Raw genomic sequence first — 57,671 nt, 5'->3', positions numbered from 1 at the left:
TCCTGGATCGGATTGGTGTTGAACGAGCGCGGACTCGACCGGGCCATCGCCGCCGGCCTCGACGAGGTCAATATCGTTGTGGTTGCCTCCGATACGTTCAGTACCCGCAACCAGGGCACCACCACCGCGGAGGGTATCGCGCTCTGGTCGCGTCTGGCCAGACGTGCGAAAGGCGCCGGCCTCAAGACGACGGTCACCATTGCTGCTGCCTTCGGTTGTCCGTTCGAGGGCGAGGTCCCGGCCGCGCGGGTCGGTGACATCATCAAGCAGTGCGCCGATGCCCAGCCGGACGAGCTGGCGCTGGCCGACACGATCGGCGTCGGCGTTCCGGCGCAGGTGATCGAACTCGCGGCTCACGCAGCGAGAGAAGCTGCCGATCTACCGCTCCGGTGGCACTTCCACAACACCCGCAACACCGGATACGCCAATGCTCTGGCCGCCCTGCAGGCCGGGGCGTCGGCGCTCGATGCCAGCCTCGGCGGCATCGGTGGATGCCCCTTCGCGCCCGCCGCGACCGGAAACATCGCCACCGAGGATCTTTGGTATCTGCTCGAACGCAGTGGCGTTCGCACCGGCCTCGACATCGACCTGCTCAACTCCGGTGCCATCCGGCTCGGTGAGATGCTGAACAAGACCGTCCCGGGCCAACTGTCCCGAGCCGGCACGTTCCCGGGCTGACGCATTCAACTCACCGCAGCACACCGAGACGATCTGAGGAGACCCCATGGCCAAAGGTATGTATATCGCGTTCACCCACCCGCGCGACGACGAGTCGGACGAGGAGATGAATCGCTGGTACAGCGATCATCATCTTCCCGAGATCCTGTCGCTGGACGGCGTGCAGAGCGCAACACGGTACCGCTCGCGGGAGGACAACCCGACTCACCGCTACCTGGCGGCTTACACCCTCGAGGGCGATGACTTGGACGAGATCGTCGCGCGCATCCATGCCGAAGCCCCGAACCGCACGCCGACCACTTCGACTCGTACGGATCCCGGCTCCGAGTTCCGGCTCTTCGAATTCGTGGAGCATCAGGACAGCAAGTAGCCGACAAAGATCGAGAACCAGGGAAATCACGTGGCCCTGACAACCGAGCCGCCGAACGGAGAACTTGTTCGGTGGCTCGGTTGTGCCCGGTGGCCGACCGGGCCTGCACTCAGAGGATGTAGAGCATCTCCTGGTAAGTCGGGAGCGGCCAGAGATCGTCGGCGACAACACTTTCGATGGTGTCGGCCGCGAGGCGGACGGCGGCCATGGCGGGCAGCAGGGTGTCCCGCGCGTACTTGGCCTCTTCGAGGCTGCCGTCGACGTGAACGCCCAGCGCCGACTTCAGAGCCGCCAGGGCGACGGTCAGCTCCTGCATCGGCTCGGTGACCATGTTCAGCAACGTGATGTCGGGTTCGACACCGGCGGCCTTGAGGGCGGATACGTTGGTGGCGATCTCGGTCTGGTACCGGAGGGCGGCCGGCAGGACCAGCGTCGAACCGATCTCGAGCGTCAACTTGGCCTCGACCGCGATGGTCAGGATGTACTGCTCGAGGCCGATCTCGTAGCGGCTGTGCATCTCCCGATCGTTGAAAACGCCGTACTTCGAGAACAATTCGATCGACGACTCCGAGATCAACTCGGGTAGCGCGTCGACCGTTGTCTTCAGATTCGGCAGCCCCCGCGACTGGGCCTCGATGGGCCAGTTGTCGGAGTAGCCGTCACCGTTGAACACGACTGCGCCGTGCTCGGTGATGATGTCGGTCAGGAGGGTCTGCACCGCGGAATCGAACTCGACCCCCTCGGCGAGGGCGGTCTCGAGCACGGTGGCGCAGTGGTCGAGCGAATCGGCCATGATCGTGTTGAGGACAACCATGGGCTCGCTGACCGTCTGCATGGAACCCGGGGCGCGGAACTCGAAACGGTTGCCGGTGAACGCAAACGAACTCGTCCGGTTCCGGTCGCCGGGATCAGTCGGCAGTACCGGCAAGGTGTCGACGCCGATGAGCATGGTGCCCTTGCCTTTTGACGAGGTTGCCGCGCCTTTGGCGATCTGATCGAAGACGTCGGCCAGTTGCTCGCCGAGGAAGATCGAGACGATGGCCGGGGGCGCCTCGTTGGCACCGAGGCGGTGATCGTTGGTGGCCGAGGCCACCGACACCCGGAGCAAACCGGCGTGCAGATGGACCGCCCGGATGACCGCAGCACAGAAGACGAGGAACTGGGCGTTCTCATGCGGGGTGTCACCGGGTACCAGCAGGCTGCCGAACTTGTCGTTGCCGAAGGAGAAGTTGACGTGCTTGCCCGAGCCGTTGACACCGTCAAATGGCTTCTCGTGGAACAGACATTCCATGCCGTGCTTTTTGGCGACGGTTTTGAATGTCGTCATCAGCAACTGCTGGTGGTCGGCCGCGATGTTGCCGCGTTCGAACATCGGCGCGATCTCGAATTGGCCGGGTGCGACCTCGTTGTGGCGGGTCTTGGCGGGGATACCCAGCTTGAAGAGCTCGCGCTCGGTGTCCATCATGAACCCGAGTACACGTTCGGGGATCGCGCCGAAGTAGTGGTCGTCGAACTCCTGGCCCTTGGGGGGTTTGGTGCCGAACAGAGTGCGTCCGGCATTCAGCAGATCCGGACGCGCCAGGAAGAAGTGACGATCGATCAGGAAGTATTCCTGCTCCGGTCCACAGAAGGCGACGACATTGCCGGGATTGGCGTGCCCGAACAGTTTCAGGACCCGTTCCGCGTGTTTACCCATCGCCTGCTGCGAGCGCAGTATCGGGGTCTTGTGGTCGAGTGCTTCGCCGGTCATCGACACGAACACGGTCGGGATGCACAGCGTGTTGCCGTTCGGATTCTCGAGCACATACGCCGGGCTGGTGACATCCCAGCCGGTGTACCCGCGGGCCTCGAAGGTGTTGCGCAGTCCGCCATTCGGGAAACTGGAGGCATCCGGCTCACCCTGGATCAGGGTTTTGCCCTGGAACTCGGCGAGCGTCGAGCCGTCGCTTGACGGTTCGAGGAAGCTGTCGTGCTTTTCTGCGGTCAGTCCGGTGAGCGGATAGAAGACGTGGGCGTAGTGGGTGGCGCCCTTCTCGAGCGCCCAGTCCTTCATCGCGGAGGCAACGGCGTCGGCGACGGCAGGGTCGAGTTTGCTGCCCTTTTCGATGGTCGAGATCACCGATTTGTAGACGCTCTTCGGCAACCGCTTCATCATGACCGACTTGTTGAACACGTTTGCGCCGAAGATGTCTCCCGGCGCCTCGGTGATATCGAAACTGACGGGAGGAGGCTGGTGCGCCTCGACTGCTGTGATGGCGGCAAGCCGGATGTTGTTTCCGCTCATTCGTTGTCTACCCTTCTCGCGGGTCTCGATGATGCTCAAGCCCTGACCTGGGAACTCTACGAACGGTCGGTAACGGACGCGTTTCGTCGCGGTGACGATGGAAAACAGAGTTGACCGGGTGTTACGGATTGGTTGCCCCGGGAGGAAAGTTGTCCGTTTTGCGGTCAGCGACCGGACGGTCGATCGATGCGGAAGGCATGGTGCTGCCCATCGTCGATCGGGTTGTCGGGGGTGAGGTAACCGGTGGCGACCTGGGTGAAGCCCGCCGAGAGCAGCGTCCGCCACGATGCCGGGTTGTTGACGGCGACCGGGACGATGATCGTGGTGGACTTCTGCTTGTCCACCCAGCAGGTCTCCACCATCCGCCGGACCATCAGCGTGCCGTAGCCGCGGCCGGTCATCTCGGTTTCGCCGATGAAATAGTCGATCGACATGGCGAACTCCGGCACCCGCAACAACGTTTCCAGTTCGGCCCGATCGTCGGGGTAGTCGGCAAAGAAGTATCGCTGGATCAGTCCGATGGGCAGATCGTCGTAGAGAACGATGAAGTCCTCGCAGGGTTCGGTCCCGTCGATGCTCCCGCCGAAATCGCGCTCGACTGCTTCGTCGGAGGTGTCGTGATTCCAGAAGCGCGCGACATGGGGATTGCCCAGCCACTTCTGGATCAGAACGAGATCGTCGCGCTCGGTTCGCCGAAACCGCATGCATTCACTGTCCGCGCCGATCCCGCGGAGGTCAATCTTCGGTGCGGACCGGGTCCCGGGCGATGAGGGCGGGAAAGATGTGGTCGCGCAGCAGGGGTGCGAGCTGCGGCGATGTGTCGGATCGGTCGTGCCAGCGTAGTTCGGCGATCTCACCGGCCGGTTCCGGTTCGCCGGTGAGGTCGGCGCAGAAGATGTGGCCGCAGACCAGGGTGTCGGCTTCGTTTGCTGCCGCGGCGGTGAAGGTCCCGAGCTCGGTCAGGTCCTGTGGCGCGATCTCGATCCCGATCTCTTCGAGCACTTCGCGTACCGCTGCCTCGACCGGGCTTTCACCGGGCTCGAGTTTGCCGCCGGGCAGCATGAAAGAGGTGGTACCGGACTTTCTCACGGTCAGCACCTGTGCCGCGCCGTTGACGAAGCAGACGGCGGAGACGGTCAGGGTGGGTGCGATGCGTTCGGTATCCGTGCTCATGGACAAATCATGCCGGGTGGACTCGCCCGGCACGCAATCGGAACGCTTCCGCAAATCTAGAACACGTTCTAGTGTGTTCTGCATGACTGATTCTGCGGACGCGACCACCGAATTCGATCACCTGCGCGGCGGCACCCACCTCGGCCACCTGATGGTGGCGGCGCTCAAACGACACCACAAGGACCCGGTGCTGTTCCTGGGTGACACCATGCTGACCGGCGGTGAGATGGCCGCGCAGGTCAGTACCTATGCGCAGGCCTTCGAATCGCTCGGTGCCGGCTCCGGTACCGCCGTCGGGCTACTGGCGCTGAACCGGCCGGAGGTCCTGTTCGTCATCGGCGCCGGTCAGACCCAGGGATGGCGCCGGACCGCACTGCACCCGCTGGGCTCGCTCGATGATCATGCGTACGTTCTCGGCGACGCACAGATCGCGACGTTGGTCATCGACCCGGTTCCGATGTTCGTCGAACGCGCGGTGGCCTTGCTGCAACGGGTCGACAGCCTCAAGCAGGTCCTGACGCTCGGACCGGTGCCCGCCGAACTCGCCGACGTCGCACGAGACGTGACCGCCGAGGCCAAGCGGTTCGACCCACGTCCGCTGGTCGCCGCCGACCTGGCGCCGGACCACATCGTCTCGATCACCTATACCGGCGGTACCACCGGAAAACCGAAGGGCGTCATCGGAACTGCCTCGGCCATGGCGGCGATGACCCAGATCCAGCTGGCCGAATGGGAGTGGCCCGAGCATCCGCGTTTTCTCATGTGCACCCCGCTCTCGCATGCGGGCGCGGCATTCTTCGTGCCGACCCTGATGAAGGGTGGCTCGATGGTGGTGCTGGCCAAGTTCGATCCGGCAGAGGTGCTCCGGACGATCGAGGAACAGAAGATCACGGCGACCATGCTGGTCCCGTCGATGCTGTATGCCCTGCTGGATCATCCGGACTCGCACACCCGCGATCTGTCGTCCTTGCAAACCGTGTACTACGGCGCCTCGGCGATCAATCCGGTGCGGCTGGCCGAGGCCATCGAGCGGTTCGGTCCGATCTTTGCCCAGTACTACGGGCAGTCCGAGGCACCGATGGTGATCAGTTATCTGCCCAAGGACGCTCACGACGAGAAGCGGCTGTCGAGTTGTGGCCGGCCCTCGGCGTTCCTGCGGACCGCTCTGCTCGGCGACGACGGCAAGCCGGTTCCGATGGGGGAGCCGGGCGAGATCTGCGTCGCCGGTCCACTCCTCGCCGGTGGCTACTGGGGACTCCCGGAGGCGACGGCGGAAGCCTTCCGCGACGGATGGCTCCGCACCGGTGATGTGGCCCGTGAGGATGAGGACGGATTTTGGTTCATCGTCGATCGCACCAAGGACATGATCGTCACCGGCGGCTTCAACGTCTTCCCTCGGGAAGTCGAAGACGTTGTGGCCGAACATCCTTCGGTGGCGCAGGTGGGCGTCATCGGGGTGCCCGACGAGAAGTGGGGCGAGGCGGTGACGGCGATCGTCGTGCTACGCAGCGATGCCCTGACCGACAGCGTCTCGATCGAGGCGATGATCTCGGAGATCCAGGATGCGGTGAAGGATCGGAAGGGTGCGGTGCAGTCGCCGAAACGGGTGATCGTCGCCGAATCCCTGCCACTGACCGCTCTGGGCAAACCGGACAAAAAGGCGCTGCGCAAACAGTATTGGAGTGAGAGCGACAGGGCGGTCGGCTGAGCGTTGTCACCGTCGGCGTGCAGTGGCGCAAGCCCTTCTCGACATCGGCAAGTTCTTCACCCGTTGGGACGAGACCGATGCCAAACAACGAAGCCGATCACAGTTACACCCTGGGTCTGACGTTGCTGGTGATCGTCGCCGGACTCGCCGCGGTCTTCACAGTGTTCGGTATCCGTGGCCGGAGCGCCGAAAAACCGCCATAGTGGTGGTCATGGCGAGTGTCTCCACCACCCGGCATCTGTTGCGGGCCAAAGACCTGATCGACTCCGAATACGCGACCGCGCTGACAGTCGAGGAGATGGCAGCCGCGGCACGGTTGTCGCGCGCCCACTTCACCCGGTCGTTCGTCAAGGCGTTCGGGCAGTCGCCGCACACCTATCTGCAGACCCGCCGGCTCGAGCGGGCGGCGGCACTGCTGCGCAACACCGACTATTCGGTTGCCGATATCTGTGTGGCAGTGGGACTTCGGAGTGTCGGCTCATTCACCACGAGCTTCAAGAGGACCTATGGTGAAAGCCCCGCGCGCTATCGTGCCAGTCGTCCACCTGCAGCGCAGCGGATCATGGTCCCGACCTGTGTCATACGCACCTTCGGCCGGCCCCGCCCGGACAGTCGCATCCGATAGAGCACATGGGGAGAAGACCGGGACCGTTGTGCGGGGTTACGTTCGACGCACTGAGTCGAACAATCCGATAACGGGAGGTCACGATGTTGAAAATCGCCAGTGCGCAGGTATGGGTCCACGATCAGGACGAGGCCCTCAAGTTCTACACCGACAAACTCGGGATGGAGGTCCAGTCAGACGTGTCCCTGCCCGAGATGGACGGGTTCCGGTGGTTGACGGTATCGCCGCCGGGACAAGATGACGTCAGCATCGTGTTGATGGATGTCCCCGGTCCGCCGATGCTCACCGAATCGGCCCGGGCCGAAGTCCTGGAACTGGTCTCCAAAGGGCTGGCCACTGCCGTATTCCTGACCACGGAAGACTGCCAGGCCGAATACGAGCGGCTCGCCGCGCGAGGTGTCGAGTTCACCGATCTGCCGGAGCAGCGCCCCTACGGCATCGACGCCGGGTTCCGAGATCCCTCGGGCAACAGTTTCCGGTTGACCCAGATGATCGACATCGCCGCACCCTGAAGCCCGACCACGTTGTGGGGCACCCGTTCATCGGTGCCCCACAACGCATTTTCGATGCCGGCGTCCGGCAGAACGGTCGCCCGGGTCAGCCCTTGACGCAGACCACCTGCTTGAGGTGTGCCACCACCTCGACCAGGTCGCTCTGCGCGGCGATCACCGAATCGATGTCCTTGTAGGCGGCCGGTATCTCATCGACCACGCCGGCATCCTTCCTCGACTCGACTCCTTCGGTCTGTGCCACCAGATCCGCGGCGGTGAACATCTTGCGCGCCTTGGACCGGCTCATCCTCCGCCCCGCGCCATGTGATGCGGAAAAGAACGAGGCCTCCGACCCGAGTCCGCGCACCACGTACGAACCCGTCCCCATCGATCCGGGGATCAGTCCCACGTCGCCGGACCCGGCCCGGATGGCACCCTTTCGGGTCACCAACAGTTCGACCCCGTCGATCATCTCGGTTGCCACGTAATTGTGGTGGCACGAGATCGGCTCCTCGAACTGCACCGGCCGTGTCGGAAGTGAACCTCGCACAGCAGAACACACCAGTTCCAGTATCACGCGACGGTTCCTGGACGCGTATTCCTGGGCCCAGGTCAGGTCGTGACGGTATGCGTCCATCTCCGGTGTCCCGGCGAGGAAGACCGCAAGATCGCGGTCGGGAAGGTCGGCGTTGTGCGGCAGGCCGGCGGCTACCTCCATGTGGTGATCGGCGAGCGATTTCCCGATGTTCCGGGAACCGGAATGAAGCATCACCCACACCGATGAGTCGCCCTCGGCGACACAGATCTCGATGAAGTGGTTGCCACCGCCGAGCGTTCCGAGCTGCTTGTGGGCCCGGGTGTCCAGGTTCTGTACGGCCCGATCGAGGTCCCCGAACCCGGACCAGAAGTCACCCCAGCCGCCACCGACGTCCATCTCCCGCAGGTTCACCGGCCGCTTGTGGGCACCGAAACCCACCGGCACCTTCGCCTCGATCGCCGAACGCAGTGCGGACAGGTCGTCGGGAAGGTCGGAGGCAACCAGATCCGTTCGGACGGCGGCCATTCCGCAACCGATGTCGACGCCGACCGCGGCCGGGCAGACCGCCTCGCGCATCGCGATCACCGAACCGACCGTTGCGCCCTTGCCGACGTGGACGTCGGGCATCACCCGGACACCATGCACCCACGGGAGAGCCGACACCCGGCGTAGTTGCTCGCGGGCCTGCACCTCGACGGACGCTTCGTCGACCCACAGAAGGGTTGATGCGACTGCGCCGGAAAGCGGGACAGGGTAGCGGGTGTTCATGATGTTTCCTTGATTGCGGTGTCGGCCACCGGTTGACGGCCTCGGCAACCGTAGACATGCGTCGTGGGTATCGTCCATCGATTATGTCGGCGTCGGTAGCCTCAGGGGATGACCGGTCGAAGCGTCAGACCGCTGAAGTCGCACATCGCCACCCGGTTGCGGGGCGTGGCGTACAGCTATCCGGAGATCGGTGCCACCCGGCAGGTGTGCCCGGACGGATATCAGCACCTGCACCGGGAAGTCGTCGTCGGATCCGGGCGGCCACGTTTCGACGAGATCGCGGATGCGATCGCCACCTGGCAGGTCCAGCTCGGTGCCGGGCTGCGTGTCTGCGCGTCGGAGAGGACCGTCGAGGCAGGCACGGTCGCCCGGCTGGCGATCGGTGTGGGACCGCTGCGCCTCAACGCACCGGTCAGAGTCGTGTACGTGATCGACGAACCCGATCGTCGCGGATTCGCCTACGGAACACTTGTGGGACACCCCGAGTCCGGGGAAGAAAAGTTCTGTGTCGAGTTGCGGGACAACAACTCTGTCGTGTTTGCGGTCACGGCGTTCTCGCGTCCACAAACCCGGCCCGCTCGGCTCGCGGGTCCGTTCGGCAGGTATGGACAGGGATTGATCACCGCCAGGTATCTCGCGGCGATGCGGACGTGGGGAAGTCGCGGGTGAGGACGTCCTGGCGGTGAAGGGTCAGGAAACCCCGGATCCGCCGTCCCTCAGTTCTCTTTGTCGCCCATCAGTTCTGTCACGTGGTTGGGGACATACGTGCTGATCTCCCGGGAGGGGCGTTGATAGGTCCCGGTGTCGATGGGATGTTCTGGCAGTTCGACTTTCGGTCGGACGACATCGTGGTATTCGATCGTCGACAACAGGTGCGACATCATGTTGATCCGGGCATGCTTCTTGATGTCGGACTCGACGATGTACCAGGGACTGTTGGGGGTGTCCGTATGCACCATCATCTCGTCTTTCGCGCGGGAATAGTCTTCCCAGCGATAGACCGATTCGAGGTCCATCGGGCTCAGCTTCCACTGGCGCACCGGGTCGTCGAGACGTGACCGGAAGCGACGCAGCTGTTCGGCGTCGGACACCGAGAACCAGTACTTCCGCAGGATGATCCCGTCGTCGAGGAGCATCTGCTCGAATATCGGGGTCTGCCGCAGGAACAGCGAATGCTCTTGCGGGGTACAGAATCCCATGACCTTCTCCACGCCCGCCCGGTTGTACCAGGAGCGATCGAAGATAGTGATCTCACCGGGCGCCGGGAGATGCGCGATATAGCGTTGGTAGTACCACTGGCCGCGTTCCCGGTCGGTGGGTGCGGGCAGCGCGGCCACCCGGACAACACGTGGGGAGAGGTATTCGGTGATCCGTTTGATCGTGCCGCCCTTGCCTGCGGCATCGCGTCCCTCGAAGACGACGACCACGCGGGCCCCGGTCTCCTTGGTCCACTCCTGGAGTTTGACGAACTCGGTCTGAAGCCGGAACATCTCGGCCTCATAGATGTTGTTCGGGATCTTCTTCGGCTTGGAGCGCTTGCTCGTCTTCTTACCGCTCTTGCTGTCGGATCCGGTCTTTCCCATTGGAGGAGCCTACGTCGTCACCGCCTTGTGCGTAGGTGATGCGCGCCGATACCCGAGTAGTTTGAGCATCAGAAAGACGCATCTTCCGAGGTTCGGAGGTTATCGCGCGGTGAGCATCTGTGAGGAGAACGGCAGTGGCGATGAGCACGTCGGAAGCGGGTTCCCCCATTGAATTGGGACTCGATACGTTTGGTGACCGCACGGCGGGACCCGACGGGGAACTGGTGCCGTACGACCAGGTGATCCGCGAGGTCGTGGCCGAGGGCGTCCTCGCCGATCAGTTGGGACTCGATTTCTTCGGGGTGGGGGAGCACCATCGCGCCGATTTTGCGGTGTCGGCCCCGGAGGTGGTGCTGGCCGCGATTGCCGCGCAGACATCGCGAATCGCCCTGGGAACCGCGGTCACCGTACTGAGCTCGGACGACCCGATCCGGGTCTACCAGCGTTTCGCCACACTTGACGCGATCTCTCGCGGCCGTGCCGAAGTGATCTTGGGCCGCGGTTCGTTCACCGAATCATTCCCGTTGTTCGGCTTTGATCTGAGCCAGTACGAGGAGCTGTTCTCCGAGAAGCTCGACCTCTTTGCGGCCTTGCGGCAGGAGGGCCCGATCGTATGGTCCGGACAGACACGTGCACCTCTGAACGGTGAGGAGGTCTACCCCAAGACCGCGGCCGGCGGTGTGCGCACCTGGATCGGTGTCGGCGGGTCGCCGGAGTCGGTCGTCCGGGCCGCTCGCTACGGAATCCCGTTGGTACTGGCCATCATCGGCGGCGAACCACTTCGTTTCAGGCCTTTTGTCGATCTCTATCATCGCGCATTGCAGGAGTTCGACAGGCCGGAACTTCCAGTGGCGATGCACTCGCCGGGCCACCTCGCCGACACCGATGAGGCGGCTCGAGAAGAACTCTGGCCGCACTACCGTGATCAGATGACCCGGATCGGACGGGAACGCGGCTGGCCGCCGCCCACCCGCGCCCAGTTCGAGCAGTCGGCCGGGCCGGAAGGATCAGTGTACGTGGGATCGCCCGAGACGGTGGCGGCCAAGATCATTCGCAATGTGAACGCGCTGGGCATCACTCGTTTCGACCTCAAATACAGCAACGGGACACTGTCACATGAGGTCAAGATGCGCAGCATCGAACTCTATGGCACCAAGGTCGCCCCGATCGTCCGGGACGCACTGGCCTGACCAGCGGGGAAGAGGAAGAAGCCAGGACCTTCGGCGGGGCCCGCCGCGTACGGTTACTGCGATGGTGCTTCCGCGTACGGTGGAGCACGGCAGTTTTGTCAGATGGACTAAGGAGTACGGCTCGGTGGGAAAGCTCACGAACAACATGTGGCGGCTGCTGGGGGCGCAATCCTCGCGCAATCAGTCGAAGTCCCTGACACTGATCAAGAAGGCAGACTCCTACGATTCATGGGCTGCCGATCTCGACGACAAGGATTTCGCCGCCGCTGCGGAGAAGCTCGACATCACCGATCCCGAAGGCGAAGACCGGGCCCGTTTCCTGGCGCTGGCCCGTGAGGCAGGCGATCGTACGCTCGATATGCGCCCCTTCGACGTCCAGCTCCAGGGCGCCCTGCGTCTACTCGAGGGCGACGTCATCGAGATGGCCACCGGCGAGGGCAAGACGCTGGCCGGTGCCATCGCGGCGATCGGGTTCGTACTGCAGGGTCATCGGGTGCACGTCATCTCCGTCAACGACTACCTCGCGACCCGCGACGCCGCGTGGATGAAGCCGCTGTTCGATCTCTTCGACATCGTCTCGGCGTCGGTGTCCGAGAACTCCACCCGCGATGAGCGCAAGGCGGCCTACGACTCCGACATCGTCTACGGATCGGTCAATGAGATCGGGTTCGACGTGCTGCGCGACCAACTCGTCACCCGGCCCGGCGATCTCGTCTCACCGAAGCCCGACGTCGCCATCATCGACGAGGCCGATTCGGTGCTTGTCGACGAAGCGCTCGTGCCCCTGATCCTGGCCGGTTCGGCCATCGGTGAAGTGCCGGACAAGCCGATCCACGACGCCGTCACCAAGCTGAAGAAGAACCACTACGAGATCGACGCCGAAGGGCGCAACGTCTACCTGACCGACGAGGGTGCCGCCTTCATCGAGAACGAGCTCGGCGGGATCAACCTGTACGACGAAGAGCACGTCGGTACCACCCTCGTGCACGTCAACGTCGCGATGCACGCCCACCTCCTCGTCGAGCGCGATGTCCACTACATCGTGCGCGACGGCGGCGTCCACCTGATCAACGCCTCCCGCGGACGGGTGGCGCAACTCCAGCGCTGGCCCGACGGCTTGCAGGCTGCGGTTGAGCTGAAAGAGGGCCTCGCGCAGACGGATTCGGGTGAGGTCATCGACACCATCACGGTGCAGGCATTGATCGGCCGCTACCCGAAGGTCTGCGGGATGACCGGCACCGCGGTGGCGGCCGGTGAACAGTTGCGGCAGTTCTATCAGCTCGCTGTCTCGCAGATCCCCCCGAACACCAAGAACATCCGCGTCGACGAGATCGACCGCGTCTACGACAACAAGTCGAACAAGGCCGACGCCGTCGTCGAGTTCGTCAAACAGATCCACGAGACCGGACAGCCCGTTCTGATCGGGACCCACGACGTCGCCGAATCCGAAGAACTGGCCCACCTCCTCGGCCGGGCGGGCGTGCAGTCGGTTGTTCTGAATGCGAAGAACGACGCGGAGGAAGCCAAGATCATCGCCGAGGCGGGCGCCAAGGGTGCTGTGACCGTGTCCACCCAGATGGCCGGACGCGGTACCGACATCAAGCTGGGTGGCTCCGCCGGGCAGAAAGACGCCGGTGAGTCGAGCCCCGAGCGCGACGAGGTCGTCGAACTCGGTGGACTGTGCGTGGTCGGGACGGGTCGGCACGACACCGAGCGGCTCGACAACCAACTCCGTGGGCGCGCGGGACGACAGGGCGACCCGGGTCGGTCGGTGTTCTTCTCGAGCGTCGAAGACCCGCTGGTCACCCGGAACCTGACGCTCAAGCGTGATCCGGTCAGCTCATCCGAGGACGGCTCGCTCGGGTCGAAGGGCGTCGACATCATCGAGCAGGCCCAGCGGATCGCCGAAGGCGTGATGCTCGAACTGCACGCCAACACCTGGCGTTACAACCAGTTGGTGAACCAGCAGCGTGAGATCATCGTCAAACGCCGCACCACACTTCTGACCACCGACGCCGCGCTGCAGGAGTTCAAGGAGACCGAGCCGGAACGCTACGCCGAACTGACCGGCGAGTCCGTCGAGAGCGACAAGGCCGAAACGAGCAAGGCCGAAACGAGCAAGGCCGAGAAGAGCACGGCCGATGAGACGGCGAAGGCCGATGAGACTGCTGCCGAGCCCGTCCCGCACGACGTTCTCGAGCAGGCGGCCCGCGAGATCATGCTGTTCCATCTGGACCGGGCCTGGGCAGATCATCTGGCCTATGTCTCCGATGTGCGCGCCAGCATCCACCTGCGTTCCATCGGTCGCGAATCGCCCCTCGACGAGTTCCACAAACTGATCCTCGCAGAGTTCGGCAAGTTGCCGCGTGAAGCCGTCGAGAATGCGCGCAAGACGTTCCGTGAGGCGGTCATCACCAAGGACGGCATCGATCTGGATCAGGCCGATCTACGACGTTCGACCACCACCTGGACCTACATGGTCCACGACAGTCCGTTCGCGTCCGGCGGTGCAAAGGCACTGCAGGGCATCGTCGGAATCTTTCGGTAGCGCGCGCCACCGGGCCGCGAAGCCGGGTATGACAGGCTGTTCGACATGGAAGAGACCGATCCGGATCCGGTCGTAGAGTCGGATCGGGTGTTCACGGTGCCCAATCTGCTCAGTGGGTTGCGGCTGATACTCATACCGGTTTTCTTATGGGTACTGCTCGTCGAAGAGGCCGACGGCTGGGCGTTCGCGATCCTGTTCTTCGCGGGTCTGTCGGATTGGGCGGATGGCAAGATCGCCCGGCTGATGAACCAGTCGTCGCGCCTGGGCGCATTGCTCGACCCGGCCGCGGATCGTCTGTACATGGTCGCGATACCCATCGGACTCGCGATTCGCGGCCTGATCCCGTGGTGGCTGGTCGCGATCCTGTTCGGCCGTGACCTGTTGTTGCTGGCGACGGCGCCGCTGCTGCGGAGCCGCGGGATCACCGCGCTACCGACGATCTACATCGGCAAGGCGGCGACGTTCGCATTGATGTACGGATTTCCGATGATCCTTGCCGGGCAATTGGATTCGATCATCGGCGACATTGTCTATCCCTGCGGTTGGGCGTTCCTGATCTGGGGTACCGGGATGTATGTGTGGTCGTTTGTCCTGTACTGGGTGCAGGCCGTGCTGGTTGTTCGGGCACTGCCCCCGGTGCGCTAGATTCTCCCAACAGACGTTGTTCGATGTGTAGAGGCGAAAGGCAGCACACACGTGACCCAGAAGCAGGCTCCTGACGATCTGCACTACACCGCAGAGCACGAATGGGTGCAGAAGGTGTCCGACCGTACGGTTCGGATCGGGATCACCGACTATGCACAAGATCAGTTGGGTGACGTCGTATTCGTCCAGTTGCCGGCGATCGATGACGTCGTCGAGGTCGGGGAATCGTTTGCCGAGGTCGAGTCGACCAAGAGTGTCTCCGACATCTTCGGGCCCCTCAATGGTGTGATCTCGGCGGTCAACGACGACCTGGAAGCCAGTCCGGACCTCGTCAACTCCGCGCCTTACGAGCGCGGCTGGTTGGTCGAGATCACCGTCGGTCCCGACGAGGACCTGGATGAACTGGTCGGTGACATGCTCGACGCCGCCGGTTACGTGGCGATCACGTCCGGATAGCCGGCTCGAGGCGAGTTCGTGTGAAGACGAAGCAAAGTGGGGCTCGATGAGGCGCGCACAGTATGCAGCGGGTTTATGCATGTGTGGCCCGTGGCAGGGTACGGTCTAAGTCACGGGTAATGCCCCAATCCACTCGATGAGACCGGATTCGGCGGGTGAGAAGTCGCACCCCCGAACGCCGCCGCAATCAACGTGGAAAAACAAGGTCCGAATCCGGGCCGCGGGGACAATTACGAAGAAGGAGAATTGGTGAGCGACAACGAGAAGGACATCGAAGCTCCGGTAGAGACCACATCGGTCTTCCGGGCCGATTTCATCAAAGAGATGGAATCGACCGGTGGTTCTGCAACCACATCGGCGGACACCGGTGTGGAACGGCTGTCTGCGGGCACCGCGCTGCTCGTGGTCAAACGTGGCCCCAACGCCGGCTCTCGTTTTCTGCTCGACCAGGCGACCACGTCGGCCGGTCGGCACCCCGATAGCGACATCTTCCTCGATGACGTCACCGTGAGCCGTCGACATGCCGAGTTCCGTTTGGGCGACAACGAATTCCAGGTGGTCGACGTCGGCAGCCTGAACGGCACGTACGTCAACCGTGAGCCGGTGGATTCGGCCGTGCTGGCCAACGGTGACGAAGTTCAGATCGGCAAGTTCCGCCTGGTGTTCCTGACCGGTTCCAGCAGTGACGAAGGTTCCGCGGACGCGTGACCTCACCGGCGGCGGGGCAGCATTCCGAAGGATCGATGTCGATTGGCTCGGTCCTGGATCAGCTGCGCGGAGAATTCCCCGACGTGACGATTTCAAAGATCAGATTCCTCGAATCCGAAGGTCTGGTCACACCTGAGCGGTCGCCGTCCGGTTACCGCCGGTTCAGCCGAGCCGACTGTGAACGGCTCCGGTTCGTCCTGACCGCTCAGCGTGATCGTTACCTGCCGCTCAAAGTCATCAAAGAACAGCTCGACGAGATCGACCGCGGTACCCGCCCGGAAGCCCCGGCGGGTACCCGGTTGTTGTCGTCGGCGAAGAACTGGGTGGCTCCGGCCACCGATTTCTCGCAGAACGGCGGCGGTCGGCTGAGCCGTGATTCGCTGCTCGAACGTACCGGCGTCGATTCGGCGTTCGTGACAGAACTCGTCGACAACGGGTTGCTGGTACCCGGGCCGCGAGGGTTTTTCGACGAAGACGCGGTGCGCCTGGTGACAGCTGCATCCGCGCTCGCGAACTTCGGAGTCCAGGCGCGGCATCTGCGCGCTTTCAAGGTTTCGGCCGAGCGCGAGGCCGGGCTGGTCGCGCAGATCGCCAATCCGATTGCCAAGGGCAAAGGGACCGGCGCCCGGGATCGCGCCGAGGAGATGGTGCGCGAAATCGCGGCACTGTCGGTCACGCTGCACACCCAGCTCGTCAAGCAAGCGGTACGAGAAGTTCTCGATTAAAGACCCGATCGAACGACCGGTCCGGAGGTTCTCGGTCGTCGCGCGGGCATCCTTGCCATAGGATTAGGGCGGTGAACCATTCGCCCACACAAGCTTGGGAGGGCCGACCGCATGAGTGAAATGCGCGTAGTAGGTATCCGGGTGGAACCGCCACAGAGTCAACCGGTGCTGCTGCTACAGGAAACCACCGGTGAACGTTACCTGCCGATCTGGATCGGTCAGAGTGAAGCTGCGTCAATTGCCCTGCGGCAAAAGGGTGTTGAGCCTCCCCGTCCCTTGACCCATGACCTGATCGTCAACCTGATCAGTGCTCTGGGCCACGAACTTCTCGAGGTTCGGATCGTGGACATGCAAGAGGGCACGTTCTACGCCGACCTGGTGTTTGCCGGAGATCTCCGGATCTCCGCCCGGCCGTCGGACTCGGTGGCCATCGCGATCCGCGCCGAGGTACCGATTTTCGCCGAAGAATCGGTGCTCGCCGAAGCCGGCCTGTTGATGCCATCGGACGATCCGGAAGAAGCGGACGACGACGAGCCGGCGGCCGAGGTCAAAGAAGACGAGGTCGAGAAGTTCAAGGAGTTCCTCGACTCGGTGTCGCCGGATGACTTCAAAGCCTCCGGTGGGGCCTGACCCCGGATTGCGGCAACGCACGGATCCGTGCGTCAGGGCTGCATTTGGGTCCGGCGAGTCTGGTCACGGAACGGAAACTGCGGGGTCACAAATCGCCTAAAGCTCAACTTTAGGTTCAGGGTTAGGGCGAGTCGCGTTGATCCCGACCCGCAGCGGTCATACGGTCTTCACATACCCGCGAAAGTTGCGGAGAAGTGATTTTGATCAGTCAGTGCGCGTAAACTTGGCCCGTCGGAGCCGGGAAGCACGCACCGGCGGTCACCGACCAGCACGCGAGGAGAACCCAGTGGGCGATCAGCCACACGACGGTGAGAACGGCGACCGCGGGGCGCAGGATGCGTCCCCCGAGGCAAGCACCACGATCAGCGGCACGAACAAGCCCGGTCAGGGTTCGCTGGCAGACATCGCACCGGGGCTGTTCCCGAACGACACCGTTCCCGACGAGCTGGTCGGCTACCGGGTCCCCAGTGCCTGCCAGATCGCCGGCATCACCTACCGGCAACTCGACTACTGGGCCCGCACATCGCTGGTCGTACCCTCGATTCGTAGCGCCGCCGGGTCCGGGAGTCAGCGGCTCTATTCGTTCAAGGACATCCTCGTCCTGAAGATCGTCAAGCGTCTGCTCGACACCGGCATCTCCCTGCAGAACATCAGGGTTGCCGTCGACCACCTCCGTAAGCGGGGCGTCGAGGATCTCGCCCGCATCACGCTGTTCTCGGACGGCACCACGGTCTACGAGTGCACGTCGGCCGAAGAAGTCGTCGATCTGCTCCAGGGCGGTCAGGGCGTGTTCGGTATCGCCGTCAGCGGTGCGATGCGTGAGCTGACCGGAACCATCGCCGACTTCCCGGCAGAACGCGCCGACGGCGGCGTGACCGAGGCTGCGCCCGAGGACGAATTGGCCTCGCGCCGTAAGAGCCGCGCCCGCCGCACCGGCTAGAACATCTGGCCGTACACTGGGTCTGCGTCGCAGCGACACGGGAGAGAGTCATCCTCGAGATGGCCGCCGAAGGAGCAATACCTCTCCGTCAAACTCTCAGGCATCAAGGACCGTGTCGACGTCGGCGTCTCTGGAGAGTGACGGCAACATCCGTCCGCCCATGGTGAAAGGTCACGCAACGCGTGGCTGAATCTCTCAGGCGTTCTGCGGGCACCAGGCCCGCGGGATAGGACAGAGGGGGAGGACCGGCGTCCGACCACCAGTCGGCATTACCAGTGGTCGGCTCTCGTGGCCGGCCACCGCGGAGGGTCCTATCCCCATGACCGGCACACCTTTCACCGATCGCCACATCGGCCCTGATGCAGGCGAACTCGACCGCATCCTGACACTTGTCGGTGCCACCTCACTCGATGATCTCGCCCGCCAGGTGGTGCCTTCCGGGATCCTCGACACCCCCGAGGACAACGGTCTGGACGCGCTGCCGCCTGCGGTCTCCGAACACGAGATCCTGGCCGAACTCGCCGCGCTCGCCGACGAGAACACCGTCGCCACCTCGATGATCGGCCTCGGCTACTACGACACGCTGACCCCGCCGGTACTGATCCGCAACATCATCGAGAACCCGGCCTGGTACACCGCGTACACGCCGTATCAGCCCGAGATCAGCCAAGGCCGTCTCGAGGCGCTGCTGAACTTCCAGACGATGGTCTCCGACCTGACCGGCATGGAGGTCGCCAACGCGTCCATGCTCGACGAATCGACGGCCGCGGCCGAGGCCATGACACTCCTTCGCCGTGCAGGCAAGAGCAAGTCGCCGCGATTCCTGGTCGACGCCGACCTCTTCCCGCAAACCGCGGCAGTGATCGCCACCCGCGCGCAACCACTCGGTATCGAGGTGGTCACCGCGGATCTGAGCCAGGGTCTGCCCGAGGGCGAGTTCTTCGGTGTCCTGGCCCAGACACCAACCGCTTCAGGACGCGTCGTCGACAGTGCAGCGCTCATCGAGGCGGCCCACGAACGTGGTGCCCTCGTCGCCGTCGGTGCTGATCTGTTGGCGATGACCCTGATCACCCCGCCCGGCGAACTCGGTGCCGACGTCTGTTTCGGTACCACCCAACGCTTCGGTGTGCCGATGGGATTCGGCGGTCCACACGCGGGATACCTTGCGGTGCATGCCAAGCACGCCCGCCAACTTCCCGGTCGTCTTGTCGGGGTCTCGAAGGACGCCGACGGCAACCTCGCCTACCGGTTGTCGTTGCAGACCCGCGAGCAGCACATCCGCCGGGAGAAGGCGACCAGCAACATCTGCACGGCACAGGTCCTGCTGGCGATCCTCGCGGCGATGTATGCCAGCTACCACGGCGCCGACGGGCTCCGGGCGATTGCTCGACGGGTCCACCGACACGCGGAGTCGATCGCTTCGGCGCTCGGCGACAAACTCGTCCACGCCAAGTACTTCGACACTGTGCTGGCGCACGTTCCCGGCCAGGCCGAAGCGGTGGTCGCCGCCGCCGGGGCACGCGGGATCAACCTGCGTCTGGTCGACGCCGATCACGTCTCCGTCGCCTGCGACGAGGCAACCACCGACGAGCACGTGGCAGTCGTCCTGGACGCGTTCGGGATTTCTGCGACTGAACCGGTCTGCGCAGGCGTCGTCGATCGGACCTCGGACTTCCTCACGCACCCGGCGTTCAACCGCTACCGCACGGAAACCGCGATGATGCGTTACCTGCGGACTCTCGCGGACAAGGACATCGCACTGGACCGCAGCATGATCCCGCTGGGGTCGTGCACCATGAAGCTCAACGCGGCCGCCGAGATGGAGGCCATCACCTGGCCGACCATTGCCAGGCTCCATCCGTTTGCACCCGCCGATCAGGTGAAGGGGATGCGCAAGATCATCGCCTCGCTCGAAGAGTGGCTGGTCGCGATCACCGGCTACGACCGGGTCAGTCTGCAACCCAACGCCGGCTCACAGGGTGAATACGCCGGACTGCTCGCGATCCGCAAATACCACCGCAGCCGCGGCGACGATGCCCGCACGGTGTGCCTGATCCCGTCGAGCGCGCACGGCACCAACGCCGCGTCGGCGGTCATGGCCGGCATGCGGGTCGTCGTGGTGGCCTGCCGCGAGAACGGCGACGTCGACGTCGATGACCTGCGCGCCAAGATCGAGGCGAACGCCGCCGAGTTGTCGGCGATCATGATCACCTACCCATCGACCCACGGGGTCTTCGAGCACGAGATCGGTGACATCTGCGCTGCGGTCCACGATGCCGGTGGTCAGGTCTACGTCGACGGTGCCAACCTCAATGCCCTTGTCGGAGTGGCGCGCCCGGGCCGGTTCGGCGGCGACGTCAGCCACCTCAACCTGCACAAGACGTTCTGCATCCCGCACGGCGGCGGTGGTCCGGGTGTCGGACCGATCGGTGTGCGCGAGCACCTCGCACCATTCCTTCCCGGACATCCACTGGCCGACGAACTGCCCGGCGAATTGACGATCTCGGCGGCACCCTACGGATCCGCGTCGATTCTGCCGATCACCTACGCCTACATCCGGCTGATGGGGGCCGAAGGGCTGCGGCAGGCCACCCTCACCGCCATCGCGTCGGCGAACTACATCGCCGCCCGACTGCGCGATCACTACCCTGTGCTCTACACCGGTGCCGGTGACCGGGTTGCGCACGAATGCATCATCGACCTGCGCCCCCTGACCAAGAGCAGCGGTGTCACCGTCGACGACGTCGCAAAACGGTTGGCCGACTACGGCTTCCATGCGCCGACGATGAGCTTCCCGGTGGCGGGCACGCTGATGATCGAACCCACCGAGAGCGAGAATCTCGATGAGATCGACGCGTTCTGCGACGCGATGATCTCGATCCGCGCCGAGATCAGCAAGGTCGAGGACGGGCAATGGTCCGCCGACGACAACCCGCTGCGTGGGGCGCCCCACACCGCTGAATGCCTGGTCGGGGAGTGGGAGCACGGATACGACCGCCTGGTCGCCGTCTATCCGAACGGCCTGCCGTCCGCCGGTGGGCGAGCCAAGGTGTGGCCGAGTGTCCGGCGGATCGACGGCGCATTCGGCGACCGGAACCTGGTGTGCAGCTGCCCTCCGATCGAGGCATTCGCCTGATCGACTCGCTCCGGCGGAGGCCCGGGACGTCAGGTACGACGCGTGAGCGTGTCGGTGATGGCGTTCTGGGCCTCCGCCGGGGGCGGGGGCATCGGCGACGGCGTCTCCGGGAAGTCCACGGCTGCGGTCGGCGGCGGTAGCGCACCGCCGCCGCGGAAGCCCGACTCGGTGATCGTGGAGATGTGCTCGGGTGACTGGACATAACTGATGAAGGCGTCGACCGCATCGCGCTGGGCGACATCGACCTGTTCTCCGGTCAACGTGATCACGGGGAAGTCGGCCATCGGGGTCGGCCCGGTCGGCAGCAACGACACGACGCCCGCGTTGGCTCCGTCTTTGGTGAGCGAGTAGAGCTGTTGCTCGGTGATCGGCACCGCATGGATGGCGCCGGTCGGCGGGTTCGCCTCCTGCGCGATCATCGCCACACCGCTCTCGGAGGTCCCGAGGGCGGTCGGTGGTGCCGCCGATTGCATCGTCTGCAAGGTCGAGGTCACCAGCGAGGAGATCGCGTCCTCAACGGACAGGGCACCCCTCGGGGTGCGGGAGATCTCCATCGCGATGGCCTGCGCGGCGAGTGCGGTGGCATCGGATTGTGGGCCCGTCGGCATCGCCATCTTCAGGGATCCCCAGCCCGGTAACCCGAGCCGCTCCATTGCAGCCGCCGACCGCTGAAGTGTGGGGATCTCGAGCCAGCTGAGGTTGCCGAGCATCGCTTCCCTTGCCGCCTCGGGGATCGCCAGCACCACCGGCGACGTCACCAGGGATGCCGGTGTGCCGTCGACGATCTCGGGTTTGGCGACAGTGAGCTGTGAACTCCACACCGACGACTGCGGGATCCACGCCGCCGGATACCGGCCGCGCGATGCCGGGTCCCAGGTGCCGGTCAAACCCTCGAGGGTGGTCTTGGCATCGGCCGGTCGCACCTCGATGGTGATGCACCAATCCCGATTGATCGGTTTGGTGGCGTTGTATCGGTCCGCGACAGACTTGAGCGGTCCGGACAACCCCGGATCACTGATGACGGCGACGGTGAGGTCACCTTCCACACAGCGTTTCGCGGCCTCCTGGCCCTGCTTGGTGATCCGGTCACCGAGCATCGACCAGAGAACCCCGCCGACCACGAGCACCACGACAAAGGCAACCAGGACGAGAAGGCCTCGGCTGATACCTCTGCTGCCTCCGGCTCTGCGATGATCGCCCACAAACACCTCGATCCACGTAAGACATGACAACCCGGACTCGCGCACTTCCGGACCGGTGAGCGTTCACCGGTCCGGAAGGCGGGAGTTGTCGTTGGGGCAGTCTATGCGCTGTGATGGATTTCGGGCGACAGGTCACACTGTGCTCGCGACCGGCCCCACCGGGGTCAGCCGAGGGTCAGGCGCCCGCAGCCTTGTACTCGCGCCGCCGGCGATGCAGGATCGGCTCGGTGTAGCCGTTGGGCTGCTTGCCACCTTCGAGGATGAGTTCCTTGGCGGCTCCGAACGCGATGTTCGAGGCGAAATCCGGAGCCATCGGCCGGTACGTCGGGTCGCCGGCGTTCTGCTGGTCGACCACCGGTGCCATCCGCTCGAGCGCGGCAACGACATCGGATTCCGAGACGATGCCGTGGTGTAGCCAGTTCGCCAGCAACTGGCTGGAGATCCGCAGGGTGGCGCGGTCCTCCATCAGTGCGATGTCGTGGATGTCGGGCACCTTCGAGCAACCGACGCCGGCATCGATCCAGCGGACGACGTAGCCCAGGATCGACTGGCAGTTGTTGTCGAGCTCTTCGAGCTTTTCCTCGTCCGACCAGTTGGTGTTCGGGGCCAGCGGGATCGTCAGGATGTCATCTACGGAGGCCGGTTCACGCTTGGCCAGCTCGTTCTGACGCTTGAACACGTCGACCTGGTGGTAGTGCAACGCGTGCAGGGTGGCCGCGGTGGGTGAGGGCACCCATGCGGTGTTGGCGCCGGCCTTGGGATGGCCGATCTTCTGCTCGAGCATGTCCGCCATCAGGTCCGGCATCGCCCACATGCCCTTGCCGATCTGCGCCTTGTGCTGCAGACCGGCATGCAGTCCGGTGTCGACATTGAAGTCCTCGTAGGCCTTGATCCACTTCTGCGACTTCATTTCTGCCTTGCGCACGACGGCGCCGGCTTCCATCGAGGTGTGGATCTCATCGCCGGTGCGGTCGAGGAAGCCGGTGTTGATGAAGACCACGCGGTCCTGGGCCGCCTTGATGCAGGCCTTCAGGTTCACCGTGGTGCGACGCTCCTCGTCCATGATGCCGACCTTCAACGTGCCGGCGGGCAGGCCGAGGACCTCTTCGACGCGGCCGAAGAGTTCGACGGTGAACGCGACCTCGTCGGGGCCGTGCATCTTCGGCTTGACGATGTAGATCGACCCGGTCCGCGAGTTCTGCAGTCCGTGGGGCTGCATGCCGTGGATGCCGATGAGTGCGGTGAACAGGGCGTCGAGGATGCCCTCGGGAACCTCGGCGCCGTCGGCGGTGATGATGGCATCGTTGGTCATCAGGTGACCGACGTTGCGAACGAACAACAGTGACCGTCCGTGCAGGAGAAGTCCGGCACCATCGGGCGCGGTGTAGGCACGGTCCTGGTTGAGCACGCGGTTGAACGTCTTGCCGCCCTTGGTGACCTCTTCGGACAGGTCGCCCTTGTTCAGGCCGAGCCAGTTGCGATAACCGGTGACCTTGTCCTCGGCGTCGACCGCCGCAACGGAATCCTCGAAGTCCATGATCGTGGTGATGGCCGACTCGACCAGCACGTCCTTGACACCGGCGGCGTCGGTCGAGCCGATCGGGGACTCGGCGTCGATCTGGATCTCGAGGTGCAGGCCGTTGTGGCGCAGCAGGATGCCGGACGGCTTCGCCGGCTCACCGGTGTATCCGACAAACGCTGCCTGGTCGGCGAATCCGGTGGTCGCACCGCCGGCCAGGCTGACCACGACGGTCTCACCCTCGACCACGTACGAGGTGGCATCCGCGTGCTTGCCGTTCTCCAGCGGAACGGCCTCGTCGAGGAAGTTCTTGGCAAACGCGATGACCTTGTCGCCGCGGACCTTGTTGTACGACGTGCCCTTTTCGGCACCGTCGGTCTCGGGGATGGCATCGGTGCCGTACAGCGCGTCGTAGAGCGAACCCCACCGCGCGTTGGACGCGTTCAGCGCGAACCGGGCGTTGAGGATCGGGACCACGAGCTGGGGTCCGGCGGTCGAGGTGATCTCGATGTCGACGCCGGTGGTGGTGATCTCGAAGTCGGCGGGAACCGGTGTGAGATAACCGATGTCGGTCAGGAATGCCTTGTAGGCGGCGAAGTCGAAGTCGGCCGGGGTGGCCGCCTTGTGGTCACGGTGCCACTGGTCGATCTTGCCCTGGAGGTCGTCGCGGACCGCGAGCAGCTCGGCGTTACGCGGGCTCAGGTCGTTGATCACTGCCGCCGCACCGGACCAGAACGCATCCTGGTCCACCCCGGTACCCGGCAGCGCCTCGTTGTTGATGAAGTCGTACAGAACCGACGCAACCTGCAAGCCGCCGTCGACGGTGACGCGCTGAGCCATTACCGGCCTCACTCTCTTTCGATCAAGGGCACTGATGCCGCATATGTTACTCGTTGGTAGCAATTGGATTGTGATGGGTGACAAACCCTCTGCCCCGCAAGTCAGGTGTGGTTGGGCTGCCTGATCAGGCGGCGGCAACGTTCGAGCAGTTCGGTCCGCAGAAGCTGCGCCCGACCCGCGAGCTCGGACTGCACCCGGACGTATTCCGCCCGTCCCGCCGGTTCCTCGATCGGAATCGGTGCCATACCGAACTCCGACAGGTCGTACGGGCTGGCCCGCATGTCGATCTCACGGTGCTGTAGCGACAGGGCGAACGCGTCGGCGACGATGTCCGACGGGAGCAGAGGTGCCAGTTTGTACGACCACTTGTAGAGGTCCATGCCGGCGTGCAAACAGCCTGGTTGTTCGAACTCGGGCTGTGTATGACGATTTAACACTGTCAGGTTCAGTGGCCGTGCAGGTGGGGTGAAGAACCGGTAGGCGTCGAAGTGTGTGCAGCGTGGGGGCTGCGCCCGGACCACGTCGTCGGTCTGGGCCGGGCTCAGTCGCAGCGGTACACCGGCATGCCGGATCTGTTCCGGCGAAGCCTGATAGACCATCGCCCACTCATGCATGCCGAAGCAGTTCAGACGAGGGGAGCGGTCGGCCGTGGCGGCGAGCAGATCGATGATGTAGGTGATGGTCTCGCGGCGTTTCTCGAGATGGTCGCGGCCGACGGTGACCAGCTCGTCGCTGCGAACGTAACCGGCGTAGTCGAGGTAGCGACGCGCGCCGTCGCCGTGGAGCCCGACCCCGAATCCGGGATGCCAGCGGCGGAGTTGAGCCGGCCGAAAGCTGTAGTAGGTGAACATGAAACCCCACACGGGATGCACCACGTCACCGGCGTCCTCGGTGTACCGGGGTGGATGGCTCCGCAGGAGATCATCGATCCGGTTGCGGTGCTCGGCGGCCGTGGCCTGCCATTGCGACTCGGCCGCCCGGGGGACGACTGCACCCGGGGCAGTCATACCCGGTGCGTTTCGTCGCGCACCGTCCCGACGAACTCCTCGACGAGATCTTCGAGCGCGACCACGGCGACCGTGCGGCCGTTGTCGTCGACCACCGCCGCCAGGTGCGAGCTCGTCCGCCGCATCGCATTGGTGGCCTCGTCGAGGGGGGTCTTGTCGGCCAGGACCGGCAGCGGATGGATCTTGTCCACGCCGATGATGCTGTCGGGACCCACCGACTCGTCGAGGACCTCGTCGAGGACATCTTTCAGATGCAGGTAACCGGTGTACGTGCCGTCGGTGCCCCGGACCGGGTAGCGGCTGAACCCGGTGTCGATGACGGCCTGTTCGATCGAGCCGAGGGTCGGCCCGACGCGGCCGGTTTTCGGGTCCGCGGTGACCTGAACGCTCCGCAACTCGGTGAGCGGGATCGCGACCTCGAGGACGGTGCGGCCCGACGTCTGGAGGGCACGGGTGAGCCGGGTGTGTTCCTCTTCGTCGATCAGACCCTCACGTCGGGACTCGCCGAGCATCTGCGCGAGTTCATTGGCCGAGACCGTGGCGTCGAGTTCGTCCTTCGGCTCGACCCGCATCAGCCGCAGTGACAGGTTGGCCACCCAGTTGTAGAAGGCGATCACCGGCCGGGCGATCTTGATGAACATGAGATGGGCGGGGACCAGGAGCATCGCCGATCGCTCGGGGCCGGCCAGCGCGAGATTCTTCGGCACCATCTCGCCGAGGAGGATGTGCAGGACAACGACCAGCGCGAGCGCCAGCGTGAACGCGATCGGGTGCAGGAGTCCGTGCGGGACATGCACGAGGTCCAGCGGCTTCTCGATCAGGTGTGCGATCGCGGGCTCGCCGACCCGGCCGAGCAGGATGGAACAGATCGTGATGCCCAACTGCGCGGCGGCCAGCATCAGCGAGAGCCGTTCACTGGCTTCGATGACCGTGCGGGCGCGGCGCTTTCCCTGTTCTTCGAGCGCTTCGAGACGGTCACGCCGGGCGGAGATCAACGAGAATTCCGCACCGACGAAGAAGGCGTTGCCTGCCAGCAACAGGACGGTGAGCACGACGCCCCACAGATCACCCATCGGTGGCCTCCCGTTCATCGGATTCCGGTCGCGGGGACACGGCCACGGTGTCGATGCGACGACCGTCCATCCGCACCACGCGGGCCCGCCAATGTTGTTCGGGCTCGTGCTCGGAGGAGTCGTCGTCGGCGTCGGTTCCGGTCGAGCGGTCCGGGAGGTCGATGATGTCGCCTTCACGAGCGATCCGCCCGAGCTCGAACATCAACAGGCCGCCGAGGGTGTCGTATTGGCCTTCGGGAGCGCGGTACCCGATCGCGTCGTGGAGTTCGTCGAGGCGCAGCAGACCGTTGAGGAGGTACCCGTCGCCGTGCTGCTGGACATCTGCCTCTTCGTCGTCGTGTTCGTCGGTGACATCTCCGACGATCTCCTCGATGAGGTCCTCGGTGGTGACGATGCCTGCCGTGCCGCCGTACTCGTCGACGACAACGACGACCTGCAGGCCGTCGGCGCGGATCTGTTCCATCAGCGCGTCGCCGTCGAGGCTCGCCGGGACAACCGAGACCGCCCGGGCAAGTGTGTGTAATTGGGTGGTGCTGCGCTGCGACATGGGCACGGTGAATGCCTGTTTGACGTGGACGACGCCGCTGATGTTGTCGAGATCGCCGCCATCGAGAACCGGGAACCGGGAGTAACCCGTCCGAGACGACGCCAGGATCAGGTCCCGGACCGTGTCATGGATGTCGAGGGTCTCGACGGTGACACGTGGTGTCATCAGGTCCTCGGCGGTGAGCGTGCCGAACTGCAGCGAGCGGTCCACCAGGGCCGCGGTGCCCGGGTCGATCGCACCGTGGCGGGCCGAATTGCGCACCAGAGATCCGAGTTCCTGCGGTGATCGCGCGGAGCGCAACTCCTCCGCGGGCTCGACACCCAATCGTCGGACCAGCCAGTTGGCCGTGCCGTTGAGGGTGTTGATCAGCCATCGGAACGTCGCCGAGAACAGGCTCATCGGTCCGGCGGTCGCTCGGGCGGTGGGCAGCGGCTTCGAGATCGCCAGGTTCTTGGGGATGAGCTCGCCGAGCACCATCGACAGCGACGTCGCGATGACCAGCGCCAGGATCAGCGAGACCGCCACCGCCGCGGCGTCCGGGATCCCGACCAGCTCGAACAGTGGCTCGAAGAGTTGCGCGAGCACCGGCTCGGCGATGTATCCGGTGATCAGGGTGGTGATGGTGATACCGAGCTGAGCGCCCGAGAGCTGGAACGAGAGCGTCTTGTGCGCCCGGCTGACCTGGCGGGAGCGAAGGTCGCCCCTGGTCCGCACGTCGTTCTCGACCGTGGACCGTTCGAGCGCGGTCAGTGAGAACTCGGCTGCGACGAACAGCGCGGTACCCAGGGTGAGAGCGATGAAACCGACCAGGCTGCCGATCAGGATCAGTGCCTGCATCATCGATCACCGCGGTGGGTCACGCATCGAGGTGCCGTGGGCACCAATCCGGCCTCCAAATTCGGGGGATCAGGCGAGTGGAGGTCGCCTGGGATGTCGGGTCGATCTTATCGGGTCACCAGCCCGTGGGCAGCGGGCGACCTTCTGCGAACCCGGCCGGGGATTGGACACCGAGGACCGCTTTCTCGTGTAGTTCCTCGAGTGACCGGGCGCCGATGTAGGTCGCGGTGGACCGGATTCCCGAGCAGATGTGGTCGATCAGGTCCTCGACGCCGGGGCGTTCGGGGTCGAGCGCGATGCGTGAGGTGGAGATCCCTTCGTCGAACAACGCCTTGCGGGCGCGGTCGAAGGAACTGTCGTCCGCGGTGCGCGCGGCCACCGCGCGCTTCGATGCCATCCCGAAGCTCTCCTTGTACGGCCGGCCGGCCGGATCCCACCGCAATTCGCCGGGACTCTCGTGGGTTCCGGCGAACCACGATCCGACCATCACGTTCGATGCCCCGGCGGCCACGGCCAGCGCCACATCACGCGGATGTCGAACGCCGCCGTCTGCCCAGACATGGGAGCCCGATTCACGGGCGGCAGTCGCGCATTCGGCCACCGCCGAGAACTGCGGCCGGCCGACACCGGTCATCATCCGGGTGGTGCACATCGCGCCGGGTCCGACCCCGACCTTGACGATGTCCGCCCCGGCCGAGATCAGGTCCCGCGTTCCCTGCGCCGTCACCACATTGCCTGCGCAGATCGGCACGCCGAGGTTGGCGTCCGCGACCTGTTCGAGGACCGCGAGCATCTTTTCCTGATGTCCGTGTGCGGTGTCGACGACGATGAGGTCGGCGCCTGCCTGCACCAGCGCGATCGCCTTGCCGCGGGCGTCACCGTTGACGCCGACCGCAGCGGCGACCCGCAGGCGGCCGTTGGCGTCGAGGTTGGGCTGGTAGATGCCGGCCCGGACGGCCCCGACGCGGGTCAGGACACCCGCCAGGGACCCGTCGGCCTCGGTGAGGATCACCAGGTCGGAATGGGTGGCATCGAGTAGCTCGAACAGCTTTCGGGGAGGCGTTCCCACCGGCGCCGACACGAAGTCGGGGTCGAGGACGTCGGTCAGGCGGGCGAACCGGTCGACGTCGCCGCACGATGCCTCGGTGACCACGCCGATCGGAGTCGCGGCATCGGAGCCGAGGACGACCACGGCTCCGTGTGCCCGTTTGGGCAGCAGTGCCACCGCATCGGAGACAGCGGCGTCGGCGCCGAGGACGACCGGTGTGTCCGCGACGAGGTGGCGTCCTTTGACAAACGAGATCATGTCGGCGGCCGCGGGGATGGGCAGATCCTGCGGCAACACCACCAGCCCGCCGCGCCGGGCCACGGTTTCGGCCATCCGGCGTCCGGCGACAGCCGTCATGTTGGCGACCACCAGCGGAATGGTGGTGCCGGAACCGTCGACGGAGGAGAGATCGACGTCGAATCGGGACGCGACGTCGGAACGACCGGGCACCACGAAAACATCGTCGTACGTCAGGTCGTGGCCCGGGAGATGATCATCGAGGAATCGCACGATTGCCGATGCTACGCAAGATGAACGGCCACCACCGCAAACGAGCCACCTATACGAAGACGAGCCACAAATTTGTGGCTCGTCTTCGTGTTTCTGGCTCGTTTGCGGTGCGAGCTAGGTCGGGTCAGGCCTGGATCTCGGTGCGGCCTTCGCTCCAGAGGGTGTGGAATGCACCTTCTTTGTCGACCCGCTGGTAGGTGTGTGCGCCGAAGAAGTCGCGCAGTCCCTGGGTCAGGGCGGCCGGCAGACGCTCGGCACGCAGTGCGTCGTAGTACGACAGCGACGAGGAGAAGGCCGGAACCGGGATGCCCATGGTCGTCGCGGTGGCAACCACCTCGCGCCAGCTGTCGACGGCGTTCTCGACCGCTTCACGGAAGTACGGTGCCAGCAGCAGGCTCGGGAGTTCGGGGTTCTCGGCGTAGGCCTCGCGGATGCGGTTGAGGAACTTCGCCCGGATGATGCAGCCGCCGCGCCAGATGGTGGCGAGGTCGCCGGGGTGGACGTCCCAGCCGTATTCATTGCTGCCTGCGGCGATCTGATCGAAGCCCTGCGCGTAGGCGACAACCTTCGACGCGTAGAGCGCCTTGTTGATCGCGTCGACGAACTTCTTCTTGTCGGTGGGGGCGGCCGAGAGGGTGCCCGACGCCAGGCCCTGGGCCTGCTTGCGCTGGGCGGTGGCGCTCGACAGCGCGCGGGCGAAGACGGCCTCGGCGATGCCGGTGGTCGGGATGCCGAGGTCGAGTGCGGATTTCACGGTCCAGCGGCCGGTGCCCTTCTGTCCGGCGGCGTCGACGATGACATCGACAAGCGGTTTGCCGGTCTCGGCGTCGACCTGGCTGAGCACCTCTGCGGTGATCTCGACGAGGTAGCTGTCGAGGTCGCCGGAGTTCCATTCACGGAACACATCGGCGATTTCACTGACCGGCATGTCGAGTGCCTTGCGCATGAGGTCGTAAGCCTCACCGATGAGCTGCATGTCGGCGTATTCGATGCCGTTGTGGACCATCTTGACGAAGTGGCCGGACCCGTCCGGGCCGATGTGGGTACAGCAGGGCTCGCCGTCGACGTGCGCGGAGATGGACTCGAGGAGCGGTCCGAGCGACTTGTACGACTCGACGGGCCCGCCGGGCATGATCGACGGGCCGTTGAGCGCGCCTTCCTCACCACCCGAGATGCCGGCACCGACGAAGTTCAGGCCGCGTGCGGACATGGCGGCCTCGCGGCGGATCGTGTCGGTGTAGAGCGAGTTGCCACCATCGATGATGATGTCGCCCTCTTCCATCAGACCCGCGAGTTCTTCGATCACGGCGTCGGTGGGGTCGCCGGCCTTGACCATGATCAGCACGCGTCGCGGCTTCTGGAGCGCGCCGACGAACTCCGCCATCGTCTCGGTGCGGACGAAATCACCCTCGTTGCCGTATTTCTCGACGAGCGCATCGGTTTTGGCGATGCTGCGGTTGTGTAGAGCCACGGTGTGACCGTGACGGGCGAAGTTGCGAGCGATGTTGGAACCCATCACCGCAAGGCCGGTGACCCCGATCTGGGCGCGAGCAGCTGAATCAGTCATTGCTACACCATATGACGTAGGAAACGATGGCGAAGGTCTGAGGTACCGGCAGCGCGATCGACGAGACCCGCCTCAACCCCGTTCCCGCCGCGCACGGGACGGTTTGTGGGCGTCAGGAGTCGATGAGCCGGCGTAACTCGTTCAGCCAGGGGATCGCGACGGCCAGGGTCGGCAGGACGAGGATCGCGGCCGCCACGACGTACGCGACGGCCGAGATCAGCATTGTCGGGCGGGTGTCCGACAGACGTTTGACCCGGGCGAGTGTGGTCGGACCGCCGATCGCCATGGCGCCGCGGGGTGCGACCGAATCCGCGCAGGCGACCAGGGCCCGCCCGAGTTGTTTGCGCCCGGCGGTGCGGATGGCGGTGTCGTCGGCGAGCAGTTCGACCAGCAGTTGTACGGCACCGAGCGCCGACCGGCTGCGGACGAAACGCGGGAATGCGTCGTGGACGGCGATGAACGCCTCGAGGATCAGGTCGTGGCGGGCGCGTAGATGCGCGCGTTCGTGACTGATCACGGCCTCGAGTTCGTCGCGGGTCAGACGGGCGACAGTGCCTTCACTGAGGACCACCCGCTGCCGGATACCGGGCAGGCAGTAGGCCATCGGCTGATCGACCTCGAGCATGCGGACGTCGCGAGCGCTCAGCGGGCTGTCGGGCGCCGAGCGATCCATCCGGTCGAGCAGATCGATCAGCTGGCGGTGAGCGGACCGACGGGCGCGGGTGCGCAGGGCGACGCGAATGATGCTGTAGATCAGGCGGGCACCGACCAGGAGCGTGAGGAGGAAAACCGCGACATAGAGGGTCCAGGGAACGATGCCCAGACTGGCCATTTCGTCGAGCGGGTTGGCGATCGGACGACCCTGCTCATCGAGGGTCAACATGTTGGACGCGATGGCCAGGCCACAACTGAATGCCGACAGGACTGCTGCGAGCGCTATGGATTGCCACAGTGCCATGGCGGCGCGCGGTGCGCGAAGAGGCCACCGGGCGGCGGCGAGCCAGCTCGGGGCCGGCCACACCAGGATCACAGCGACGATCCCGAACACAAGCGCGTTCACAACAGGGCGTCCTACTGGTCGGTCATGCGGTGGGGCTCGCGGTCGGATTCACGTGCCGATTCCAATTCGTCGAGTGCGCGTCGTAATGCATCTGCCTCGTCTGCGCCGACTCGTCCCACAAACGATACAAGCGCGGCCTGACGTGAACCTGCTTCGTCGGCTTCACTGAGCGCGTCGACCATCAGGCTGGCGACCAGGTGCTCCCGCGGATGCGTCGCCGAGTAGCGGTGCGCACGATCGTCTCGGAGTTGAGTGACCAGATGCTTCTTTGCCAGACGTTGCAGCACAGTCATCACGGTGGTGTAGGCCAGTTCACGGTCGGCGGAGAGCGCCGCATGCACCTGACGCACCGTTTGTGGTTCGTCCGACGACCACAAGTTGTCCATGATGACTCTCTCGAGTTCACCCAAACCGTTCATTCTTCTCACTTTACTTTTCTTCTCATCAATCAGCTCAACGCCCATCTGCATAATTTTTCTCCCGAGACGCTTGACACGTTGGTAAGGCTAGCCTACATTCTTATTTACGAGGACCGCGCGAGCGTCCTGAGGGCTGCAGAGACCCCCGGTCCACGCCACAGCAGGCCCCACCGACAAGGTGGGGCCTGCTGTGTTTTCGGGACACGACCGAAGGTCGCCGAAGAGCGCCGCGCAACCCTGGCGAGACGTCGATCACCGAACTTTGACAAACTTGGGACGCATCGCTGCGTCCTCGAAGCGCGGCCCGTCGTAGAGGAGATCTGTTCCGTGACAGATACAACCGATCCCAGCACGTTCGATCCGACCGACTGGACGGCCCGGGGGTTCGACGCCGAACTGGGACTGAAGTACCTCGAGGCGACCGCAGAAGGTGTGTCGGCGCAATTCACGATCACCGACAAGTTGCTGCAGCCGTTCGGGATCGTCCACGGCGGTGTCTACTGCTCGGTGATCGAATCGGTCGCGAGCATGTCGGGGCAGGTGTGGCTGAACGCGAACGTCTCGAAGCAGGGCCACGTGGTGGGCGTGAACAACAGCACGGACTTCTTGCGGGCGGTGACAACCGGCGCGATGACCGCGAGGTCGAAGCCCATCCACCGGGGTCGACGTCAGCAGCTGTGGGAGGTCGACATCGCCGATGAGAACGGAAAGCTGATCGCACAGGGGCGGGTCCGGCTCCAGAACATCGTCGAAGGCTGAGGAAACCCATGACCGAGGCGAGTCGGCCGACCCACATCGGGATGTCGCAACCGGCACGGGAACGGATCGATGCGGTGCTCACCGCCGTCGATGCCGAACTGGATCGTGATTTTGCCGGTGACCGCCTCCTGAAGCAGCAGCCCGCACACACCGTCTACATCGGTGCCGGCGACGTGGACATCGACACCCCGGCGGCCTGGGGCAACGAGGCCCTGCGGATCGCCGATGGTGCACCGCGGGCCCTCGCCGCCCTGGATGAACACGGCGTCATGCCACTCGTGCGTGAGCGCCTGGCGACCCGGCCGATCGAGGATCTGCGAATCGACCTCGAGGACGGGTACGGGTGGCGGCCCGACGAGGTCGAGGACCGCCACGCCCGCGCGGCAGGCCACACCCTCGCCCGCTGGGCTGCGGCTGCCGGCGACGACGTCGCGCCGCGCGTCTTCGGTGTCCGGTGCAAAGGTCTGGGGTCTGCCGAGCGGCCCCGTGGACTCCGGTCACTGGAGCTGGTCCTGGACGGCGCCGGGGGAGTTCCGTCCGGTTTCGTCTTCACCGTGCCGAAGTTGCGCCACGCGGTGCAGGTCGACGCGGTGGTCATGATCTGTGAGGAACTCGAACGGGCGCACGGGCTGCCGACCGGGGTGCTGCGTTTCGAACTGCAGATCGAGAGCCCGCAGGCGGTCCTGGGGGCCGACGGTCGGGCGACCGTGGCGGACGCAGTGCATCGCGGTGGTGAGCGGCTGACCGGATTGCATTACGGCACTTACGACTACAGCGCGGCGTGCGGAATCGTCTCGGCACAGCAATCGCTGGAACATCCCGTCGCTGACCATGCCAAGGCGGTCATGCTGGTGGCCGCCGCGCAGACCGGCGTGTGGGTCTCGGACGGCTCGACCCAGATCGCGCCGGTGGGGACACCGGAGGTGGTCGACGCCGCGCTGCGCAGGCATCACCGGCTCGTGACCCGGGGGCTGGAGCGCGGCATCTATCAGGGCTGGGACATGCACCCCGGCCACCTGGTGACGCGTTGGCTCGCGGTGTTCGCGTTCTTCCGCCAGGCCATGCCACCCGCAGCGACAAGGTTGCAGGCGTACTTCGACCGGCAGAGTTCGGAGTTCATCGACGAACCGGCAACCGCGCAGTCGCTGGCGCTGGTGATCCTGCGCGGACTCGCAGCGGGTGCCTTCACCGAGGCCGACGTCCTCGGGGTTGCCCCGCGTTGTTCCGCCGAGGCGCTGGCGGAACTGCGTCGCAGCGGTGGCGTGCTGCGCTGACCGAAGGACCACGGCCGGTTGCACTCGTCGCCAGCGGGTGACCGACCCCCCCGATATGCGTGGGCGGAAAAGCTCGACGCGCCGCCCAAAGGTCTGCGTGGCAGTATGTGTCGGACATACTTGTCCGTCGGCTGTGCCATCGAGGAGGAAACCGTGCGTCTGTCGCCGCATGAACAAGAGCGACTGATGATCTCGTACGCGGCCGAACTGGCCCGCCGCCGACAGGGCCGCGGTCTGCTGCTCAATCACCCCGAGTCGGTTGCGGTCATCACCGATCACATCCTCGAGGGTGCACGCGACGGTCGATCGGTTGCGGAGTTGATGTCGTCGGGGCGTGAGGTCCTGACCCGGGCCCAGGTCATGGACGGCGTCCCCGAGATGTTGCATGACGTCCAGGTGGAGGCCACATTCCCGGACGGCACCAAACTCGTCACCGTGCACAATCCGATTTCGTGACAGGACCGATGATGGCTGAGCAGAACCTGATCCCAGGTGAAATACTCTGTGCCCCAGGCGAGATAATCCTCAATGAGGGCGCGGACGTCCTCGAGGTCATGGTGGTCAACAGTGGTGACCGGCCGGTGCAGGTCGGTAGTCACGTGCATTTTGTGCAATCCAATGCCGCGCTGGACTTCGATCGCGACCTCGCGTTCGGCCGTCGGCTGAACATTCCGGCCGGCACCGCGGTGCGGTTCGAGCCGGGCCTGTCGGCGACGGTGGAGCTGGTCCCGATCGCCGGAACGCGTGAAGTCCATGGAATCTCGTCGAACCCGCCAGGAAGGCTGGACGCCTGATGGCATCGCTGAGTCGTGAACGCTACGCCGAGCTGTACGGCCCCACGGTCGGGGACCGGATCAGGCTGGCCGACACCAACTTGCTGATCGAGGTCACCGAGGACCGCTGCGGTGGTCCCGGACGCGCGGGTGAAGAAGCGGTCTTCGGTGGCGGCAAGGTCATCCGGGAGTCGATGGGGCAGGGACGCGCGACGCGTGCCGATGGTGCCCCCGACACGGTGATCACCGGTGTGGTCGTTCTCGATCACTGGGGAATCATCAAGGCGGACCTGGGGATTCGTGACGGGCGGATCGTTGCCCTCGGCAAGGCCGGTAACCCGGACACGATGGACGGCGTACACCCCGATCTCGTGATCGGCCCGTCGACCGAGATCATTGCGGGCAACGGCAAGATCATCACCGCCGGCGGTATCGACTGCCACGTGCACTTCATCTGCCCGCAGATCATGGACGAGGCGCTCGGCAACGGCATCACCACGTTGATCGGTGGTGGCACCGGGCCGGCGGAGGGCAGCAAGGCGACGACGGTCACGCCGGGTGCCTGGCACCTGGCCTCAATGCTGTCGGCGACCGACCACTGGCCGCTGAACATCGTGCTGCTCGGCAAGGGCAACACGGTCAGTCTCGAGTCGATGCGCGAGCAATTGCGGGCCGGCGCTTCGGGTTTCAAACTTCATGAGGACTGGGGTAGTACTCCGGCGGCGATCGATGCCTGCCTGCGGATCGCCGATGAATCCGGTGTCCAGGTGGCGCTGCACTCCGACACCCTCAACGAGGCCGGATTCGTCGAGGAAACCCTGGCGGCGATCGCCGGGCGCGGGATCCACGCCTATCACACCGAAGGTGCCGGTGGCGGGCATGCGCCGGACATCATCACGGTGGCGTCCTACGCGAATGTCCTGCCCAGCTCCACCAACCCGACCCGGCCGCACACGATCAACACGCTCGATGAGCACCTCGACATGCTGATGGTCTGTCACCACCTCAATCCCAGTGTCCCCGAAGATCTTGCGTTCGCGGAGAGCCGAATCCGGCCCTCGACCATCGCCGCCGAAGATCTGCTGCACGACATGGGTGCGATCTCGATGATCGGCTCCGACGCGCAGGCGATGGGCCGTATCGGTGAGGTGGTCCTGCGGACCTGGCAGAGCGCGCATGTCATGAAGGCGCGGCGCGGCTCGTTGGCCGGAGACGGGGCGGCCGATAACCAGCGGGTCCAGAGGTACGTCGCGAAATACACGATCTGCCCGGCCATCGCACACGGTCTGGACGACGAGATCGGTTCGGTCGAGGTCGGGAAGCTCGCCGATCTGGTCTTGTGGGAACCGGCGTTCTTCGGCGTCCGGCCGCATGCGGTGATCAAGGGCGGCGCGATCGCGTGGGCGGCCATGGGTGATGCCAACGCGTCGATCCCGACCCCGCAGCCGGTGTTGCCCAGGGCCATGTTCGGCGCGGCTGCAAAGGTGGCGGCGGCCACATCGCTGAGTTTTGTTGCGCCGCAGGCGATCGAGGACGGACTTCCCGAGAGGTTGGGCCTCGATCGGCGGCTGGTACCGGTGAAGAACGTGCGGCACATCGGGAAAGCCGATATGCCCGGAAACAGTGCCCAGCCGGAGATCCGTGTCGACCCCGACACGTTCACCGTCACCATTGACGGTGATGTCTGGGATCAGCAGCCCGCCGGCGTACTGCCGATGGCGCAGCGATATTTCATGTTCTGATGAGCTCACCTGAAAGTCATTCGGCCACCAGGCATCTGGGTATGCTGTTGAACCTTGCCGACTCGCGACTGCCGGTGGGTGGGCACGTGCACTCCGGTGGCCTCGAGGAGGCGATCAGTTCGGGTGCGGTCCGCGACCTCGACACCCTGCGCGATTTCCTGGTGCGCCGGGTCGGTACCGCGGGTCTGGTTGCGGCATCGATCACCGCAGCGGTGGTCGCGGGCACGATCGACGTGGCCCGTGCGGAGGTGGAGACCGACGCGCGGACGCCGTCGGCCGCGGCCCGGCGGGCCTCACGAGCGCAGGGACGTGGCATGCTGCGCCTTGGTAAAAAGATCTGGCCCCAACATGATTGGGGGGTCCACCCCGCGCGTCCGCATCTGCCGGTGGTGACCGGTCAGGTGGCGCGAGCGGCCGGCTTGAACCCGCACGAGAGTGCGATGGTGCTCATCTACACGACCATGACCGGATCCGCGACAGCTGGTCAGCGGTTGCTGGCGCTCGATCCCGGCGACGTCGCCCTGTTGAGTGTGCAGTTGACCGATTTGTGTGAGCAGACGGCGGCCGAGGCGGCTCAGGGGCTGGCGGACCTGTCCGATCCCCTCCTTGATGTACTTGCGCAGCGGCACGAACTGCGACCGATGCCGCTGTTCGCCTCATGACCACCCATCCGTGCCGCAGCGGGCCACCCAGCAGACCATCCAGCGGACCATCCACCACTCGACAAACACAGGGAGACAGCTCTTGCCACCGCATCTGATCGACGGAGCCCAGCATACGCACGACCATGCCCGGCCGAAACGGGATCGGGTGCCGGGGGAGGCGCTGCGCATCGGCATCGGCGGCCCCGTCGGCTCCGGTAAGACCGCGCTGGTCGCCGCGCTGTGCCGGCAACTGCGCGATGAGTTGTCGCTGGCCGTGTTGACCAACGACATCTACACCACCGAGGACGCCGACTTCCTGCGGCGCAACGCCGTGCTGCCGGACGAGCGGATCACCGCGGTGCAGACCGGCGGCTGCCCGCACACCGCCATCCGCGACGACATCACCGCGAACCTCGACGCCATCGACGATTTGGTCGAGGCCAACCCACCCCTCGATCTCATCCTCGTCGAATCCGGTGGCGACAACCTCACGGCGACATTCTCGACGGGCCTGATCGACGCCCAGATCTTTGTCGTGGACGTGGCCGGCGGTGACAAGGTGCCGCGCAAGGGCGGCCCGGGCGTGACGTTCTCCGATCTGCTGGTCGTCAACAAGACCGATCTCGCCCCGATGGTCGGCGCAAACCTCCAGGTGATGCGCGATGACGCCGAACGGGTTCGGGAAGGCCGGCCGACCGTGCTGATCTCGCTGACCGACGATCCGGCCGCGACCGATGTCCTGCGCTGGGTCCGGGAGCAGTTGGCTGCGGCCGTCTGACCGTCGTCGATGCATACCGAGGTATTTCTCGAGACGTCGAAAGGGCGATCTCCGCGTATCCGTGCCTGCGGTGGCCTGGCCGCACGCCAGACCGGGGTCGACGTGTTGCACCTGATCTCGACAGCAGCCACACCGCTCGGCGGTGACACCATCGACATCCATGTGGATGTCGGGCCCGGCTCTCACCTGACGTTGTTCAGCGTCGCCGCGACGCTGGCGTTGCCGAGCCGCGGTGAGCCCCGATCGCAACTGAACTGGCATGTCACCGTTGCCGACGGCGCCCGGCTGGTGATCGATCCGCTGCCGACGATCGTCGCCGCGCATGCCGTCCACCACAGCGATACCGCGGTCTCGGTCGCCGGGTCGGGGACTGTGCGCATCTGCGAGCGCGTGCAGATCGGCAGGTCCGGTGAGGACGACGGCGCGTGGTCCGGCCGGTTGCGTGCCGATATCGACGGCACCGCGGCCGTTCGGCACCGGCTTCGCCTCGGCAAGGCCGACCATGACCGGCTGGGGTCGCCGACCGTACTGATCAGCGAATTCTGCTACCCGGATGAGCGAGCCGACATGGTCCATCCCGCCGCCGCGGCCGCCCGTCTGGGACTGGCGGCCGGCGGCAGTCTGACCACCGTGCTCGCCGACACGATGCCCGTCGCGGAGCGTCTGGCCGGCGAGCTGGCGGCGGGCTGACGCTAGCTGGCCGCGGGCTTCGCCTCGCCGTCGGAGGCGCCCGAGGTCTTGGTGTCATTCACCAGTTTGTCGGTGGCGGGCACCGGGTCGGACAGGATCGGCTTGCTGTTGGGCGGCCCCGCGACATCGTCGGTCGCGTTCTGGGCTTTTTCGAGCTGGGCCAGCCGGTCGAGCGCGTTGCGGGCGAGTGTCTGCTGCTCGGTGATGGTGAGCTGCGACCGGCCCCGCGTCATGAAGGCGAACGACCAGTCGACGATTGTGTTCAGGCGGCTACGGAATCCGACGATGTACACCAGGTGCAGCAGCAGCCAGCCGAGCCAGGCGAAGAAACCCTCGGTCTCGATGTTCTTCTTGAGTCCTGGTACCGGGACGGATGCGACGGCACTGAACTTCGAGATCGTGGCCATCGATCCCTTGTCCCAGTACTTGAACGGTTCGCGTTCTTCGGGCGTCTTGCCTGCGAGCCCGGCCTTGATGGCGTCGGCGGCGTACTTGCCGCCCTGGATGGCGCCCTGCGCCATGCCCGGAACGTCTTCGACCGACATCATGTCGCCGACGACGAAGACGTTCGGGTTGCCCGGAATCGAGAGGTCGGGCAGCACCTTGACGCGGCCCGCGCGGTCGAGTTCGACACCACTCTGCTCGGCAAGCTGCTTGCCGAGCGGGCTGGCCGAGACACCGGCCGACCACACCTTGCACTGCGATTCGATGCGTCGGGTGGTGCCGTCTTTCTCTTTGACCAGCAAACCGTCGTAGTCGAGGTCGACGACCATCGCGTTGAGCTGGATTTCCACACCCATGCTCTCCAGGCGTTTGGCGGCCTTGTTGCCCAGATTGGCGCCCATCGGCGGGAGGACGGCCGGCGCCGCGTCGAGCAGGATCACCCGGGATTCGGTGGGGTCGATGTTGCGGAAGGCGCCCTTGAGGGTCTTGTTGCTCATCTCGGAGATCTGCCCGGCCAGTTCGACTCCGGTCGGCCCGGCACCGATGACGACGAAGGTCAGCAGGCGGGAGCGTTCTTCGTGATCTTCGGACAATTCGGCCTGCTCGAACGCGCCCAGGATGCGACCGCGCAGTTCGAGGGCGTCGTCGATGGTCTTCATGCCCGGCGCGAACTGCGAGAAGTGATCGTTGCCGAAGTAGGACTGATCGGCGCCGGCCGCGATGATCAGGCTGTCGAACGGGGTCTCCGTGATGCGTTCGAGAAGGCGTGAGGTCACGATCTTCTTCTCGAGGTCGATCGTCTCCACGTTGCCCATCAGCACCTTCGCGTTCGCCTGTTTGCGCAGGATGACGCGGGTCGCGGGGGCGATCTCACCTTCGGAGATGATGCCGGTCGCGACCTGATAGAGCATCGGCTGGAAAAGGTGGTGGGTGGTGCGCGCGATCAAGGTGACGTCGACATCGGCCTTCTTGAGGTGCTGGGTCGAGAACAGCCCACCGAAGCCGGATCCGATGACCACCACCTTGTGCCGGCTCGAAATTGCAGTCTCCTTGCTCATGACCATCTCCTGTCAGTTGGCGAATTGCGGCCGGGATCTCTGGGGAGTGGTGGGATCCGCACCCTGCCTACGGTAGTTGGTGGCAAGTGTTTGGTCGCGTCAAGGTGCACCCGATTGCTACCTCGGGCGAAGACAGTGGGTCAGGCGATCAGATGGGTGATGGTGCGCGGTGCCCGTGCCCATGGGAAATTGTTGGATTCCCAATCGGTACGGAGAATCTCGTATTCGACCTCGCCGCGTTCGGATCCGGCGATCGAGGTGTCGGCGCAGTCGTGCAGACGGGTCAGGCGCAGGCCACAGTTCTCCATCACGCGTCGAGACGCGGTGTTGACCGCCATCGTGCCCGCGAAGAGTCGACGAACCTTGACGTCGTCAAAGGCCTGGTGGACGAGTGCGCGGGCGCCTTCGGTGGCCAGCCCCTTGCCCCACCTGCTCCGGCGGAGGCGGTAGCTGAGCTCGAACTCGGACTCGGATGAGTGGCGCGGTGCGCGGATGGAGAACCATCCGATGAAACTGTCGACGGGTTCGGGGTGACCCACCGAGCGCGCGGCCACCAGGTCGAGTCGGTCGAGGGCGACCCACAGTCCGGCACCGTTGCGATGTGTCGCCTCAGCCACCGCGCGGGGGATCGTCCATTCCTCGATCACCTCGCGCGGGGTCGGCGTACCGCCGGTCACGTACCGCATCACCGCGGGATCGCGGTCGAGTTCCACGAGCTGGTCGGTGTCGCGGTGCGACACCGGCCGCAAGAGCAGGCGGTCGGTCTCGATGATCAACAATCTCCCCGTTTCGAAAGCGCGCTTGCGTGGCACCATACATTCTCCGAGGCCGTTGGTGGGAGGCAATGGGTGGACGGTGTCGGACCGATGTCTGATTGCGTCCCGGGGGGTCGGCAATGTCCCCTCACCTGGGCTGACTGTGCTCCCGTCCCGCAGATTTCGCCGTCGTTTCGGTGGGCGGGGTTCGGAACCGGATGTGTCCGGACTCACCGCCCACCTGTGCCGCGGCGACCGTGGTGTCAGGCGCCGCGGCAGATGCCGTCCCGGTCGACGGTGGCCTGCATCGGTGCTCTCGATGGTGTTGATGGCCAAGGGTTTCCATCGCGGTCGCGTCGATGAACCGAGGCGGCGTCGGGAACTGCCGATGACCGACGATTAGTTTGCGCTGTGGTTCTGGTCGGTATGTCACAGAGGCGTCCGACGTCAGGAGACACCATGGGAACTCATCCGACCGTCCGATTCGACGATCGTTTCAGTCGTCCGGGGGCGGTTGCGGCCGAGTGGGAACAGATATCGGGGATCCTGACGCGAGCCGAGTTGTATTGGGTCACAACGGTGCGCCGCGACGGTCGTCCGCACGGCACTCCGCTGGTCGGGGTGTGGTCCGACGAGCGGTTCTACTTCTGCAGCGGGCCCGAGGAGCAGAAGGTCCACAACCTCGCGGTCAACGACCAGGTCAGTGTGACCACCGGGGTCAACACCTGGCAGCGGGGTTGCGACGTGGTGATCGAGGGCGCCGCGCAGCGGGTCACCGGGCAGCCGGAGCTGGTCTCGGTCGCCCGGGCCTATTACGACAAATATGGCGACGCCTGGGCCTTTGAACCATCGGAAAGTGGTTTCGGAACCGGCGACGATTTTGCGCTCGTGTACCGCGTCACACCCCAGAAAGTGTTCGCGTTCGAGAAGGATCCGCACGGGCAGACCCGCTTCGACTTCTGAGGATTGTCCCCACTACTGTGACGTCGGTGAGTGACACGACAGGCGCCACCGAGGTCTCATTGCAGCTGCGGTGGGGCGATATGGACGTCAACAACCATGTGAACAACGTGCAGTTCGCCCGGCTCTTCGAAGAGGCCCGCGTGCGCGCGGTGTCGGGCTGGATCCGCGACGGTTACGGTGCGGTCGCGATCCACGTCGCCCGTCAGGAAATCGAATTCGTCAGGCCGCTGCTCTACACCCCTGAGCCCGTCACCGCGCAGGTCTGGGTGAGTCGGCTCGGTGGCTCGTCTTTCGACTTCGGCAGTTCACTGACCGACGCAGCGGGAAACGTTGTCGCCCTCTGTGAGACAACCGTCGTGGCAGTGCATTCCGACACCGGCAAGGTTCTGCAGATCTCCGACGAGATGCGGGTCTTCCTGAAATCGAAGTCCGGTGACCCGGTTCCACTGCGCAGTCGGTCCTGATCACCGTCTTGCGGCGCCTCGGCTGTCGGTCTTTCGTGATACACCGGGGATGACAACCGGAAGGGGCCCTGCGTGCTGAGATTGCACCGCGCCGAGCGCACCAGCACATTGGTGACAGCGCTCGCCGACATCTTGACGACCGCACCGTCGGACCCGTTCGCCCGAGAACTCGTCGCCGTGCCCGCGCAGGGTGTGGAACGGTGGCTGACGCAACAATTGTCGGTCCGCCTCGGTGCAACCGACACCGGTGGCTCCGACGGAATCGCGGCGAACATCCTCTTCCCTCATCCGGCGGCCCTCGTCGACGACGTCATGGCACAGGCCAGTGGCGTCGAGTCCGGGCAGTTCGACGACGACCCGTGGTCGACCGGGCGGATGCTGTGGACGTTGTTGTCGGTCATCGACGATGCCGTGGACGATCCGGCCTGTGCGATCCTGGCCCGGCACCTGGGCCATTCGGCCGATTCGGGTACCAGGGCGCCCGGATTCCGGATCGGGCGTCGATACGGAACCGCCGAACACCTCACGGGTTTGTTCCGGGGATACGGAACGCACCGCCCGCAGATGGTCAACGACTGGCACAACGGTGTGGACACCGATGGCGCCGGTGAGCCACTCGATCCCGATCAGCGGTGGCAGGCACATCTGTGGCGACTGCTGCGCGAGCGCATCGATTCACCCAGTCCGCCCGAACGGCTCGAACAGGTCTGCGCGACGCTTCTCGAACGATCCGATGCGGTCGATCTGCCCGAGCGATTGGCGCTGTTCGGCGTCACCCGTCTGAGCACCGAGCAGTTGCAGGTCCTGGCCGCACTCGGCGTACACCGTGACATCAATCTCTTTCTGCCGCATGCCAGTCCGGCCATGTGGAAGAAGCTGCAATCGAACGCCGCGCCGATCCGGCGCAGTGGGATGGTCGTCCGCGACATCGAACACCCGTTGCTGGCCTCGCTGTCCCGTGAGGTTCGTGAACTCCAGATCAACCTGTCGGCCGTCGCCGCGGACGATGTCCACCACCTCGACGAGCATGCTCGCGGCGGTACGCATCTCGAGCGACTGCAGGATGCGCTGCGCGCCGATCAGGTCGCGGAACCGGGCGGGCAGGCGGACGGCAGCGTCCAGGTCCATTCCTGCCACGGTGCCGCGCGCCAGGTCGAGGTGCTGCGTGAACTCGTGCTGCGGCTGTTCCAAGACGATCCGACACTTGATCCGCGCGACGTGATCGTGATGTGCCCCGACGTCGAAACCCATGCGCCACTCATCCGGGCCGCATTCGGCCAGGTCGGTCACGCACATCCGGGTCACGAACTCCGGGTACGCCTGGCCGATCGGGCACTGCGGCAGACCAATCCGCTCCTGGATGTGATGACGGACCTGCTGCTGTTGGCCGGAGGCCGGGTCAAGGCCAGCGAGGTGCTCGACCTGCTGGATACCCCGCCGGTCCGCAGCCGCTTCGGCTTCGGTGACGACGACCTCGAACGTCTGCGGCAGTGGACCGCCGAATCGGGCGCCCGGTGGGGGATCAACGACAACCAGCGAAAACCGTTCGGGCTGGGGGGTTTCCGTCAGAATACGTTCGACGCCGGGCTGGACCGGATCCTGCTGGGCGTGGCCGCGGACGAGACCGAACTCGGTTGGCTCGACACCGCTCTGCCACTCGATGACGTGGACAGCGCCGACGTCGAGTTGGCCGGCAGATTTGCCGAGTTCATCAGCAGGCTCGACACCGTCCTGACGAGTTTGCGTGGGCCGCGCCCGGCCACCGAGTGGGCCGAGAACCTGGCCACCGCACTGGATCTGCTCACCGCCGTGCGGCCCGCCGACGCGTGGCAACGCAGCCAGGCACTGCGCGAGCTGTCCTCGGCCACCGAACACGGCGGGCAGACAACGGTTCGGCTCGCCGATGTCCGGGCGATGCTGGCGCATCGGCTGGCCGGGCGTCCGACCCGGGCCAACTTCCGCACCGGTGAGCTGACGGTGTGCACGATGGTCCCGATGCGGGCGGTGCCACACCGGGTTGTCATCCTGCTCGGCCTCGACGACGAGAGTTACCCGCGGGTGGGTGGGATCAACGGTGACGACATCCTGGCGCGCAACCCCTGTGTGGGGGAACGGGATATCCGCAGCGAGGATCGCCAGTTGCTCCTCGACGCCACGATGTCGGCGATCGACAAACTCATCATCTTGTACACGGGCACCGATCCGGTGACCGGTCTGCGTCGGCCGCCGGCCGTGCCGGTGGGTGAACTGCTCGACACGGCAGATGCGATGTTGGCCGAAGGTTCGACGGTGTTGACGTCGCATCCATTGCACGGTTTCGACCCGGCGAACTTCGCTGCCGAGAACCCCCTGAGCTTCGACCGGACGGCGCTGGCCGGCGCCGTGGCCACCCAGTCTGTCCAGGTTTGCGAACCGGGATTCCTGCCGACACCGCTGCCACCGACGTCGGGGGACGTGGAGTTGTCGGAACTGATCGCCTTTGTCGAGCACCCGATGCGGGCATTCTGCCGTCAACGGCTGGGCATGTATCTGCCCGGTGACGATGAAGAACTCAATGACGTGCTCAGCGCCGACATCGACGGTCTGGGCAAGTGGGCGATCGGTGATCGGATGCTGCAGGCCCGGCTCGCCGGAGCGCCGGCCGACGCCTTGCGCGGCGCAGAACTGCGCCGCGGAACCCTGCCCCCGTTCCTCCTGGGCGCGAAGGTGTTCGGCGAGATCTCCGGGCTGGTGGAGTCCCTGGTGGCGAAGGCGGCACCACTCTATGAGGCACATCCCGACGTCATCGACGTGACCATCGATCTCGGCGACAACCGACGTCTGACCGGGACGGTCCCATCGGTACACCGTGGGCAGCTGGTCCGGACGATCTACTCCAGGCTCGCGGCCAAACACCGGTTGGCGTCCTGGGTCGCCCTGTTGGCGCTGGCCGGCTCGGGGGCCGACGTGACCGGTTCCGTCGTGGTGGGCCGAGGTTCGTATGGCCGCGTACGCAATTCGACACTGACCGCGCCGCCGAACCCGATCGCGGTGCTGCGTCAGCTCGTCGACCTGCGCGATCGGGGACTGCAGTCGCCGCTTCCGTTGCCCACGGCGGCCGGCGCCGAATACGCCGACCGTCGGCACCGCGGCGACGACACCGCGCTGGCCATGGACGCGGCCGAGCGGAACTTCGCGAACAAGTTCGGTGGCGACGCGCAGGACCTCTACGTGCAGTATCTGTACGAGGGCGACTTCTCATCGGTCGTCGCCGCGCCGGCCGTCGCCGAAGAAAAAGACTGGGATGAGCACGGATCCCGTTTCGCGGCCGCGGCGATGCGATTGTGGACCCCCTTGCTGGATTCGGAACAGGTGCGCTGAGACATGATCCAAAGCCCCATCGCGCCGGTCACATTCGACATCACCGGACCGTTGCCGTCCGGCACCACCGTGCTCGAGGCCAGTGCCGGTACCGGAAAGACCTACGCCATCGTCGGTCTGGCGGCCCGCTACATCGCCGACGGTGTTCCGCTGTCCGACCTTCTGCTGGTCACGTTCAGTCGGTTCGCCACCGCTGAACTCCGTGAACGCACCCGCCTTCGTCTGACCGGACTCGCTGCCGCGCTCACCGACCCGGTGGCCGCCAGGGATTCGGCAGACCCGCTGGCCGTGATGCTCGCGGCAGGATCAGTGGAGGAGGTCGACCTACGTCGACGGCGCCTGGCCGATGCGGTCTCCGACTTCGATGCCGCAACCATCGCCACCACCCACACCTTCTGTAGCCGCATGCTCGACGGACTCGGCGTGGCAGGCGACTTCGAGAACGACATCACGCTGGTCGAGGACGTCAGCGACCTGATCACCGAGGTCACCGACGACCTGTATCTGCATCGCTTCAGCGGAAACGGTGCAGCACCCTTCGGTCTGGCCGAGGCGCACTCCTTCTGCCGGCAAGCGGTGTTCCAGCGACAGGCCGAGCTGTCGCCCATCACCGACCCCGACACCGACGAGTATCGGCGGATCGACTTCGCGAAAACCGTCATCGCCGAGGTCGAACGACGCAAACGCCAGACGAACATTCGTGACTACGACGACCTGCAGATCCTGTTGCGTGATGCCCTCGAAGACCCCGAGCACGGGGAGCAGGCCTGTCGCCGGGTGCGAAGCCGATTCCAGGTCGTCCTGGTCGATGAGTTCCAGGACACAGACCCGGTGCAGTGGGACATCTTCCGGCTGGCATTCCACGGCCACACCACACTGGTGCTGGTGGGCGACCCCAAGCAGTCGATCTATGCCTTCCGCGGGGCCGAGGTGTTCAGCTACCTCGAAGCGGTCCGGGCCGCCGACAACCATCAGGCCCTTCCGACCAACTGGCGCAGCGATGCAGACCTGGTCGAGGCACTCGACCGCGTCTACGGCGGCGCCGCACTGGGCAGTCCTGAGATCGTGGTCCACGAGGTCGGGGCGACACATACCGAGTCGAGATTACCCGGCCAGGTCCCACTTCGACTGCGATACCTGAACCGCCGCGGTCACGGCCCGATGGGCAAGAGCGGTTTCCCCGCACTTGATCGGCTGCGACGATCGGTGGCAGACGACGTCGCCGCCGACCTGACCCGGCTCCTGAACTCCCGGACGCCGCTGCACGGCGCCGGTGGGCAGCGCCCGGTGGCACCCGGCGACATCGCCGTGCTGGTCCGAAATCACAAACACCTGACCATGATTCAGGCGGCGCTGGACAGTCGCGGGGTGCCGTCGGTGCTGGCCGGCGGTACCAGCGTCTACAGCACACAGGGCGCGCTCGACTGGCTGTGGCTGTTGCAGGCCATGGAACAACCCAGCCGAACCGCCCGCATCCGGCTGGCTGCGCTGACGCCGCTGCTCGGATGGACTGCTGCAGAACTCGATTTCGGCGATGACGCGCTGACCGCGGACATCAGCGCGCTGATCCGTGAACTGGTCGCCGTCTACCATGAGGCCGGTTTTGCCGCGGTGTACGAACACCTCTCCGGTGTCCGCGATGTGCCCGGCCGGGTGCTGTCCGTGGTCGGCGGGGAGCGTCGGCTCACCGATCTGACCCACGTGGCCCAGCTCTGCAATCGCGCTGTGGTGGAGGACGGTTTGGGTCTGACCGCACTGGTCCGCAAGCTCGGGCAGTTGATCAACGACCCGACGTCCGGTAATCAGGGTGAACAGAGCCGTCGCCTCGACAGTGACGCGGCGGCAGTACAGCTGCTCACGGTGCACCGGAGCAAGGGACTCGAGTTCCCGATCGTCTATGTGCCCTATGGCTGGGACGGAGCACAACATCCGTCGCCGGATACGTTCTTGCTCCATGACGAGGCGGGTAAACGACTGCTCGACATCGGTGGCCAGGAGGCGCCCGGATACCGCGAGCGCCGGGAGGCCTCCGCGACAGAGGACAACGGCGAAGAGTTGCGACTGCTCTATGTCGCGTTGACCCGGGCGGCGTCGGCGGTCGTCCTGTGGTGGGCGCCGGGCACATCGGCGCGATCGTCACCGCTGCACCGGCTGCTCTTCAGTCGCGACCGGAGCAATCCCGATCCGCGGCCGGTGGTGCCGGACGACGCCAAGGTCGGGCAGCATCTGACCGCCTGGGGCGAGTCGTCGGGCAGCCGGGTGCGGGTGGAACCGGCAGACTACGGAACCGACGGCGAACCACCATGGGTGCCGCAGCGACCCCCGCCCGGCGAGCTCGCAGTCGCCCACTTCACCCGGCGGATCGACCACACCTGGCGGCGCACGTCGTATTCGGCGTTGGTGGCCGGTACGCATCACGAGCCGACGGTGGCGAGCGAACCGGAATCCGAGGTCAAGACAGACGAACAGGTAGCCGAACCGCTGGACATCCCGGTGGCCGACGGCTCCGCCGGCCTGCCACATCCGTCGTTGATGAACACCCTGCCTTTCGGTGCGGCATTCGGAACGCTGGTCCACGAGGTGCTCGAGGTCATCGATACCGATGTCGATGACCTGGCGGCCGAGGTGGCAACGCGCAGCCGTGACGCGGTGGCGACCTGGATGGCGCAGGCCGACCCCGAGGTGTTGGCGACCGCGCTGCTGGCGGTCCTGCGGACACCGCTCGGGCTCCACCCGGAAACGTCCCTTGGGCAGATCGCCACCAGGGATCGACTGGCCGAGCTCGACTTCGAGTTCCCCCTCGGCGGCGACGAAGCGGCAACACTGCACGAGATCAGCGATCTGATGGACATCCACCTGGCGGCCGACGACCTGCTCGCCGACTATCCGCAACACCTTCGCGGAGTGCAGGCGCCGCCGTTGCGCGGATTCCTCGTCGGCAGCATCGATGCGGTGCTACGCCTACCCGGCGACCGCTTCGTCATCGTCGACTACAAGACCAACCGGACCGCTCGCGGCGATCTCAGCGCGCTCGACTACACACCCGAGCGCATGGCCCGAGAGATGATGAACTCGCATTACCCGTTGCAGGCCCTGCTCTATTCGGTTGCCCTGCACCGATATCTGCGATGGCGGCTACCCGGGTACGACCCGGAGGTCAACCTCGCCGGTGCCCAGTACCACTTCGTCCGGGGCATGATCGGGCCCCACACCCCGGCCGGTTGCGGTGTCTTCCCATGGCATCCACCGGCATCCCTGATCGTCGCGGTCTCAGATCTGATCGCCGGAAGGACGGTGTCGCCGTGACGGTCCAATACGACGCGCGGATCGCGGTCAATGCCCATCGGGCGCTGGTGCCCTTCAACACCGCCGGGGTACTCAGTGCTGCCGATGTGCATGTGGCACAACGGCTGGCGGGCTTGAGCAAGGCGGACATCGACCCGAATGTGCTGCTCGCGACCGCACTTGCGGTCCGGGCCGTGCGTCTCGGTTCGGTGTGTGTCGAGATCAACAGGCTCTCCGAGGTCGCCATCGACGAGGACGAGTTCGGTGTCGATCCCGATTCACTGCCGTGGCCGGACGCGGCGGCGGTCGTCGCGGCGCTCGAGGTCAGCCCGCTGGTGACCGGATCGCCGTCCGGACCGCTCTGTCCGCTGCACCTGGCAAAAACACCTGAGGGACCACTGCTGTATCTGCGTCGATACTTCCTGCAGGAACAACGGATTCGTGAACTCCTCGATGAACGATCACGCAGCCACCCGGATATGAACGCCGACCGGTTGGTCGCCGGGTTGCGGAGACACTTTCCCGAGGAGGGGCCGGATCGGCAGCGGATCGCCGCCGCATTGGCCAGTGCCGGTTGGACCACCGTGATCGCCGGCGGGCCGGGTACCGGCAAGACCCACACCGTGGCACGGGTTTTGGCGTTGATGTTCGACGAGTACGGCCCTTCGTTGCGGGTTGCTCTGGCTGCGCCGACCGGCCGGGCGGCCGCCCAGCTGGAAGAATCGGTACGGTCGCAGGCCGAGGAACTGGGCTTGCCCACCGACCTCACCGCGACCACGTTGCATCGTCTGCTGGGTTGGAAGCCGGGCAGCCGCAGCCGATTCGCCCACGACTCGGGCAATCGGCTGCCGCACGAACTGGTGGTCGTGGACGAGACGTCGATGGTGTCACTGACGATGATGGCCAGGCTGCTCGATGCGCTGCGGCCTCACGCCCGCCTGGTCCTGGTCGGTGACCCCGACCAGTTGGCCTCGGTGGATGCCGGTGCCGTGCTGGCCGACCTGGTCTACCGGCCGGTCACCGAACAGATCAACCCGATCCTCGAGACATTGATCGAACCGGATCTGGTCGACGACCACGGCGATCCCGATGCCCTCGACAGCGAAGAGCGGTCGAGGCTGGCCGGTGGGGTCATCAGGCTGACCAAGGTGCACCGGTTCGGTGAGCAGATCAAACGCCTGGCTGCGGCCGTTCGTGACGGTGACGCCGATTCGGTCATCGATCTGCTGGCGGCCGGGCACAGCCAGTTCGAGTTGGTCGATCCGGCGGACCTTTCGTCGGTGCGTGATGACATCGTCACGACGGCCGAGCAGATGCGGCGGGCGGGTGCTCGCGGTGATGCGCAGAGCGCCCTCGCCGGACTGCACACGCACCGGCTCCTGTGTGCACACCGGGAGGGCACCTCCGGCGTCGAGCACTGGTCCCGCCAGGCCATGGAATGGATCGGCACGACCGCGGGCGTCGACGACTGGTATCCCGGACAACCACTGTTGGTCACGGCCAACGACTACGACACCGGCATCTTCAACGGTGATACCGGTGTGGTGGTGAGCAGTGGTGGACGTCTGATGGTCGCGTTCCGGCGCGGATCCTCGGTGAAGATGCTGCATCCGTCGCAACTCGTGGCGGCGGTCCCGGTGTACGCCATGACAATTCACCGCAGTCAGGGCTCGCAGTACGAGTCGGTGTCGGTGGTGATCCCGCCGGATCGTTCTGCCCTGCTGACGCGGGAGCTGCTGTACACGGCGATCACCCGCGCCAGTGGCCACGTCCGGCTGATCGGTACGGAAGAGTCCATCCGGGCCGGTGTCGAACGAAAAGTGTTGCGGGCCAGCGGACTACGGACGTCTGTCGACTGAATCGGCCGGTCCGGAGAAATCCAGGGCGTCCTGCGGATCTGTGGCCAGCGGTATCCGCAGGAACCATTCGTTGCGGATCACCTGACGCCTGATGTCTTCGGGCAGGTTTGCCAGCATCGTCATCGCACCGCCGCGGTCCATCTCCGAACGGTGGGCCTGCAGTGCCTTCCATTTGGTGTCGAGCCAATCCGAGACATCGATGGTGGTGTCCACGGTGTCGTCGGGGATCCCCGGCATCGGTCCGGCCGCTCCGTCAGTTTTGCGAACCTGTGGCCACAGCACTTTCGCGGCCGAGTGCGGCATCGTCGCGAGATAGAGCAGGCGGGTCCGCCAGGGGGCTCCCGCCTCCGGATACAACTGACCGAACGCGGCCGCGCCGATGGCGGTAATGGTCACCTGATGCGCCCGGACGTGGTCGGGGTGCCCGTAGACGCCGAGGGGGTCGTACGTCGCAATGGTGTCGGGCCGGAATCGCCGGATGTGGGTGACTATCTTCCCGACCACCTCGTCGAAGGGTGCATCGCAGAATGCTGGTTGGTCGGGTGCTGATTCGGGGAACGGACGGTCTGCGTATCCGAGCAGCAGGGGAGGGTCGGCCTTCAAGAACGTCAGTGAGTCCGCGAGTTCGCGGCCCCGTGATGTCCCTTCTGCCCAGGTACAGGTGACCACCGCGGTGCGCCCACCACGCTGGGCGCAATGGGCCAGTACTCCACCGGTCCACATCGCCTCGTCGTCGGGGTGCGCGTGGACACAGAGCAAACTGGGATGGGGCACTCAGCCACCCTAACGCGGCGCCCGGCGAAAGAATCAGCGATGACGTAAGCAGCGAAATCGGCACAACTTCGTCTATCCGGAGCGCGCCGAATTGCAGCCTCGACGGACTATTGTCACGTTATGTCCAAAAGTGCAGGCACGTCGTCTTCCAATATATTTGCCAAGGTCTCCCCGGCCGGCTGGGCTGCCCTGATTCTTGCGATAATCGCGGTCATATTTGTGCTCCAGAATCGTGATTCGACATCGATCACGCTTTTCTGGATCGATGTCACCTCACCGCTGTGGTTCACCCTGCTGATGATCTTTGTGGTCGGTTGGGTGGTCGGCATCCTGATGATGCGCGGCCGCAGCAAGAAGAAAGAGGCAGTGGTCAAGTAACTGGTTCCGAATTGCTCCCAGGTCTGATCAGCCGGCGCAGGAGTGAGTCGCTGATGGGCTGCGGTGGCCGGCGCCGAAGCGCACACTGGCAGCCATGGCCATCATCAACAAGGGATTCGGGGCCCGTCGCCGGCACAAGGACGAACGGCTTCCGCCTGGGCAATATCTGACGAGTGACTTCCCGGTACTGTCGGCAGGCCCGACGCCGCTGATCGACACGGCGGACTGGAGTTTCGCGGTGAATCTCCTCGGCGGTGCATCCCGGAGCTGGTCGTGGGACGAGTTCATGTCGCTTCCGCAGCAGGAGATCACAGTCGACATCCACTGTGTGACGGCGTGGTCGAAGTTGGAGACCACGTGGCGTGGTGTGTCGCTCGACGTCCTTCTCGGCGACGAGATCGAGCCCGACGGATACCTGATGGCCCACTGTCACGGCGGATACACGACGAACGTCCCGCTCCAGGATGTGCTCGACGGGCAGGCGTGGATCGCGCACACCTACGAGGGAGAGCCACTCGAGCCCGAACACGGGGGTCCCGCGCGACTGCTGATCCCACACCTGTACTTCTGGAAGTCGGCGAAGTGGGTCAGTGGGCTCACCGAGATGGCCGAGGATGTTCCGGGCTTCTGGGAGAGCAACGGCTACCACAACCACGGCGATCCCTGGAAAGAGGAACGGTATTGGTGAACGGTTGGCGGACGGCAACACTCGTCGCGGCGTCGATGGAGACGCCGACCGCCAGGACCCTACGCCTACGGGTATCCGATCGTGGTCGGGTGTTGCCGGGCCAGCACATCGACATCCGCCTGACCGCCGAAGACGGCTACCAAGCCGTGCGGTCGTACTCGGTGGCCGCAGCGGCCGGTGACGATCTTCTGGAGACCACGGTGCAGGAGCTCACCGACGGCGAGGTGTCGCCGTATCTCATCTCCGGCCTCGAGGTCGGAGATGAGTTGGAGATTCGTGGACCGATCGGCCGCTGGTTCATCTGGCGCCCCACGGATCCCGCACCGGTCCAACTGATCGCCGGTGGTTCGGGAGTGGTGCCGCTGATGTCGATGATCCGGGAGCGTGAAACCGCCGGCGCGCCGGTTCCGTTCCGTCTCCTGTATTCGGTACGCAGCCCGGACAACGACTACTACCGCGCCGAACTCGCCGGGTTGCGCGCGGCAGGCAGTCTGCAGGTCGATTACGTGTACACCCGCCGTTCACCGGTCGATGCCGCGCGGCGACCGGGACGGCTGACGTCGGATGAACTGGCATCGCTGGTGATCCCGGTGGATCAGCACCCGGAGTTCAGGGTGTGCGGGCCGACAGCGTTTGTCGAACAATGTGCCCGGTGGTTGCTGGATCTCGGGTATCCGGCGGCCGCGATCAGAACAGAAAGGTTTGGCGGATGACATCGATGTCGGAACCGGCCGATCAGCTGCACGATCCGCAGTGGCGGGCGTTCGCGTCGGACAACTACGCCGGAATGCTGCCCGAGGTGCTGGCCGCACTCGCCGCGGCGAACGGCGGACACCAGCCCTCATACGGTGACGATGCCTATACCTCGCTGTTGCGAGGTGTGGTCCGCGACGAGTTCGGGGCGCAGGCCGAGGTGTTCCCGGTGTTCAACGGAACTGCCGCCAACGTGGTGAGCCTGACGGCGATGCTGCCACGATGGGGCGCGGCGATCGTGGCGCAGTCCGCACATGTCAACAACGACGAAGGCGGTGCGCCGGAACGGGTCAGTGGGATCAAGCTCCTCACGGTGCCCACCTCCGACGGGAAGTTGACGCCGGAAACCATCGCGACGCAGGCCTACGGATTCGGCGATGTACACCGGGCCCAGCCGCTGGCCGTCAGTCTGACCCAGTCGACCGAGCTCGGGACACTGTATTCGCGCGACGAGATCGCGGCCATCTGCGACTACGCCCACCAGCAGCGGATGGTGGTTCACCTCGACGGCGCCCGGCTGTGGAATGCTGCTGCTGCACTGGATCTTTCGCCGGGCGAGTTCACCGCCGCCGCCGGTGTCGACGTGGTGAGTCTGGGTGGAACCAAAGTGGGCGCGTTGGGCGCGGAGGCTGTGGTTGTCATCAATCCCGCCTCGGTCGACGGCACCGACTACATCCGCAAGCTCAGCATGCAGTTGGCGAGCAAGATGCGTTTCGTCTCGGCGCAGCTCCTCGCGTTGTTCGAGGACGGCACAGCGTTGCGGGCCGGCGCGCATGCCAACGCCATGGCCATCCGGCTTCGTGGGTTGTTGGACGGCACGCCCGGTCTGACCATCACCCAACCCACCGAGGCGAACGCGGTGTTCGCAGCGCTCGATCCGGTGGCGGCTGATCGCGTGCGATCGGTGTGGAAGTTCTACACCTGGAACGAGGCCACCGCCGAGGTCCGGTGGATGTGTTCGTTCGACACCACACCCGAGGATGTCGACGGCCTCGCCGCGGCGATCAAGTCTGAGCTCGCGATCCGGTGACGGGCCTGCCGGGGTCGCCACCGAGTTGGTGACGTAGCACCTCGTCGATCGCGGTCATCCGGAATCGGTGCCCCACCGTCGTGAGGCGGGCGGGGCTCACCCGCTGATTGGCCAGTGCCAGCTCTTTTGCGCCTTCTGATCCGAGGATGACCTGTGGGCCCAGACTCGGCACCGGGATGATCGCCGGCCGGTGTACCGCCCCGGCGAGCGCACCGGTGTACTCCTTGTTGCGTACCGGATTCGGTGCCACCGCGTTGACCGGACCAAAAAGTCGCTCGTCGACGATCGCGCGGTAATAGATGTCGACCAGATCGTCGATGCCGATCCAGGACAACCACTGGTCACCGTCACCGAGACGCCCGCCGAGCCCGAGGGTGAACAGCGGTCGCAGCAGTTTCAGCGTTCCGCCGTCCGCGGCCTGGACGATGCCGGTCCGGACGTTCACCACCCGTGCGCCGGCCGCAGCCGCCGGTGCCGTGGCATCCTCCCACTCGGACACCACATCGGCGAGGAAACCATCTCCGCGCGAGGAGTTTTCGTCGAGCACCGCATCACCGCGATCGAAGCCGTAGAAGCCGATCGCCGAGGCGCAGACAAAAGTCGGGAGCGGTGTGGTGGCGCCGGCGATACGGGCCAGTGCCGTGGTCGGGTCGATCCGGCTGTCCCGGACCGCGGATTTGTGTGCGTCGTTGAATCGTCCGGCGATCGATGCCCCGGCCAGATGTACGACGGCGTCGACCCCGGACAGGAGGTCCTCGGCGGGATCGGCGGGGTTCCAGCGCCGTTCGTCGGGACCTTTGGGGGCGCGTCTGACCAGTGCGATGACGCGGTGGCCGCCGGTCGTCAGCAACGCGCGCAAGGCGGTTCCGACAAGTCCCGACGTGCCGGTCATGGCGACCGTCAACGGTTTACCGGCCAGCGGCATGGCCCACGCGTGTACGGCGAGATCATCGGCCAATTGTCGGTGCCGGTAGCGGAACATCGGACGTAACAGTGCGCCGGGGACAGTGGTGTCCACGGTGTCGGTGACCTTGGTGGTCTGCGGATCGATCTCGGAGAAACCATGGTGGTGCGTCCATGTCATCACCAACCGAAGCGGCCACGAATCGAGTTGGTCGACAAACTGATTCGGCGGATGGAAGCGGGTCGCCTGATGCCGGGCCACCCATTTCAAACCGTATCCGAACGACAGCACCGCGGCGCCGTCCTCCAGCGAGTCGGCTTCCCGCACCAACCATGGTGGTGCCCAAGGCGGCGAGAGCCGGGTGAAAGCTCCCGGCCTGCCATGCCAGGCGAACACGTCGTCGATAGGGGCGACGACCTTGCTGGTGTAGGTGATACCCATGTGACCAGGCTACGCACGAAAACGACCCGGTTACGGCGCTTTCCAGTAGGGATCTCGCCCCAGCAAGCCCAGGAACCTGTCGTGCAGCGGTGCGGTGTCCGGTACGTCCACGATCGGCCCGAAGACGACGATCCCAGGTCCGAAAGCACCCGGGACACGCATGATGTCGGGCATCTCCTGGACGCCCGGCCACGCCGCTTCGACCTCAGCGGGATCGATCCGGTGTTCGAGTCCGAGCGCACGCGCCAGATCCCAGCCATGGACCACCAGGTCTGCGCTGGCGACCTGATCGACGTGGTCGGCGAATGTGGAAGGGCCCACGGGCGTCTGCACCGTGGCCTCGGCGACCGTCGGATCGGCAAGTGCCCGTTGGATATCTGCGCGCGCGTGGTCGAAGGCGCCGCGGGGATCGGTATCCACGGTTGGTGCCGGTGACAGGGTCTGATCCAGGGGAGAGAACATCGCGGACTGCATGTCCAGCACATGCTGCAAGACGTCGGCCGCGGTCCACTCCGCGCAGGGCGACGGCGATGACCAGCGATCCGGCGGCGCAGCAGCGATCACGTCGGCAAAAGTGGTGGCGCGGCGGTGGTATCTGTCGGCAATCGTTTCGGGACCGCTCATCGTTCGACCTCCCTGGGCAGTAAGACGTACCCGGTATAACCGTAGTGGGAACCGTGGTCCCGGCGGACGTCAATCTCCTGACCGACCAGCTCGAGATCTGCCGCCGAGTCGGGTTGCTCCTGTCGCAGCTCGTCGATCCGCAAACCCAGGGGGATGTAGTACTCATCCCAGTCGGTCTCGGGCAGAAGATAGGTGGCCGCGACCGTCCATCCGAGTTCGATTGCGGCGGAGACATTCTCACCGGTCGTTCGCATCTCCGGATATGCGGAATTCCAGAACTCGGTGGCGCCGGCCGAGGGCGACGCGGTGAGCCAGTCCGCCTCGGTGAGCACCAGGGCGCCGCCCGGTGCCAGCAGTCGGCGCCACGACGTCAGTGCGTTGTCGAATCCGATGATGTACGCGGCAC

Annotated in this window: 53 protein-coding genes and 1 riboswitch (2 of these 54 only partly in view); of the genes, 33 read left to right on the top strand and 20 right to left on the bottom strand. The window is 65.3% G+C overall.

The window, feature by feature from the left end; all coding sequences use genetic code 11:
- A protein-coding gene (locus AC51GT_RS08115) for a hydroxymethylglutaryl-CoA lyase (protein WP_496328405.1) crosses the window boundary here: on the top strand, positions 1-678 show its 3' portion. The gene continues 246 nt to the left of window position 1, outside the view; only the last 678 of its 924 coding nucleotides appear in the window; its start codon lies beyond the left edge, outside the window; its stop codon occupies positions 676-678.
- Positions 679-724: 46 nt separating this feature from the next.
- A complete protein-coding gene (locus AC51GT_RS08110; protein WP_496325759.1) occupies positions 725-1,048 on the top strand; it encodes a DUF4286 family protein in 324 nt (107 codons plus the stop codon).
- A 109-nt stretch (positions 1,049-1,157) separates the two neighbouring features.
- Here the strand turns inward: AC51GT_RS08110 and AC51GT_RS08105 are convergent, their stop codons facing one another.
- The 3 genes from AC51GT_RS08105 to AC51GT_RS08095 form a co-directional block, all read right to left on the bottom strand.
- Positions 1,158-3,332, bottom strand: coding sequence for a glutamine synthetase III family protein (locus AC51GT_RS08105; RefSeq protein WP_496325758.1), 2,175 nt, complete (start codon positions 3,330-3,332; stop codon positions 1,158-1,160).
- A gap of 164 nt (positions 3,333-3,496) precedes the next feature.
- Positions 3,497-4,036 carry a GNAT family N-acetyltransferase gene (locus AC51GT_RS08100; RefSeq protein ID WP_496328404.1) on the bottom strand — a complete coding sequence of 180 codons (540 nt, stop codon included), beginning with the start codon at positions 4,034-4,036 and terminating at the stop codon, positions 3,497-3,499.
- Between the two features lie 31 nt (positions 4,037-4,067).
- A complete protein-coding gene (locus AC51GT_RS08095; protein WP_496325756.1) occupies positions 4,068-4,505 on the bottom strand; it encodes an NUDIX hydrolase in 438 nt (145 codons plus the stop codon).
- 82 nt (positions 4,506-4,587) lie between these two features.
- On the opposite strand from AC51GT_RS08095, the gene fadD8 reads away from it, so the two are divergent.
- The 4 genes from fadD8 to AC51GT_RS08075 all read left to right on the top strand — a co-directional run bounded on the left by fadD8 (position 4,588) and on the right by AC51GT_RS08075 (position 7,350).
- Positions 4,588-6,213, top strand: a complete 1,626-nt coding sequence (fadD8, locus tag AC51GT_RS08090) for a fatty-acid--CoA ligase FadD8 (RefSeq protein ID WP_496328403.1) — start codon at positions 4,588-4,590, stop codon at positions 6,211-6,213.
- 77 nt (positions 6,214-6,290) lie between these two features.
- Complete coding sequence (locus tag AC51GT_RS08085) at positions 6,291-6,416, top strand: hypothetical protein (protein ID WP_496325754.1); 126 nt, start codon at positions 6,291-6,293, stop codon at positions 6,414-6,416.
- 8 nt (positions 6,417-6,424) lie between these two features.
- On the top strand, positions 6,425-6,838 hold the full coding sequence (locus AC51GT_RS08080) for a helix-turn-helix domain-containing protein (protein ID WP_496325753.1): 414 nt from the start codon (positions 6,425-6,427) through the stop codon (positions 6,836-6,838).
- 83 nt (positions 6,839-6,921) lie between these two features.
- Entirely contained in the window at positions 6,922-7,350 is a 429-nt protein-coding gene (locus AC51GT_RS08075; RefSeq protein WP_496325752.1) for a VOC family protein, read from the top strand.
- 85 nt (positions 7,351-7,435) lie between these two features.
- On the opposite strand, the gene AC51GT_RS08070 is transcribed toward AC51GT_RS08075, so the two are convergent.
- Positions 7,436-8,635, bottom strand: coding sequence for an RtcB family protein (locus AC51GT_RS08070; RefSeq protein ID WP_496328402.1), 1,200 nt, complete (start codon positions 8,633-8,635; stop codon positions 7,436-7,438).
- Positions 8,636-8,743: 108 nt separating this feature from the next.
- On the opposite strand from AC51GT_RS08070, the gene AC51GT_RS08065 reads away from it, so the two are divergent.
- Complete coding sequence (locus tag AC51GT_RS08065) at positions 8,744-9,304, top strand: DUF1990 domain-containing protein (RefSeq protein WP_496328401.1); 561 nt, start codon at positions 8,744-8,746, stop codon at positions 9,302-9,304.
- A gap of 47 nt (positions 9,305-9,351) precedes the next feature.
- Here AC51GT_RS08065 and ppk2 read toward each other — a convergent pair whose 3' ends face one another.
- Positions 9,352-10,218 (bottom strand): polyphosphate kinase 2, encoded by an 867-nt coding sequence (gene ppk2 / locus AC51GT_RS08060; RefSeq protein ID WP_496328400.1) that lies wholly within the window; start codon positions 10,216-10,218, stop codon positions 9,352-9,354.
- Positions 10,219-10,358: 140 nt separating this feature from the next.
- On the opposite strand from ppk2, the gene AC51GT_RS08055 reads away from it, so the two are divergent.
- From AC51GT_RS08055 to gcvP, 9 genes are all read left to right on the top strand, one after another.
- Entirely contained in the window at positions 10,359-11,408 is a 1,050-nt protein-coding gene (locus AC51GT_RS08055; protein WP_496328399.1) for an LLM class flavin-dependent oxidoreductase, read from the top strand.
- 124 nt (positions 11,409-11,532) lie between these two features.
- A complete protein-coding gene (secA2, locus tag AC51GT_RS08050) occupies positions 11,533-13,956 on the top strand; it encodes an accessory Sec system translocase SecA2 (protein ID WP_496325894.1) in 2,424 nt (807 codons plus the stop codon).
- Between the two features lie 45 nt (positions 13,957-14,001).
- On the top strand, positions 14,002-14,601 hold the full coding sequence (locus AC51GT_RS08045; protein WP_496328398.1) for a CDP-alcohol phosphatidyltransferase family protein: 600 nt from the start codon (positions 14,002-14,004) through the stop codon (positions 14,599-14,601).
- 51 nt (positions 14,602-14,652) lie between these two features.
- The gene (gcvH, locus tag AC51GT_RS08040; RefSeq protein ID WP_496325746.1) at positions 14,653-15,057 is read left to right on the top strand and encodes a glycine cleavage system protein GcvH; all 405 of its coding nucleotides are present in this window, start codon (positions 14,653-14,655) and stop codon (positions 15,055-15,057) included.
- 249 nt (positions 15,058-15,306) lie between these two features.
- The gene (gene garA, locus AC51GT_RS08035; RefSeq protein WP_496325745.1) at positions 15,307-15,765 is read left to right on the top strand and encodes a glycogen accumulation regulator GarA; all 459 of its coding nucleotides are present in this window, start codon (positions 15,307-15,309) and stop codon (positions 15,763-15,765) included.
- A 35-nt stretch (positions 15,766-15,800) separates the two neighbouring features.
- A complete protein-coding gene (ftsR, locus tag AC51GT_RS08030; RefSeq protein ID WP_496325744.1) occupies positions 15,801-16,490 on the top strand; it encodes a transcriptional regulator FtsR in 690 nt (229 codons plus the stop codon).
- 111 nt (positions 16,491-16,601) lie between these two features.
- Positions 16,602-17,120 carry a bifunctional nuclease family protein gene (locus tag AC51GT_RS08025; RefSeq protein ID WP_496328397.1) on the top strand — a complete coding sequence of 173 codons (519 nt, stop codon included), beginning with the start codon at positions 16,602-16,604 and terminating at the stop codon, positions 17,118-17,120.
- A gap of 361 nt (positions 17,121-17,481) precedes the next feature.
- Entirely contained in the window at positions 17,482-18,060 is a 579-nt protein-coding gene (locus AC51GT_RS08020) for a MerR family transcriptional regulator (RefSeq protein ID WP_496325893.1), read from the top strand.
- 28 nt (positions 18,061-18,088) lie between these two features.
- Positions 18,089-18,183, top strand: a riboswitch (glycine riboswitch).
- 196 nt (positions 18,184-18,379) lie between these two features.
- Positions 18,380-21,196, top strand: coding sequence for an aminomethyl-transferring glycine dehydrogenase (gene gcvP / locus AC51GT_RS08015; protein WP_496328396.1), 2,817 nt, complete (start codon positions 18,380-18,382; stop codon positions 21,194-21,196).
- A 29-nt stretch (positions 21,197-21,225) separates the two neighbouring features.
- Here gcvP and AC51GT_RS08010 read toward each other — a convergent pair whose 3' ends face one another.
- The 9 genes from AC51GT_RS08010 to AC51GT_RS07970 form a co-directional block, all read right to left on the bottom strand.
- Entirely contained in the window at positions 21,226-22,398 is a 1,173-nt protein-coding gene (locus AC51GT_RS08010) for a substrate-binding domain-containing protein (protein WP_496325741.1), read from the bottom strand.
- 175 nt (positions 22,399-22,573) lie between these two features.
- The gene (locus AC51GT_RS08005) at positions 22,574-24,757 is read right to left on the bottom strand and encodes a malate synthase G (protein ID WP_496328395.1); all 2,184 of its coding nucleotides are present in this window, start codon (positions 24,755-24,757) and stop codon (positions 22,574-22,576) included.
- Between the two features lie 101 nt (positions 24,758-24,858).
- On the bottom strand, positions 24,859-25,764 hold the full coding sequence (locus AC51GT_RS08000; RefSeq protein WP_496328394.1) for a 3-methyladenine DNA glycosylase: 906 nt from the start codon (positions 25,762-25,764) through the stop codon (positions 24,859-24,861).
- The gene (locus AC51GT_RS07995) at positions 25,761-26,837 is read right to left on the bottom strand and encodes a hemolysin family protein (RefSeq protein ID WP_496325738.1); all 1,077 of its coding nucleotides are present in this window, start codon (positions 26,835-26,837) and stop codon (positions 25,761-25,763) included. The genes AC51GT_RS08000 and AC51GT_RS07995 overlap by 4 nt, the downstream gene beginning before the upstream one ends.
- Positions 26,830-28,221 (bottom strand): hemolysin family protein, encoded by a 1,392-nt coding sequence (locus AC51GT_RS07990; protein ID WP_496325892.1) that lies wholly within the window; start codon positions 28,219-28,221, stop codon positions 26,830-26,832. Before AC51GT_RS07990 ends, AC51GT_RS07995 begins: the two co-directional genes overlap by 8 nt.
- A 115-nt stretch (positions 28,222-28,336) precedes the next feature.
- A complete protein-coding gene (gene guaB1, locus AC51GT_RS07985; RefSeq protein WP_496328393.1) occupies positions 28,337-29,779 on the bottom strand; it encodes a GMP reductase in 1,443 nt (480 codons plus the stop codon).
- A gap of 124 nt (positions 29,780-29,903) precedes the next feature.
- Complete coding sequence (gene gnd / locus AC51GT_RS07980; protein WP_496325736.1) at positions 29,904-31,346, bottom strand: NADP-dependent phosphogluconate dehydrogenase; 1,443 nt, start codon at positions 31,344-31,346, stop codon at positions 29,904-29,906.
- 112 nt (positions 31,347-31,458) lie between these two features.
- On the bottom strand, positions 31,459-32,406 hold the full coding sequence (locus tag AC51GT_RS07975) for a M56 family metallopeptidase (protein WP_496325735.1): 948 nt from the start codon (positions 32,404-32,406) through the stop codon (positions 31,459-31,461).
- A gap of 11 nt (positions 32,407-32,417) precedes the next feature.
- On the bottom strand, positions 32,418-32,834 hold the full coding sequence (locus tag AC51GT_RS07970; protein WP_496325891.1) for a BlaI/MecI/CopY family transcriptional regulator: 417 nt from the start codon (positions 32,832-32,834) through the stop codon (positions 32,418-32,420).
- Positions 32,835-33,152: 318 nt separating this feature from the next.
- Here AC51GT_RS07970 and AC51GT_RS07965 point away from each other — a divergent pair, with 318 nt between their 5' ends.
- The 8 genes from AC51GT_RS07965 to AC51GT_RS07930 all read left to right on the top strand — a co-directional run bounded on the left by AC51GT_RS07965 (position 33,153) and on the right by AC51GT_RS07930 (position 39,485).
- Positions 33,153-33,584, top strand: coding sequence for a PaaI family thioesterase (locus tag AC51GT_RS07965; RefSeq protein WP_496325734.1), 432 nt, complete (start codon positions 33,153-33,155; stop codon positions 33,582-33,584).
- Between the two features lie 8 nt (positions 33,585-33,592).
- Positions 33,593-34,858: a DUF6986 family protein gene (locus AC51GT_RS07960; RefSeq protein WP_496328392.1), complete on the top strand. Its 1,266-nt coding sequence runs from the start codon at positions 33,593-33,595 to the stop codon at positions 34,856-34,858.
- A gap of 153 nt (positions 34,859-35,011) precedes the next feature.
- Positions 35,012-35,314, top strand: a complete 303-nt coding sequence (locus AC51GT_RS07955) for an urease subunit gamma (RefSeq protein WP_496328391.1) — start codon at positions 35,012-35,014, stop codon at positions 35,312-35,314.
- Between the two features lie 8 nt (positions 35,315-35,322).
- Complete coding sequence (locus AC51GT_RS07950) at positions 35,323-35,652, top strand: urease subunit beta (RefSeq protein ID WP_496325890.1); 330 nt, start codon at positions 35,323-35,325, stop codon at positions 35,650-35,652.
- The gene (locus AC51GT_RS07945) at positions 35,652-37,373 is read left to right on the top strand and encodes an urease subunit alpha (protein WP_496328390.1); all 1,722 of its coding nucleotides are present in this window, start codon (positions 35,652-35,654) and stop codon (positions 37,371-37,373) included. The genes AC51GT_RS07950 and AC51GT_RS07945 overlap by 1 nt, the downstream gene beginning before the upstream one ends.
- Complete coding sequence (locus tag AC51GT_RS07940; protein WP_496325730.1) at positions 37,373-38,035, top strand: urease accessory protein UreF; 663 nt, start codon at positions 37,373-37,375, stop codon at positions 38,033-38,035. Before AC51GT_RS07945 ends, AC51GT_RS07940 begins: the two co-directional genes overlap by 1 nt.
- Before the next feature lie 82 nt (positions 38,036-38,117).
- Positions 38,118-38,795, top strand: coding sequence for an urease accessory protein UreG (gene ureG, locus AC51GT_RS07935; protein ID WP_496328389.1), 678 nt, complete (start codon positions 38,118-38,120; stop codon positions 38,793-38,795).
- 9 nt (positions 38,796-38,804) lie between these two features.
- A complete protein-coding gene (locus tag AC51GT_RS07930; RefSeq protein WP_496328388.1) occupies positions 38,805-39,485 on the top strand; it encodes an urease accessory protein UreD in 681 nt (226 codons plus the stop codon).
- 2 nt (positions 39,486-39,487) lie between these two features.
- Here AC51GT_RS07930 and AC51GT_RS07925 read toward each other — a convergent pair whose 3' ends face one another.
- Together AC51GT_RS07925 and AC51GT_RS07920 are read right to left on the bottom strand one after the other, a co-directional pair.
- Entirely contained in the window at positions 39,488-40,987 is a 1,500-nt protein-coding gene (locus AC51GT_RS07925) for an NAD(P)/FAD-dependent oxidoreductase (RefSeq protein WP_496325727.1), read from the bottom strand.
- Positions 40,988-41,127: 140 nt separating this feature from the next.
- Positions 41,128-41,802: a GNAT family N-acetyltransferase gene (locus AC51GT_RS07920; protein ID WP_496325726.1), complete on the bottom strand. Its 675-nt coding sequence runs from the start codon at positions 41,800-41,802 to the stop codon at positions 41,128-41,130.
- A gap of 399 nt (positions 41,803-42,201) precedes the next feature.
- Here AC51GT_RS07920 and AC51GT_RS07915 point away from each other — a divergent pair, with 399 nt between their 5' ends.
- The 5 genes from AC51GT_RS07915 (at position 42,202) to recD (ending at position 51,673) form a co-directional block, all read left to right on the top strand.
- Complete coding sequence (locus AC51GT_RS07915) at positions 42,202-42,705, top strand: pyridoxamine 5'-phosphate oxidase family protein (protein ID WP_496325725.1); 504 nt, start codon at positions 42,202-42,204, stop codon at positions 42,703-42,705.
- Positions 42,706-42,731: 26 nt separating this feature from the next.
- A complete protein-coding gene (locus AC51GT_RS07910) occupies positions 42,732-43,169 on the top strand; it encodes an acyl-CoA thioesterase (RefSeq protein WP_496325724.1) in 438 nt (145 codons plus the stop codon).
- A 72-nt stretch (positions 43,170-43,241) separates the two neighbouring features.
- Positions 43,242-46,529, top strand: a complete 3,288-nt coding sequence (gene recC / locus AC51GT_RS07905) for an exodeoxyribonuclease V subunit gamma (RefSeq protein WP_496328387.1) — start codon at positions 43,242-43,244, stop codon at positions 46,527-46,529.
- A gap of 3 nt (positions 46,530-46,532) precedes the next feature.
- Positions 46,533-49,835, top strand: coding sequence for a UvrD-helicase domain-containing protein (locus AC51GT_RS07900; RefSeq protein ID WP_496328386.1), 3,303 nt, complete (start codon positions 46,533-46,535; stop codon positions 49,833-49,835).
- Entirely contained in the window at positions 49,832-51,673 is a 1,842-nt protein-coding gene (gene recD / locus AC51GT_RS07895) for an exodeoxyribonuclease V subunit alpha (protein WP_496328385.1), read from the top strand. The genes AC51GT_RS07900 and recD overlap by 4 nt, the downstream gene beginning before the upstream one ends.
- Here recD and AC51GT_RS07890 read toward each other — a convergent pair.
- Entirely contained in the window at positions 51,653-52,447 is a 795-nt protein-coding gene (locus AC51GT_RS07890) for a PIG-L family deacetylase (RefSeq protein WP_496328384.1), read from the bottom strand. The two genes, recD and AC51GT_RS07890, sit on opposite strands and share 21 nt — an antisense overlap.
- 120 nt (positions 52,448-52,567) lie before the next feature.
- Here AC51GT_RS07890 and AC51GT_RS07885 point away from each other — a divergent pair, with 120 nt between their 5' ends.
- The 4 genes from AC51GT_RS07885 (at position 52,568) to AC51GT_RS07870 (ending at position 55,296) form a co-directional block, all read left to right on the top strand.
- On the top strand, positions 52,568-52,825 hold the full coding sequence (locus AC51GT_RS07885; RefSeq protein WP_496325719.1) for a LapA family protein: 258 nt from the start codon (positions 52,568-52,570) through the stop codon (positions 52,823-52,825).
- A gap of 94 nt (positions 52,826-52,919) precedes the next feature.
- Positions 52,920-53,513: a sulfite oxidase-like oxidoreductase gene (locus AC51GT_RS07880; protein WP_496325718.1), complete on the top strand. Its 594-nt coding sequence runs from the start codon at positions 52,920-52,922 to the stop codon at positions 53,511-53,513.
- Positions 53,510-54,226 carry a ferredoxin reductase gene (locus AC51GT_RS07875; protein ID WP_496328383.1) on the top strand — a complete coding sequence of 239 codons (717 nt, stop codon included), beginning with the start codon at positions 53,510-53,512 and terminating at the stop codon, positions 54,224-54,226. The genes AC51GT_RS07880 and AC51GT_RS07875 overlap by 4 nt, the downstream gene beginning before the upstream one ends.
- Positions 54,223-55,296 carry a threonine aldolase family protein gene (locus AC51GT_RS07870; RefSeq protein WP_496328382.1) on the top strand — a complete coding sequence of 358 codons (1,074 nt, stop codon included), beginning with the start codon at positions 54,223-54,225 and terminating at the stop codon, positions 55,294-55,296. Before AC51GT_RS07875 ends, AC51GT_RS07870 begins: the two co-directional genes overlap by 4 nt.
- Here the strand turns inward: AC51GT_RS07870 and AC51GT_RS07865 are convergent.
- The 3 genes in view from AC51GT_RS07865 to AC51GT_RS07855 are tightly spaced (at most 30 nt apart) and all read right to left on the bottom strand, a layout consistent with a single transcriptional unit that may run on beyond the window.
- The gene (locus AC51GT_RS07865) at positions 55,271-56,641 is read right to left on the bottom strand and encodes a TIGR01777 family oxidoreductase (RefSeq protein ID WP_496328381.1); all 1,371 of its coding nucleotides are present in this window, start codon (positions 56,639-56,641) and stop codon (positions 55,271-55,273) included. The genes AC51GT_RS07870 and AC51GT_RS07865 overlap by 26 nt on opposite strands.
- Positions 56,642-56,671: 30 nt before the next feature.
- Complete coding sequence (locus tag AC51GT_RS07860; protein ID WP_496325715.1) at positions 56,672-57,265, bottom strand: TIGR03086 family metal-binding protein; 594 nt, start codon at positions 57,263-57,265, stop codon at positions 56,672-56,674.
- Positions 57,262-57,671 carry the 3' portion of a class I SAM-dependent methyltransferase gene (locus AC51GT_RS07855; RefSeq protein WP_496328380.1) on the bottom strand. It continues 346 nt past the right edge of the window, so the window shows 410 of its 756 coding nt (coding positions 347-756); its start codon lies beyond the right edge, outside the window; it ends in the stop codon at positions 57,262-57,264. Before AC51GT_RS07855 ends, AC51GT_RS07860 begins: the two co-directional genes overlap by 4 nt.

This window comes from Williamsia sp. z34 (assembly GCF_059553395.1).
This window is presented reverse-complemented; position numbering and strand designations above follow the sequence as displayed.

What these genes read in the sequence shown, in the direction of transcription:
- AC51GT_RS07940 (WP_496325730.1), top strand. Translation starts at nt 37,373, where the DNA reads ATGAGCTCACCTGAAAGTCATTCGGCCACCAGGCATCTGGGTATGCTG.
- AC51GT_RS08070 (WP_496328402.1), bottom strand. Translation starts at nt 8,635, where the DNA reads ATGAACACCCGCTACCCTGTCCCGCTTTCCGGCGCAGTCGCATCAACC.
- AC51GT_RS07870 (WP_496328382.1), top strand. Translation starts at nt 54,223, where the DNA reads ATGACATCGATGTCGGAACCGGCCGATCAGCTGCACGATCCGCAGTGG.
- AC51GT_RS08080 (WP_496325753.1), top strand. Translation starts at nt 6,425, where the DNA reads ATGGCGAGTGTCTCCACCACCCGGCATCTGTTGCGGGCCAAAGACCTG.
- AC51GT_RS07900 (WP_496328386.1), top strand. Translation starts at nt 46,533, where the DNA reads ATGATCCAAAGCCCCATCGCGCCGGTCACATTCGACATCACCGGACCG.
- ftsR (WP_496325744.1), top strand. Translation starts at nt 15,801, where the DNA reads ATGTCGATTGGCTCGGTCCTGGATCAGCTGCGCGGAGAATTCCCCGAC.
- fadD8 (WP_496328403.1), top strand. Translation starts at nt 4,588, where the DNA reads ATGACTGATTCTGCGGACGCGACCACCGAATTCGATCACCTGCGCGGC.
- AC51GT_RS07865 (WP_496328381.1), bottom strand. Translation starts at nt 56,641, where the DNA reads ATGGGTATCACCTACACCAGCAAGGTCGTCGCCCCTATCGACGACGTG.
- gnd (WP_496325736.1), bottom strand. Translation starts at nt 31,346, where the DNA reads ATGACTGATTCAGCTGCTCGCGCCCAGATCGGGGTCACCGGCCTTGCG.
- AC51GT_RS07990 (WP_496325892.1), bottom strand. Translation starts at nt 28,221, where the DNA reads ATGCAGGCACTGATCCTGATCGGCAGCCTGGTCGGTTTCATCGCTCTC.
- AC51GT_RS08055 (WP_496328399.1), top strand. Translation starts at nt 10,359, where the DNA reads ATGAGCACGTCGGAAGCGGGTTCCCCCATTGAATTGGGACTCGATACG.
- AC51GT_RS08100 (WP_496328404.1), bottom strand. Translation starts at nt 4,036, where the DNA reads ATGCGGTTTCGGCGAACCGAGCGCGACGATCTCGTTCTGATCCAGAAG.
- AC51GT_RS07995 (WP_496325738.1), bottom strand. Translation starts at nt 26,837, where the DNA reads ATGGGTGATCTGTGGGGCGTCGTGCTCACCGTCCTGTTGCTGGCAGGC.
- AC51GT_RS07945 (WP_496328390.1), top strand. Translation starts at nt 35,652, where the DNA reads ATGGCATCGCTGAGTCGTGAACGCTACGCCGAGCTGTACGGCCCCACG.
- AC51GT_RS08005 (WP_496328395.1), bottom strand. Translation starts at nt 24,757, where the DNA reads ATGGCTCAGCGCGTCACCGTCGACGGCGGCTTGCAGGTTGCGTCGGTT.
- AC51GT_RS07930 (WP_496328388.1), top strand. Translation starts at nt 38,805, where the DNA reads ATGCATACCGAGGTATTTCTCGAGACGTCGAAAGGGCGATCTCCGCGT.
- AC51GT_RS08045 (WP_496328398.1), top strand. Translation starts at nt 14,002, where the DNA reads ATGGAAGAGACCGATCCGGATCCGGTCGTAGAGTCGGATCGGGTGTTC.
- AC51GT_RS08000 (WP_496328394.1), bottom strand. Translation starts at nt 25,764, where the DNA reads ATGACTGCCCCGGGTGCAGTCGTCCCCCGGGCGGCCGAGTCGCAATGG.
- gcvP (WP_496328396.1), top strand. Translation starts at nt 18,380, where the DNA reads ATGACCGGCACACCTTTCACCGATCGCCACATCGGCCCTGATGCAGGC.
- AC51GT_RS08085 (WP_496325754.1), top strand. Translation starts at nt 6,291, where the DNA reads ATGCCAAACAACGAAGCCGATCACAGTTACACCCTGGGTCTGACGTTG.
- AC51GT_RS07960 (WP_496328392.1), top strand. Translation starts at nt 33,593, where the DNA reads ATGACCGAGGCGAGTCGGCCGACCCACATCGGGATGTCGCAACCGGCA.
- AC51GT_RS07885 (WP_496325719.1), top strand. Translation starts at nt 52,568, where the DNA reads ATGTCCAAAAGTGCAGGCACGTCGTCTTCCAATATATTTGCCAAGGTC.
- AC51GT_RS08065 (WP_496328401.1), top strand. Translation starts at nt 8,744, where the DNA reads ATGACCGGTCGAAGCGTCAGACCGCTGAAGTCGCACATCGCCACCCGG.
- AC51GT_RS07950 (WP_496325890.1), top strand. Translation starts at nt 35,323, where the DNA reads ATGATGGCTGAGCAGAACCTGATCCCAGGTGAAATACTCTGTGCCCCA.
- AC51GT_RS08110 (WP_496325759.1), top strand. Translation starts at nt 725, where the DNA reads ATGGCCAAAGGTATGTATATCGCGTTCACCCACCCGCGCGACGACGAG.
- ppk2 (WP_496328400.1), bottom strand. Translation starts at nt 10,218, where the DNA reads ATGGGAAAGACCGGATCCGACAGCAAGAGCGGTAAGAAGACGAGCAAG.
- AC51GT_RS08105 (WP_496325758.1), bottom strand. Translation starts at nt 3,332, where the DNA reads ATGAGCGGAAACAACATCCGGCTTGCCGCCATCACAGCAGTCGAGGCG.
- AC51GT_RS08075 (WP_496325752.1), top strand. Translation starts at nt 6,922, where the DNA reads ATGTTGAAAATCGCCAGTGCGCAGGTATGGGTCCACGATCAGGACGAG.
- AC51GT_RS07915 (WP_496325725.1), top strand. Translation starts at nt 42,202, where the DNA reads ATGGGAACTCATCCGACCGTCCGATTCGACGATCGTTTCAGTCGTCCG.
- AC51GT_RS07880 (WP_496325718.1), top strand. Translation starts at nt 52,920, where the DNA reads ATGGCCATCATCAACAAGGGATTCGGGGCCCGTCGCCGGCACAAGGAC.
- AC51GT_RS07860 (WP_496325715.1), bottom strand. Translation starts at nt 57,265, where the DNA reads ATGAGCGGTCCCGAAACGATTGCCGACAGATACCACCGCCGCGCCACC.
- AC51GT_RS07920 (WP_496325726.1), bottom strand. Translation starts at nt 41,802, where the DNA reads ATGGTGCCACGCAAGCGCGCTTTCGAAACGGGGAGATTGTTGATCATC.
- AC51GT_RS07925 (WP_496325727.1), bottom strand. Translation starts at nt 40,987, where the DNA reads ATGAGCAAGGAGACTGCAATTTCGAGCCGGCACAAGGTGGTGGTCATC.
- AC51GT_RS08095 (WP_496325756.1), bottom strand. Translation starts at nt 4,505, where the DNA reads ATGAGCACGGATACCGAACGCATCGCACCCACCCTGACCGTCTCCGCC.
- AC51GT_RS08025 (WP_496328397.1), top strand. Translation starts at nt 16,602, where the DNA reads ATGAGTGAAATGCGCGTAGTAGGTATCCGGGTGGAACCGCCACAGAGT.